The 57,671-nt window shown below is 58.0% G+C and carries 53 protein-coding genes and 4 tRNA genes (2 of these 57 only partly in view); 18 read left to right on the top strand and 39 right to left on the bottom strand.

The window, feature by feature from the left end:
• The 34 genes from rplE to RCH09_RS05110 form a co-directional block, all read right to left on the bottom strand.
• Positions 1-457, bottom strand: partial view of a 50S ribosomal protein L5 gene (gene rplE / locus RCH09_RS05275; protein WP_326939999.1) — the 5' portion only. The gene continues 83 nt to the left of window position 1, outside the view; 457 of the gene's 540 nt are visible here — the first part of the coding sequence; it begins with the start codon at positions 455-457; its stop codon lies beyond the left edge, outside the window.
• Between the two features lie 5 nt (positions 458-462).
• Positions 463-777, bottom strand: coding sequence for a 50S ribosomal protein L24 (gene rplX / locus RCH09_RS05270; RefSeq protein WP_326939998.1), 315 nt, complete (start codon positions 775-777; stop codon positions 463-465).
• Positions 778-786: 9 nt separating this feature from the next.
• Positions 787-1,155, bottom strand: a complete 369-nt coding sequence (gene rplN, locus RCH09_RS05265; RefSeq protein WP_009665817.1) for a 50S ribosomal protein L14 — start codon at positions 1,153-1,155, stop codon at positions 787-789.
• Positions 1,156-1,365: 210 nt separating this feature from the next.
• The gene (rpsQ, locus tag RCH09_RS05260) at positions 1,366-1,641 is read right to left on the bottom strand and encodes a 30S ribosomal protein S17 (protein ID WP_326939997.1); all 276 of its coding nucleotides are present in this window, start codon (positions 1,639-1,641) and stop codon (positions 1,366-1,368) included.
• Complete coding sequence (gene rpmC, locus RCH09_RS05255; protein ID WP_326939996.1) at positions 1,641-1,832, bottom strand: 50S ribosomal protein L29; 192 nt, start codon at positions 1,830-1,832, stop codon at positions 1,641-1,643. The genes rpsQ and rpmC overlap by 1 nt, the downstream gene beginning before the upstream one ends.
• A gap of 11 nt (positions 1,833-1,843) precedes the next feature.
• Positions 1,844-2,263 carry a 50S ribosomal protein L16 gene (gene rplP, locus RCH09_RS05250; RefSeq protein WP_133330579.1) on the bottom strand — a complete coding sequence of 140 codons (420 nt, stop codon included), beginning with the start codon at positions 2,261-2,263 and terminating at the stop codon, positions 1,844-1,846.
• A gap of 2 nt (positions 2,264-2,265) precedes the next feature.
• A complete protein-coding gene (rpsC, locus tag RCH09_RS05245; RefSeq protein WP_326939995.1) occupies positions 2,266-3,126 on the bottom strand; it encodes a 30S ribosomal protein S3 in 861 nt (286 codons plus the stop codon).
• Positions 3,127-3,135: 9 nt separating this feature from the next.
• Positions 3,136-3,468, bottom strand: coding sequence for a 50S ribosomal protein L22 (rplV, locus tag RCH09_RS05240; RefSeq protein ID WP_009665822.1), 333 nt, complete (start codon positions 3,466-3,468; stop codon positions 3,136-3,138).
• A gap of 6 nt (positions 3,469-3,474) precedes the next feature.
• Positions 3,475-3,750 carry a 30S ribosomal protein S19 gene (gene rpsS, locus RCH09_RS05235; protein WP_008113170.1) on the bottom strand — a complete coding sequence of 92 codons (276 nt, stop codon included), beginning with the start codon at positions 3,748-3,750 and terminating at the stop codon, positions 3,475-3,477.
• Between the two features lie 9 nt (positions 3,751-3,759).
• A complete protein-coding gene (gene rplB / locus RCH09_RS05230) occupies positions 3,760-4,587 on the bottom strand; it encodes a 50S ribosomal protein L2 (RefSeq protein WP_326939993.1) in 828 nt (275 codons plus the stop codon).
• Complete coding sequence (gene rplW, locus RCH09_RS05225) at positions 4,587-4,904, bottom strand: 50S ribosomal protein L23 (RefSeq protein ID WP_326939992.1); 318 nt, start codon at positions 4,902-4,904, stop codon at positions 4,587-4,589. The genes rplB and rplW overlap by 1 nt, the downstream gene beginning before the upstream one ends.
• Positions 4,901-5,521 (bottom strand): 50S ribosomal protein L4, encoded by a 621-nt coding sequence (gene rplD, locus RCH09_RS05220; RefSeq protein WP_326939991.1) that lies wholly within the window; start codon positions 5,519-5,521, stop codon positions 4,901-4,903. Before rplD ends, rplW begins: the two co-directional genes overlap by 4 nt.
• A 3-nt stretch (positions 5,522-5,524) precedes the next feature.
• The gene (gene rplC / locus RCH09_RS05215) at positions 5,525-6,181 is read right to left on the bottom strand and encodes a 50S ribosomal protein L3 (protein ID WP_326939990.1); all 657 of its coding nucleotides are present in this window, start codon (positions 6,179-6,181) and stop codon (positions 5,525-5,527) included.
• A 157-nt stretch (positions 6,182-6,338) separates the two neighbouring features.
• On the bottom strand, positions 6,339-6,656 hold the full coding sequence (gene rpsJ, locus RCH09_RS05210) for a 30S ribosomal protein S10 (protein WP_326939989.1): 318 nt from the start codon (positions 6,654-6,656) through the stop codon (positions 6,339-6,341).
• Positions 6,657-6,735: 79 nt separating this feature from the next.
• Complete coding sequence (gene tuf / locus RCH09_RS05205) at positions 6,736-7,926, bottom strand: elongation factor Tu (RefSeq protein ID WP_326939977.1); 1,191 nt, start codon at positions 7,924-7,926, stop codon at positions 6,736-6,738.
• Between the two features lie 78 nt (positions 7,927-8,004).
• Complete coding sequence (fusA, locus tag RCH09_RS05200; protein WP_326939988.1) at positions 8,005-10,110, bottom strand: elongation factor G; 2,106 nt, start codon at positions 10,108-10,110, stop codon at positions 8,005-8,007.
• Between the two features lie 122 nt (positions 10,111-10,232).
• Positions 10,233-10,703 carry a 30S ribosomal protein S7 gene (rpsG, locus tag RCH09_RS05195; RefSeq protein WP_326939987.1) on the bottom strand — a complete coding sequence of 157 codons (471 nt, stop codon included), beginning with the start codon at positions 10,701-10,703 and terminating at the stop codon, positions 10,233-10,235.
• Between the two features lie 137 nt (positions 10,704-10,840).
• On the bottom strand, positions 10,841-11,224 hold the full coding sequence (rpsL, locus tag RCH09_RS05190; protein ID WP_326939986.1) for a 30S ribosomal protein S12: 384 nt from the start codon (positions 11,222-11,224) through the stop codon (positions 10,841-10,843).
• Between the two features lie 313 nt (positions 11,225-11,537).
• The gene (gene rpoC, locus RCH09_RS05185; protein ID WP_326939985.1) at positions 11,538-15,773 is read right to left on the bottom strand and encodes a DNA-directed RNA polymerase subunit beta'; all 4,236 of its coding nucleotides are present in this window, start codon (positions 15,771-15,773) and stop codon (positions 11,538-11,540) included.
• 246 nt (positions 15,774-16,019) lie between these two features.
• A complete protein-coding gene (rpoB, locus tag RCH09_RS05180) occupies positions 16,020-20,126 on the bottom strand; it encodes a DNA-directed RNA polymerase subunit beta (RefSeq protein ID WP_326939984.1) in 4,107 nt (1,368 codons plus the stop codon).
• Between the two features lie 262 nt (positions 20,127-20,388).
• Entirely contained in the window at positions 20,389-20,760 is a 372-nt protein-coding gene (gene rplL, locus RCH09_RS05175) for a 50S ribosomal protein L7/L12 (protein WP_326939983.1), read from the bottom strand.
• Between the two features lie 89 nt (positions 20,761-20,849).
• On the bottom strand, positions 20,850-21,410 hold the full coding sequence (rplJ, locus tag RCH09_RS05170; protein WP_326939982.1) for a 50S ribosomal protein L10: 561 nt from the start codon (positions 21,408-21,410) through the stop codon (positions 20,850-20,852).
• A gap of 311 nt (positions 21,411-21,721) precedes the next feature.
• On the bottom strand, positions 21,722-22,417 hold the full coding sequence (rplA, locus tag RCH09_RS05165) for a 50S ribosomal protein L1 (protein ID WP_326939981.1): 696 nt from the start codon (positions 22,415-22,417) through the stop codon (positions 21,722-21,724).
• On the bottom strand, positions 22,417-22,848 hold the full coding sequence (gene rplK, locus RCH09_RS05160) for a 50S ribosomal protein L11 (RefSeq protein WP_326939980.1): 432 nt from the start codon (positions 22,846-22,848) through the stop codon (positions 22,417-22,419). The genes rplA and rplK overlap by 1 nt, the downstream gene beginning before the upstream one ends.
• A 153-nt stretch (positions 22,849-23,001) precedes the next feature.
• Positions 23,002-23,601: a transcription termination/antitermination protein NusG gene (gene nusG / locus RCH09_RS05155; protein ID WP_326939979.1), complete on the bottom strand. Its 600-nt coding sequence runs from the start codon at positions 23,599-23,601 to the stop codon at positions 23,002-23,004.
• Entirely contained in the window at positions 23,601-23,984 is a 384-nt protein-coding gene (gene secE / locus RCH09_RS05150; RefSeq protein WP_326939978.1) for a preprotein translocase subunit SecE, read from the bottom strand. The genes nusG and secE overlap by 1 nt, the downstream gene beginning before the upstream one ends.
• Positions 23,985-24,020: 36 nt before the next feature.
• Positions 24,021-24,096, bottom strand: a tRNA-Trp gene (locus RCH09_RS05145).
• Positions 24,097-24,172: 76 nt separating this feature from the next.
• Positions 24,173-25,363: an elongation factor Tu gene (gene tuf, locus RCH09_RS05140; RefSeq protein WP_326939977.1), complete on the bottom strand. Its 1,191-nt coding sequence runs from the start codon at positions 25,361-25,363 to the stop codon at positions 24,173-24,175.
• A gap of 97 nt (positions 25,364-25,460) precedes the next feature.
• Positions 25,461-25,535 (bottom strand) — tRNA-Thr (locus RCH09_RS05135).
• 41 nt (positions 25,536-25,576) lie between these two features.
• Positions 25,577-25,650 (bottom strand) — tRNA-Gly (locus tag RCH09_RS05130).
• A 64-nt stretch (positions 25,651-25,714) separates the two neighbouring features.
• Positions 25,715-25,800, bottom strand: a tRNA-Tyr gene (locus tag RCH09_RS05125).
• 242 nt (positions 25,801-26,042) lie between these two features.
• Positions 26,043-27,035, bottom strand: coding sequence for a gamma-glutamyl-gamma-aminobutyrate hydrolase family protein (locus tag RCH09_RS05120; protein WP_326939976.1), 993 nt, complete (start codon positions 27,033-27,035; stop codon positions 26,043-26,045).
• Positions 27,036-27,176: 141 nt separating this feature from the next.
• The gene (locus tag RCH09_RS05115; RefSeq protein WP_326939975.1) at positions 27,177-27,632 is read right to left on the bottom strand and encodes a hypothetical protein; all 456 of its coding nucleotides are present in this window, start codon (positions 27,630-27,632) and stop codon (positions 27,177-27,179) included.
• 193 nt (positions 27,633-27,825) lie between these two features.
• Entirely contained in the window at positions 27,826-29,409 is a 1,584-nt protein-coding gene (locus tag RCH09_RS05110; protein ID WP_326940062.1) for a tetratricopeptide repeat protein, read from the bottom strand.
• Positions 29,410-29,858: 449 nt separating this feature from the next.
• Here RCH09_RS05110 and RCH09_RS05105 point away from each other — a divergent pair, with 449 nt between their 5' ends.
• A complete protein-coding gene (locus RCH09_RS05105) occupies positions 29,859-30,014 on the top strand; it encodes a hypothetical protein (protein WP_326939974.1) in 156 nt (51 codons plus the stop codon).
• Between the two features lie 33 nt (positions 30,015-30,047).
• On the opposite strand, the gene RCH09_RS05100 is transcribed toward RCH09_RS05105, so the two are convergent.
• The gene (locus tag RCH09_RS05100; RefSeq protein WP_326939973.1) at positions 30,048-30,245 is read right to left on the bottom strand and encodes a DUF2905 domain-containing protein; all 198 of its coding nucleotides are present in this window, start codon (positions 30,243-30,245) and stop codon (positions 30,048-30,050) included.
• Complete coding sequence (locus RCH09_RS05095) at positions 30,242-31,402, bottom strand: class I SAM-dependent methyltransferase (RefSeq protein ID WP_326939972.1); 1,161 nt, start codon at positions 31,400-31,402, stop codon at positions 30,242-30,244. Before RCH09_RS05095 ends, RCH09_RS05100 begins: the two co-directional genes overlap by 4 nt.
• A 39-nt stretch (positions 31,403-31,441) precedes the next feature.
• Here RCH09_RS05095 and RCH09_RS05090 point away from each other — a divergent pair, with 39 nt between their 5' ends.
• The 4 genes from RCH09_RS05090 to RCH09_RS05075 all read left to right on the top strand — a co-directional run bounded on the left by RCH09_RS05090 (position 31,442) and on the right by RCH09_RS05075 (position 35,657).
• Complete coding sequence (locus RCH09_RS05090; protein WP_326939971.1) at positions 31,442-32,218, top strand: SDR family oxidoreductase; 777 nt, start codon at positions 31,442-31,444, stop codon at positions 32,216-32,218.
• 41 nt (positions 32,219-32,259) lie between these two features.
• A complete protein-coding gene (locus RCH09_RS05085; protein ID WP_326939970.1) occupies positions 32,260-32,658 on the top strand; it encodes a dihydroneopterin aldolase in 399 nt (132 codons plus the stop codon).
• A complete protein-coding gene (gene ttcA, locus RCH09_RS05080) occupies positions 32,655-33,590 on the top strand; it encodes a tRNA 2-thiocytidine(32) synthetase TtcA (protein ID WP_326939969.1) in 936 nt (311 codons plus the stop codon). The genes RCH09_RS05085 and ttcA overlap by 4 nt, the downstream gene beginning before the upstream one ends.
• Before the next feature lie 114 nt (positions 33,591-33,704).
• A complete protein-coding gene (locus RCH09_RS05075) occupies positions 33,705-35,657 on the top strand; it encodes a DUF6600 domain-containing protein (RefSeq protein ID WP_326939968.1) in 1,953 nt (650 codons plus the stop codon).
• 1 nt (position 35,658) lies between these two features.
• Here RCH09_RS05075 and RCH09_RS05070 read toward each other — a convergent pair whose 3' ends face one another.
• Complete coding sequence (locus RCH09_RS05070; RefSeq protein ID WP_326939967.1) at positions 35,659-36,615, bottom strand: DUF6279 family lipoprotein; 957 nt, start codon at positions 36,613-36,615, stop codon at positions 35,659-35,661.
• Between RCH09_RS05070 and glmU the strand changes: the two genes are divergently transcribed.
• From glmU to RCH09_RS05045, 5 genes are all read left to right on the top strand, one after another.
• On the top strand, positions 36,575-37,933 hold the full coding sequence (glmU, locus tag RCH09_RS05065; RefSeq protein WP_326939966.1) for a bifunctional UDP-N-acetylglucosamine diphosphorylase/glucosamine-1-phosphate N-acetyltransferase GlmU: 1,359 nt from the start codon (positions 36,575-36,577) through the stop codon (positions 37,931-37,933). The two genes, RCH09_RS05070 and glmU, sit on opposite strands and share 41 nt — an antisense overlap.
• Positions 37,934-37,943: 10 nt before the next feature.
• Entirely contained in the window at positions 37,944-39,773 is a 1,830-nt protein-coding gene (glmS, locus tag RCH09_RS05060) for a glutamine--fructose-6-phosphate transaminase (isomerizing) (RefSeq protein ID WP_326939965.1), read from the top strand.
• A 44-nt stretch (positions 39,774-39,817) separates the two neighbouring features.
• Positions 39,818-40,984 (top strand): serine hydrolase domain-containing protein, encoded by a 1,167-nt coding sequence (locus tag RCH09_RS05055; RefSeq protein WP_326940061.1) that lies wholly within the window; start codon positions 39,818-39,820, stop codon positions 40,982-40,984.
• Positions 40,985-41,183: 199 nt separating this feature from the next.
• Entirely contained in the window at positions 41,184-42,398 is a 1,215-nt protein-coding gene (locus tag RCH09_RS05050; RefSeq protein WP_326939964.1) for a cyclopropane-fatty-acyl-phospholipid synthase family protein, read from the top strand.
• Between the two features lie 72 nt (positions 42,399-42,470).
• Positions 42,471-43,214, top strand: a complete 744-nt coding sequence (locus tag RCH09_RS05045) for a hypothetical protein (protein ID WP_326939963.1) — start codon at positions 42,471-42,473, stop codon at positions 43,212-43,214.
• On the opposite strand, the gene RCH09_RS05040 is transcribed toward RCH09_RS05045, so the two are convergent.
• Positions 43,211-45,217 carry a cytochrome-c peroxidase gene (locus RCH09_RS05040; RefSeq protein WP_326939962.1) on the bottom strand — a complete coding sequence of 669 codons (2,007 nt, stop codon included), beginning with the start codon at positions 45,215-45,217 and terminating at the stop codon, positions 43,211-43,213. The genes RCH09_RS05045 and RCH09_RS05040 overlap by 4 nt on opposite strands.
• Positions 45,218-45,464: 247 nt before the next feature.
• On the opposite strand from RCH09_RS05040, the gene RCH09_RS05035 reads away from it, so the two are divergent.
• The 4 genes from RCH09_RS05035 (at position 45,465) to RCH09_RS05020 (ending at position 48,760) form a co-directional block, all read left to right on the top strand.
• Complete coding sequence (locus tag RCH09_RS05035) at positions 45,465-46,070, top strand: DUF4337 domain-containing protein (RefSeq protein ID WP_326939961.1); 606 nt, start codon at positions 45,465-45,467, stop codon at positions 46,068-46,070.
• Positions 46,067-46,552, top strand: coding sequence for a GNAT family N-acetyltransferase (locus tag RCH09_RS05030; protein ID WP_326939960.1), 486 nt, complete (start codon positions 46,067-46,069; stop codon positions 46,550-46,552). Before RCH09_RS05035 ends, RCH09_RS05030 begins: the two co-directional genes overlap by 4 nt.
• A 91-nt stretch (positions 46,553-46,643) precedes the next feature.
• Positions 46,644-47,372 (top strand): response regulator, encoded by a 729-nt coding sequence (locus RCH09_RS05025; RefSeq protein WP_326939959.1) that lies wholly within the window; start codon positions 46,644-46,646, stop codon positions 47,370-47,372.
• Positions 47,369-48,760, top strand: coding sequence for an ATP-binding protein (locus RCH09_RS05020; RefSeq protein ID WP_326939958.1), 1,392 nt, complete (start codon positions 47,369-47,371; stop codon positions 48,758-48,760). Before RCH09_RS05025 ends, RCH09_RS05020 begins: the two co-directional genes overlap by 4 nt.
• 6 nt (positions 48,761-48,766) lie before the next feature.
• Here RCH09_RS05020 and icmF read toward each other — a convergent pair whose 3' ends face one another.
• Positions 48,767-52,051 carry a fused isobutyryl-CoA mutase/GTPase IcmF gene (gene icmF, locus RCH09_RS05015; RefSeq protein ID WP_326939957.1) on the bottom strand — a complete coding sequence of 1,095 codons (3,285 nt, stop codon included), beginning with the start codon at positions 52,049-52,051 and terminating at the stop codon, positions 48,767-48,769.
• A 166-nt stretch (positions 52,052-52,217) separates the two neighbouring features.
• Between icmF and RCH09_RS05010 the strand changes: the two genes are divergently transcribed.
• From RCH09_RS05010 to RCH09_RS04995, 4 genes are all read left to right on the top strand, one after another.
• Positions 52,218-53,468 (top strand): Hsp70 family protein, encoded by a 1,251-nt coding sequence (locus tag RCH09_RS05010; protein WP_326939956.1) that lies wholly within the window; start codon positions 52,218-52,220, stop codon positions 53,466-53,468.
• Between the two features lie 129 nt (positions 53,469-53,597).
• Positions 53,598-55,112: a methyl-accepting chemotaxis protein gene (locus RCH09_RS05005; RefSeq protein WP_326939955.1), complete on the top strand. Its 1,515-nt coding sequence runs from the start codon at positions 53,598-53,600 to the stop codon at positions 55,110-55,112.
• Positions 55,113-55,284: 172 nt separating this feature from the next.
• Positions 55,285-56,397 carry a substrate-binding domain-containing protein gene (locus RCH09_RS05000; protein WP_326939954.1) on the top strand — a complete coding sequence of 371 codons (1,113 nt, stop codon included), beginning with the start codon at positions 55,285-55,287 and terminating at the stop codon, positions 56,395-56,397.
• 7 nt (positions 56,398-56,404) lie between these two features.
• Positions 56,405-57,671: the 5' portion of a PAS domain-containing sensor histidine kinase gene (locus RCH09_RS04995; protein ID WP_326939953.1), read on the top strand. It continues 371 nt past the right edge of the window; 1,267 of the gene's 1,638 nt are visible here — the first part of the coding sequence; its start codon is at positions 56,405-56,407; its stop codon lies beyond the right edge, outside the window.

Below are 57,671 nucleotides of genomic sequence, written 5' to 3'. Positions count from 1 at the left end.
TCAGACCACGCAACACGTCAATCTTGTCGTATTCAATCTCGGGGAAAATGATTTGCTCTTTCACACCGATATTGTAATTTCCACGACCGTCAAATGCCCGGCCCGACACTCCGCGGAAGTCACGAACCCGTGGAAGGGCAACGGTCACGAAACGATCAAGGAACTCGTACATGTGTGCACCGCGCAACGTCACCATGCATCCAATCGGATAGCCCTCACGGATTTTGAATCCAGCGATTGCCTTCCTTGCCTTGGTAACCACAGGCTTTTGGCCTGCAATTTTTGTCAGGTCGCCAACAGCGTGCTCGATAATTTTCTTGTCGGCGATTGCCTCAGAAAGACCCATATTCAGGGTGATCTTCAGAATGCGCGGCACTTCCATTACCGACTTGTAAGAAAATTTCGCCGTCAAATCAGCGACAATTTTCTCTTTATAAATCTCTTGTAAACGGGCCATGATCTTTAAACCTTCACCGCTGCGCCACTGGACTTGAAAACGCGAACCAAACTACCGTCCACAGTCTTGAAGCCAACACGATCAGCTTTGCCAGTTGCCGCATTAAACAGCGCAACGTTCGATACATGAATCGGCATCAGCTTGTCAACGATGCCACCTGTCGTGCCCGTCATTGGGTTAGGCTTGGTCGCTTTTTTGGCAACATTCACGCCATCGACCAAGACATGCTCGCCATCAACGCGCTGCAAGACCAAGCCTCGCTTGCCTTTGTCTTTGCCAGCCAACACGATAACTTCATCGTTTTTCTTAATCTTATCCATCGTTACTCCTTACAAAACTTCAGGAGCAAGGGACACGATTTTCATGAAGCGCTCAGTGCGCAGCTCACGTGTCACAGGCCCAAAAATACGCGTGCCGATCGGCTCGAGCTTGGCGTTCAAAAGCACAGCAGCGTTGGTATCAAACTTGACCAACGAACCATCCTGGCGCCGAACACCCTTTGCCGTGCGAACTACGACTGCATTGTAGATTTCGCCCTTCTTTACGCGGCCTCGGGGCGCAGCAACCTTGACGGTAACTTTGATGACGTCGCCAATCCCCGCATAGCGGCGCTTGGAACCGCCTAACACCTTGATGCACATAACTTCGCGCGCACCAGTGTTGTCAGCTACTTCTAGCCGGCTTTCTGTTTGAATCATAATTTTTCTTTCCCAACTTAACCCGCTCACGCCGCACGATGCGACATCACGGTTAGTCTTGGTCCCGCCAGAACCGCCTTGCGACGCTACTGATTGGGTGGACGATTTCCAAAACCTTGAACTTGCTTCGCCAGCATAATCAAGTGTTGAACTTGATGTGCGGCGAAGCCATGCATTATGGCACCTATGTGCCGACCTTACAACAGCAATTTAAACTATTTGCGCGGCTTGCACGACGCGGGTCACGGTCCAGGCTTTCGTCTTCGAAATAGGACGGCCTTCCTGAATTTCCACCGTATCACCGGTCTTTGCTTGATTGGACTCATTGTGCGCGTGGTATTTGTTCGAACGCATGATGATCTTGCCGTACAGAGGATGCTTGACGTGACGCTCAATCAATACCGTGACGGTTTTGTCCATCTTGTCGGACACCACTTTTCCAATCAGCGTGCGCTTGAGCGGCGCTTGTTTCACTGGATCGTTCATTATTTGGCGTCCTTCGAGTTCATAACAGTTTTTACACGAGCGATATCGCGACGAACCTTCTTCAACTGGGACGTATTGCTCAATTGCTGGGTCGCGATTTGCATGCGTAGCCCGAACTGGGCGCGCAGCAATTCGTTCAATTCCTTGGTCAAAGCCGCTTGGTCCTTGCCTTGGAGTTCAGATGTTTTCATATTCACTCCTCTTATTGGCCGACTTGACGAACAACAAATGTAGTCAGCAGTGGCAACTTGGCAGCCGCAAGACGGAACGCCTCACGAGCCAACGCCTCATCAACGCCATCCATCTCATACAACATTTTACCTGGCTGAATCTCGGCAACGTAATACTCAGGATTACCTTTACCGTTACCCATCCGAACTTCGGCCGGCTTTTGGGAAATTGGCTTGTCCGGGAAAATACGGATCCAGATCCGACCACCGCGTTTGATATGACGAGTCATTGCGCGCCGGGCAGCTTCGATCTGGCGTGCAGTGATACGACCACGACCAATTGCCTTGAGGCCAAATTCGCCGAATGAAACGGCCGTGCCGCGGGAATGCGAGATCCCCTTGTTGCGGCCCTTTTGTTCCTTGCGGTACTTTCTGCGTGCTGGTTGCAGCATGATTATTCTCCTGCTTTCTCAGCCTGAACCGGCGCTGCAACATCGGCAGTACCATCTGGCTTCTTGGCGGCACGTACGCGCTTGGCGGCACTTGGCCCACCAGGAGCAGCCGCACTTGGTTGACCCTCAGGGCGAGCAGTCCGTGGACGTGTGTTTGGCTTGCCGTCATCCCGGCGTGGCGCGCGACGCTTCTTATCGTCATCCGACGCCACATCGATCATTGGTGCTTCACCATTGGCCAAACGATCGCCCTTGTAAACCCACACCTTGATGCCGATGATGCCGTATGTCGTCAATGCCTCACCGAAACCATAATCAATATCGGCGCGAAGGGTATGAAGTGGAACGCGGCCTTCGCGATACCATTCCTTACGAGCAATCTCAATACCATTCAAGCGACCCGATGACATGATCTTGATGCCTTGGGCGCCAAGACGCATGGCATTTTGCATGGCACGCTTCATCGCACGGCGGAACATGATGCGCTTCTCGAGCTGCTGAGCGATCGAGTCTGCAATCAATTGTGCATCGGTTTCGGGCTTGCGGATTTCTTCGATGTTGACGTGCACGGGCACGCCCATCATCTTGGCAAGTGCGGTCTTCAGCACTTCGATGTCCTCGCCCTTTTTGCCAATTACAACGCCTGGACGGGAGCTGTAAATGGTGATGCGTGCGTTTTTCGCAGGACGCTCGATCACCACGCGACCGACTGAAGCGTTCTTCAGTTTGGTCTTGAGGTAGGCGCGAACCTTCAAATCTTCAATCAGCATCGTCGCGAAGTTTGCATTACCTGCATACCAACGTGAGCCCCAATTGCGTGTGACGGATAAACGGAATCCAGTCGGATGTATCTTCTGTCCCATCGTGACCCCTTAGTTACCGACAGTCACGTAGATGTGACAGGATTGTTTTGAGATACGATCACCCCGGCCCTTGGCGCGTGCAGTAAAGCGCTTCAAGACCGAACCTTTTTCGACGTAAATCGTCGTGACCTTCAATTCATCAATATCCGCGCCGTCGTTATGCTCGGCGTTTGCAATCGCTGACTCGAGAACGCGCTTGATGATAACAGCGCCTTTCTTCGGGCTGAATTGCAAGATATTGAGCGCTTGATCAACTTTTTTGCCACGGATAAGATCGGCAACCAGACGACCCTTTTGGGCCGAGAGGCGCACACCGCGGAGGGTAGCTTTAGTTTCCATCATCGGACCTTATTTCTTCGCCTTCTTATCGGCGGCATGACCCTTGAACGTACGGGTCAATGCGAATTCGCCGAGCTTGTGGCCAACCATGTTTTCGGAGACGTACACCGGCACGTGCTGCTTGCCGTTGTGTACCGCAATTGTCAAACCAATGAAGTCAGGCATGATCGTCGAACGACGTGACCATGTCTTGATTGGCTTCTTGTCTTTGATCGCTTGCGCGGTCTCAACCTTCTTCACAAGGTGGGCGTCACAAAACGGCCCTTTTTTCAATGAACGTGTCATTTTTTTTCCTTATTTCTTGCCGCGGCGCGAAATGATCATTGACGTAGTACGCTTGTTGCGGCGCGTCTTCTTGCCCTTGGTTTGCTGACCCCACGGCGAGACCGGGTGACGACCAGCAGCGGTTTTACCTTCACCACCACCATGCGGATGATCGACAGGATTCATGACCACACCGCGAACGGTCGGACGCACACCACGCCAACGCATTGCACCGGCTTTACCGATCTTGCGCAGGTTGTGCTCGCCGTTGCCGACTTCGCCAACTGTCGCACGACACTCGACGTGAACGCGACGAACTTCGCCTGAACGCAAACGCACTTGGGCGTAGATCCCTTCACGCGCCATCAGAACGACACCAGCGCCAGCGGTGCGGGCCATCTGAGCACCCTTCCCTGGAAGCATTTCGACGCAATGCATCGTTGTGCCGACAGGAATATTCCTGATTGGGAGGCAGTTACCAGATTTGATTGGCGCTTCCGAGCCATTCATCAACTGGTCGCCGACAGCCAGACCCTTGGTTGCGATGATGTAGTGCCGTTCGCCATCGGCGTAGCACAGCAGCGCGATATTGGCACTGCGGTTCGGATCATATTCAATGCGCTCGACCTTGGCCGGAATACCGTCCTTGGTCCGACGAAAGTCGATGACGCGATAATGTTGCTTATGGCCACCACCGATATGACGGGTAGTGATATGACCATTGTTGTTCCGACCAGCGCTTTTCGACTGCGCCTCGATCAGACCTGCAAATGGGCGGCCTTTGTACAGATCCGCATTGACAACCTTGACCATGCCACGACGGCCAGGCGAGGTTGGCTTGACTTTAACGAGTGCCATTATTTAGCCTCCTCGGTGAAGTTGATTTCCTGACCAGGCTTGAGGCAGACAAAGGCGCGGCGCGTATGATTGCGGCGACCATTGAACTTGCCCGAGCGCTTTTTCTTGCCCTGACGATTGGCGACTTGCACCGACTCGACTTCGACTTTGAAAAGCAACTCAACTGCAGCCTTGACTTCCAATTTGGTCGCATCAGGCATGATCAGAAAAACGACTTGTTCATTTTTCTCGGCGATAAACGTGGCTTTTTCCGAAATGACCGGAGCAAGCAACACTTTCATCAATCGCTCTTCGCTGTACTTCAGATTTGCGCTCATGCCAGCATCTCCTCAATCTTGGCCAATGCTGGTTTCGTGATGACGATGTTCTTGTAGAAGACAAGGGACACTGGATCAGCGTGGCGCGGCTCAACGATCATTACGTTTGGCAGGTTACGTGACGCCAACAGCAAATTCTCATTAATTTCATCAGCAATAATCAACACTGACTCAAGGCCCATTTCCTTCAACTTCAGCGACAGCAACTTGGTCTTTGGCGCATCGATCGAGAATTCCTCGACAACCGACAACCGACCTTCACGTGCCAACTGGGACAAAATCGAACACAAGCCAGCGCGGTACATCTTCTTGTTAACTTTGTGCGTATAGTTCTGGTCGGGCGAATTCGGGAAAATTCGACCGCCGCCGCGCCACAGTGGCGACGATGACATACCAGCACGAGCGCGACCAGTACCCTTTTGACGCCAAGGCTTCTTCGTCGTGTGATGCACTTCTTCGCGATTTTTTTGCTTGCTGTTACCACTGCGCGCATTTGCCTGATAGGCAACGACGACCTGGTGGATCAGCGCTTCATTGTAGTCACGGCCGAAAATAGTGTCCGGCGCGGCGACGTTCGATGCAGCTTGACCTTGATTATTGAGGAGCTTGAGTTCCATCGCTTAGGCTCCCTTCTTGGCTTTGACTTTAACGGCAGGGGAAACAATCACCTGACCGTTTTTCGCACCTGGAACTGCACCTTTGATCAGCAACAACTGACGATCGGCGTCGATACGGGCGATTTCGAGATTTTGTGTAGTAACAGTAACGTCACCCATGTGACCGGTCATGCGCTTACCAGGGAAAACGCGACCTGGATCCTGCGCCATACCAATCGAACCCGGCACATTGTGCGAGCGGGAGTTACCGTGGGTAGCACGACCGGAGCTGAAGTTGTATCGCTTGATAACGCCAGCGTAACCCTTACCGATTGAGGTACCCTGCACGTCGACCATCTGGCCAACCGAAAAAAGGCTGGCGGCAACTACGTCGCCTGCTTTCATCTCGGATGCTTTTGCGGCGTCAATGCGGAATTCTTTGAGGACGGTTCCAGCTTCGACACCAGCCTTGGCATGATGCCCGGCAGATGCCTGATTGACGCGCGATGCACGACGCTGACCGAACGCGACCTGAACCGCGGAATAGCCGTCAGTTTCAGGTGTTTTGATTTGAGTGACACGGTTGTTTGACACGTCAAGTACGGTAACCGGAATTGAATCTCCGTCATCCGTAAAAATGCGCATCATACCAACCTTGCGACCGACTAGGCCAAGGCTCATTTTTTCTCCATTCCCGCCTACGATTGGGCAGGGCTGATGTTTGTACTACTAATAACGTGGAGAACGCGATAAGTCACGTTTCCCCACCGAAGCCAAAGAGTATAACTGCAGTCGCATTCTTCCACAACAGAAAACGCGACATACCTCAATAAAATTATTATTGCAATTTAATTTCGACGTCAACACCAGCTGGCAGATCAAGCTTCATCAACGCATCGACGGTTTTGTCGGTTGGGTCAACGATATCCATCAGACGGACGTGTGTACGAATTTCGAATTGATCGCGCGAAGTCTTGTTGACGTGCGGCGAGCGCAGAACGTCAAAACGCTGAATGCGGGTCGGCAGGGGAACCGGGCCTTTTACAACGGCACCGGTACGCTTGGCGGTTTCAACGATTTCAAGGGCCGACTGATCGATCAAGCGGTAATCGAATGCTTTCAGGCGAATGCGAATCTTTTGGTTCTGGCTAGACATGGTATTCCTTTAAAGAGCGAACCGCGGATGGGAGCATCCGCGGCATTTTGGCAAAACAAACAATTTATTGACGAACTGTTTACTCAATAATTTTGGCAACAACACCGGCGCCGACGGTGCGACCGCCTTCACGAATAGCGAAGCGCAGGCCTTCTTCCATCGCGATCGGGTTGATCAACATCACGGTGATCGACACGTTGTCGCCTGGCATGACCATCTCTTTATCCTTCGGCAACTCGATCGATCCGGTCACGTCCGTGGTGCGGAAGTAGAACTGCGGACGATAGTTGTTGAAGAACGGCGTATGACGGCCACCCTCGTCTTTGGACAGCACATAGATCTCACCGGTGAAATGCTTGTGCGGCTTGATCGAATTCGGCTTGGCCAGCACTTGACCCCGCTCGACATCTTCACGCTTGGTACCGCGCAGCAGCACGCCGACGTTGTCGCCAGCCTGCCCTTGATCGAGCAATTTGCGGAACATTTCCACGCCCGTGCACGTCGTCTTCTGGGTGTCGCGAATGCCGATGATTTCCAGTTCCTCGCCGACCTTGACGATACCGCGCTCGATACGACCCGTGACAACGGTACCGCGACCCGAGATCGAGAACACGTCCTCGACCGGCAGCAGGAACGCGCCGTCGACGGCACGCTCTGGCGTCGGGATGTAGGTGTCCAGTGCATCGGCCAGCTTCATGATCGCCTGCTCGCCCAAGGGACCCAAGTCGCCTTCCAGCGCCAGCTTCGCCGAACCCTGGATGATTGGCAGATCGTCGCCCGGGAATTCGTACTTCACCAGCAGTTCGCGTACTTCCATTTCGACCAGCTCAAGCAGCTCGGCGTCATCGACCATGTCGCACTTGTTCAGGAACACAATGATGTACGGAACGCCAACCTGACGTGCCAGCAAGATGTGCTCGCGGGTCTGTGGCATCGGGCCGTCTGCTGCCGAACACACCAGAATCGCACCGTCCATCTGCGCCGCACCCGTGATCATGTTCTTCACATAATCGGCATGGCCTGGGCAGTCAACGTGCGCGTAGTGACGCGCTGCTGTTTCGTACTCGACGTGGGCCGTATTGATCGTGATGCCGCGCGCTTTTTCTTCCGGTGCCGCGTCAATCTGGTCATATGCCTTCGCTTCGCCGCCAAACTTCTTCGACAACACCGTTGCGATGGCCGCCGTCAACGTGGTTTTACCATGATCGACGTGACCAATCGTGCCCACATTCACGTGCGGCTTGGTCCGCTCAAATTTACTCTTTGCCATTTTCTTATTCCTTGAAAAAGAACGATTTATCTATCAACACGATGGCCCGCTCAATGACGAGCGGGCGGGAGTAACCAATTACTTGCTCTTCTGACTGACGATTGCTTCGGTCACGTTCTTTGGGGCCTCAGCGTAATGCTTGAATTCCATCGTGTAGGTTGCACGACCTTGTGTTGCGGAGCGCAACGAAGTCGAATAACCAAACATTTCGGACAATGGCACTTCCGCCTTGATGATCTTGCCGCCGCCACCGGTGATTTCATCCATACCTTGCACCATGCCGCGACGGGAAGACAGATCGCCCATCACTGTACCGGCGTAATCTTCCGGCGTTTCAACTTCGACCGACATCATCGGCTCAAGAATAACCGGACTGGCCTTGCGGCAACCATCCTTGAACGCCATCGATGCAGCCATACGGAACGCGTTTTCGTTCGAATCCACGTCATGGTACGAACCGAAGAACAGTGTGACCTTGACGTCAACGACCGGATAACCCGCCATGACACCGGCGGTCAGCGTCTCGCGAACACCCTTCTCAACTGCAGGAATGTATTCGCGTGGGACGGTACCACCTTTGATCGCGTCGACGAACTCAAAACCAACGCCTGGCAATTGCGGCTCGATCTTCAGAACGACGTGCCCGTACTGACCGCGTCCACCAGACTGCTTGACGAACTTGCCTTCGATCTCTTCGCAGACCTTGCGAATCGTTTCGCGGTAGGCCACCTGTGGCTTACCGACGGTTGCCTCAACGCCAAATTCACGACGCATGCGATCAACAATGATTTCCAGATGCAACTCGCCCATACCACCAATGATGGTTTGACCCGATTCTTCGTCTGTCTTGACGCGGAAAGACGGATCTTCCTGCGCCAGACGATTCAGCGCCAGACCCATCTTCTCTTGATCGGCTTTGGTTTTCGGCTCAACAGCTTGCGAAATGACCGGCTCCGGGAACACCATGCGCTCAAGCGTAATGATCGCGCTTGGATCGCACAAGGTCTCCCCCGTCGTTGCATCCTTCAAACCAACCGCAGCAGCAATGTCGCCGGCGTGCACTTCCTTGATTTCTTCGCGTTGATTCGCATGCATCTGCAAAATACGACCCAACCGCTCTTTCTTGTTTTTCACAGGATTGAACACGGTATCGCCGGACTTCACGGTGCCCGAATAGACGCGGAAGAAAATCAGCTGACCAACAAATGGGTCAGTCATGATCTTGAAGGCCAAAGCCGAGAATTTCTCTGTGTCTTCCGCTTTACGCGTCGTCGGCTGCTCGTCTTCATCGAGACCCTTGACCGGCGGGATGTCCGCTGGCGAAGGCAGGTATTCGATAACGCCGTCGAGCATGGCCTGCACACCCTTGTTCTTGAACGCAGTACCGCACATCATCGGGACGATTTCTGCCGCGATCGTACGTTGACGCAAGGCTGCCTTGATCTCTTCTTCAGTGAGATCGCCTTCGTCGAGGTACTTGTTCATCAGTTCTTCAGTGGCTTCAGCAGCTGCCTCAACCATCTTTTCGCGCCATTCCTTAGCCTGAGCCAACAGCTCCTCAGGAATTTCACGGTAATCGAACTTCATGCCCTGGGACGCGTCGTCCCAATAAATCGCCTTCATCTTGACCAGATCGACGACGCCCAGGAAGTTTTCTTCAGCGCCGATTGGAATCTGCAACGGAATCGGGTTCGCTTTCAGCCGCGCACGCATCTGATCGTAAACCTTGAAGAAATTCGCGCCGGTGCGATCCATTTTGTTGACGAAAGCCAAACGCGGAACGCCGTACTTGTTAGCCTGACGCCAAACGGTTTCGGACTGTGGCTGCACGCCACCAACGGCGCAGTAAACCATACAGGCGCCATCGAGCACGCGCATCGAACGTTCGACTTCAATTGTGAAATCGACGTGACCCGGCGTGTCAATGATGTTGATGTGATGCTCAGGGAAATTGTTGGCCATCCCCTTCCAGAAGCAGGTGGTGGCGGCAGACGTAATCGTGATGCCGCGCTCTTGCTCTTGCTCCATCCAGTCCATGGTGGCTGCGCCATCATGAACTTCACCAATCTTGTGATTTACACCCGTGTAAAAGAGGACGCGTTCGGTCGTCGTTGTCTTGCCGGCGTCGATGTGAGCGGAGATACCAATGTTGCGATAGCGCTCAATGGGGGTCTTGCGGGCCATAGTTAATCCTAAATCTTTTTAATGTACAAAACCGAGCTCCATTTATGCAATGTGCTCGGCCTCGAACAAATGACTAGTGCGACTGACACCACCGCCAGCTGGCGGCAATGCCAATCGATTTATTAGAAGCGGAAGTGCGAGAACGCCTTGTTCGCTTCTGCCATGCGATGCACTTCATCGCGTTTCTTCATTGCACCGCCACGACCTTCAGCGGCTTCGAGCAATTCACCACCCAAACGTTGCGGCATGGATTTTTCGCTGCGCTTGTTGGCGGCTTCACGCAACCAACGCATCGACAGAGCCATCCGGCGCACTGGACGGACTTCAACCGGCACCTGGTAGTTTGCACCACCAACGCGACGCGATTTTACTTCAACCAGCGGCTTGCAGTTGCCGATCGCAGCTGAAAATACTTCCAGCGGATCTTTTCCTGACTTGGTTGCGATATGTTCAAACGCACCGTAGATGATGTTTTCAGCAACTGATTTCTTGCCTGACAACATCAACACGTTGACAAACTTGGCGACATCAACATTACCGAACTTTGGATCTGGCAAAATATCCCGCTTGGGGACTTCACGACGACGTGGCATTTCGATTCCCTTCAATCTTCAGTTGAGCGCGCAACATTTCCGGTTACCCGCTCGCGGATTGCCATCATGGCCATCCACTTACTCGGCCCAAATGGGACCGACACCGGTTCCGCAAAAAAATAGCGGAACGAACAATATTACTTCTTGGCAGCCTTGGCGCGCTTCGTACCGTACTTGGAACGAGACTGCTTACGATCCTTGACGCCCTGGGTATCCAGCGCTCCGCGGACCATGTGATAACGCACACCCGGCAAATCCTTGACACGACCACCGCGCAGCAACACCACGCTATGCTCTTGCAGGTTATGCCCTTCACCACCGATGTACGAAATGACTTCGAAACCGTTGGTCAAGCGTACTTTGGCGACCTTACGCAAAGCCGAATTTGGCTTCTTTGGGGTCGTTGTATAAACGCGCGTGCAGACGCCGCGTTTTTGCGGGCTGTTTTCCAGCGCCGGCGATTTGCTTTTGACGCGTGCGGAAACACGCGGCTGGCGAATCAGTTGATTGATGGTTGGCATCGCTCTAAACCCAACAAAATTACTTCTATTAACAGATCCCGAAAACGGTTGTCCGGGGACTAAACAAATCGTGGCGCCTGCAAGGCGCTCGGCTCGACTTCTGCGACACCGGGCTGCTGCCCGTGTGAAAGCCTTACCTTGGTAAAGCTTAAAATCGAGAACTCGCGAGTATATAGGCTACATAGCGGCGAGTCAATGCATGTATCTAATCATTAAGCCCGGGAGTCCAACAAATACGGGCTCAAAGATGGGAAAAACAAAACGGCATCGAGGATCATTCCCCGATGCCGTTGGGCACAAAATCCCGGGAGCGCTATGCTTCGCTATCCGATGGACCGCTAATATCGGCCATTTGCGCTTCGATGTCAGCTGCCCTGGCGGCCTTTTCAGCAAGCAGCAATGCCGTGCGCTCGTCGGCTTCCCATGTTTCCTTTTCCTTGCGCGCACGGTGGAATGCCAGACCGGTACCAGCCGGGATCAAACGGCCGACAATCACGTTTTCTTTCAGCCCGCGCAGACCATCGCGCTTGCCCATGATTGCTGCTTCCGTAAGAACGCGAGTGGTTTCCTGGAACGATGCAGCCGAGATGAACGAGTCGGTCGACAGGGATGCCTTCGTAATTCCCAACAGCACATTCTCGTAAGTCGCAGGAATCTTGCCGTCGGCACTGACACGATCGTTCTCGTCCAGCAGCTCCGAACGCTCGACCTGTTCACCGGTGATGTAATTGGCATCGCCAGCGTCAACGATCTGAACCCGACGCAACATTTGACGCACGATCACTTCAATGTGCTTGTCATTGATCTTCACGCCCTGCAGTCGGTACACATCCTGCACCTCGTCAACGATGTAACGAGCCAGCGCTTCGATACCCAGCAAACGCAAGATGTCCTGCGGATCGGCCGGACCATCCACGATCATCTCGCCCTTGTTGACGACCTGGCCATCATGCACCAGCACCTGCTTGTCCTTGGTGATCAGGAATTCATGCTTGTTACCGTCGAGGTCGGTAATTTCCAGACGCTGCTTGCCCTTGGTTTCCTTACCGAACGCAACCGTACCGGTGACCTCGGCGAGCATACCGGCGTCTTTCGGCGACCGCGCTTCGAACAACTCGGCAACACGTGGCAAACCACCAGTGATGTCGCGCGTTTTTTGCGATTCAGTCGGAATACGCGCCAGCACTTCGCCGACATGCACTTGCTGACCGTCCTTGACGGTAATCAGAGCACCAACCTGGAAACCGATCGTCACGGCGTGTTCGGTGCCGGCAATCTTGACTTCTTCGCCAGCTTCGTTGAGCAGCTTGACTTGAGGGCGTACCGTCTTGCTGACCGAGCCGCGCCGTTTCGCGTCAATGACCACGAGCGTTGACAGGCCGGTAACATCATCCACCTGGCGGGCAACGGTCGATCCTTCTTCGACATTCTCGAAACGCACTGTACCGGCGTATTCGGTAATGATCGGACGGGTCAACGGATCCCATGTGGCCAGTGCGGTACCGGCCTTGATCACCAAGCCGTCATGCACGCTCAAGGTGGCGCCGTAAGGCACTTTATGACGCTCACGCTCGCGGCCGTGGTCGTCGGTAATGAGCACTTCGCCGGAACGGGAAATGACAATCTGACCACCCTTGCCGTTGGTGACGTAACGCATCGTGACGGTGAAACGCACAGTACCGTTCGATTTGGCTTCCACCGACGAGGCCACAGCGGCGCGCGATGCAGCACCACCAATGTGGAAGGTACGCATTGTCAGCTGGGTACCCGGCTCACCGATCGACTGTGCGGCAATGACGCCGACTGCTTCGCCGGCATTGACCAGCACGCCGCGACCAAGGTCACGGCCGTAACACATGCCGCACAAGCCATAGCGTGTGTCGCAGGTCAGCGGTGTGCGAACCTTGACTTCATCGATACCGAGGCGCTCGATTTCTTCAACGCCATCTTCGTCCAGCAGTGTACCGGCCGGGAACAACGTCGCCTGGGTCTCAGGGTTGACGATGTCGTTAGCAGCAACACGACCGAGGATCCGGTCACGCAACGCTTCAATCACTTCGCCGCCTTCGACCATGGCCTTCATCGATGCGCCATTGGACGTGCCGCAATCGTCTTCGATCACGACCAGATCCTGCGTCACGTCGACCAAACGACGTGTCAGGTAACCTGAGTTCGCTGTCTTCAGCGCGGTGTCAGCCAGACCTTTACGGGCGCCGTGCGTCGAAATGAAGTACTGCAACACGTTCAGACCCTCGCGGAAGTTCGCGGTGATCGGCGTTTCAATGATTGAGCCATCCGGTTTGGCCATCAATCCGCGCATACCGGCAAGCTGACGAATCTGGGCTGCGGAACCGCGCGCACCGGAATCGGCCATCATGTAAATCGCGTTGAACGATTCCTGGGTCGACTTGGTGCCGTCACGGCGAATCACGTCTTCGACCTTGAGTTGGTCCATCATGGCCTTGCCGACATCGTCGCCGGCCTTGCCCCAGATATCGACGACTTTGTTGTAGCGCTCACCAGCAGTGACCAATCCGGACGAATATTGCTGCTCGATCTGTTTTACTTCCTGCTCGGCGGTCGCAATGATCGTCACTTTTTGTGGCGGCACCAGCATGTCGTCAACGCAGATCGAGATACCGGCGCGCGTGGCGAGGCGGAAACCCGACTGCATCAGCTGGTCGGCAAAGACGACCGTCGCACGCAGGCCGCACTTGCGGAACGACGTGTTGATCAGCTTTGAGATTTCCTTCTTTTTCAGCGCGCGGTTCAGCACGCTGAATGGCAGACCCTTTGGCAGGATCTCGGACAGGATGGCGCGGCCAATCGTGGTCTCGTAACGGGTGATGGTCTTCTCGAACTCACCGGTCTCGGGATTTTTTGGATATTCGGTAATCCGCACGGTGACGCGGGAGGTCAGTTCGACTTCCTTGTTGTCATAGGCGCGGATGACTTCCGACACGTCCGGGAACATCATGCCTTCGTTCTTGCCGTTGATCTTTTCGCGGGTCGCGTAGTACAGACCAAGCACGATATCCTGCGAAGGAACGATCGACGGCTCGCCGTTTGACGGGAACAGGATGTTGTTGGATGCGAGCATCAGCGTGCGCGCTTCCATCTGGGCTTCGATCGACAGTGGAACGTGGACCGCCATTTGATCGCCGTCAAAGTCGGCGTTGAACGCGGCGCAGACCAGCGGATGCAGCTGAATGGCCTTGCCTTCGATCAGGACTGGCTCGAACGCCTGGATGCCCAGACGATGCAAGGTCGGCGCGCGGTTAAGCATGACCGGATGTTCACGGATCACGTCCTCGAGAATGTCCCAAACGACCGGTTCCTGGATTTCGACCAGTTTCTTCGCGGCCTTGATGGTTGTCGCCAGGCCCATCAACTCAAGCTTGTTGAAAATGAACGGCTTGAACAGCTCCAGTGCCATCAGCTTCGGCAAGCCGCACTGATGCAATTTCAGTTGCGGACCCACCACGATGACAGAACGGCCCGAGTAATCGACGCGCTTGCCCAGCAAGTTCTGACGGAAACGACCGCCTTTACCCTTGATCATTTCGGCCAGCGATTTCAGCGGACGCTTGTTGGCGCCGGTCATTGCCTTGCCACGACGGCCGTTGTCCAGCAACGAATCGACGGCTTCCTGCAACATCCGCTTTTCGTTACGCGTAATGATTTCAGGTGCGCGCAGTTCCATCAGGCGCTTGAGACGATTGTTGCGATTGATGACGCGGCGATACAGGTCGTTCAGATCGGAGGTCGCGAAACGACCGCCATCCAGCGGTACCAATGGACGCAGTTCTGGCGGCAACACTGGCAGCACTTCCATGATCATCCAGTCCGGCTTGATACCCGAACGCTGGAATGCCTCAAGCACTTTCAGTCGCTTTGCATACTTCTTGATCTTGGCTTCGGACTTCGATTCTTTCAACTCAACGCGCAACATTTCCGCATCGCGATCGATATCGATCGAGCGCAGCAGTTCGCGGATACCTTCGGCGCCCATGAAAGCGATGAAGTCGTCGCCGAATTCTTCGTACTTTGCCGCATAGTCGTCTTCCGACATGATCTGGCATTTCTTCAGCGGCGTCATGCCTGGATCGGTCACGACGTAGGCTTCGAAATACAGGACGCGTTCAATGTCCCGCAGTGTCATGTCGAGAACCATGCCCAGACGCGAAGGTAGCGACTTCAGGAACCAGATATGCGCTGTTGGCGAGGCCAGCTCGATGTGGCCCATGCGCTCGCGACGCACCTTGGCCAGCGTGACTTCGACGCCGCACTTCTCGCAGATAACGCCGCGATGCTTGAGGCGCTTGTATTTGCCGCAAAGACATTCGTAGTCTTTGATCGGGCCAAAAATCTTGGCGCAGAACAGGCCATCACGTTCTGGCTTGAAGGTGCGGTAGTTGATGGTTTCCGGCTTTTTGACTTCGCCGTAGGACCATGAACGGATTTTCTCGGGGGACGCAAGACCAATCTTGATCGCGTCGAATTGTTCGTTCTGTTGAACTTGCTTGAATAGATCCAGCAATGCTTTCATTTGTCACTCCAGTGGCGTGATGTCGCTTGATGTATGGCGGGGAATTGGCCGGAGCGCGCATGACCCTGTTCGCATTGGCGGGAGAGCCCCGCTTGTGGGCGGGGTTCCGCTGATACCGGGTACGGACTGGCTATTCCTTGATGCTTTGCTTTGCTACTAGTGCTACGTCATAATTCTTGTCGGCGTAAACGGGGACGAACTGGCAAGGCACATTGCTGCGCCTTGCCAGTTCTTCACGTGTCGTCGTTAATCGCGTTCCAGATCAATATCAATACCGAGTGAACGGATTTCCTTGACCAGCACGTTAAACGATTCAGGCATACCGGCATCGATCACATGGTCGCCCTTGACCAGATTTTCGTAGACCTTGGTACGACCGTTCACGTCATCGGACTTGACCGTCAACATCTCTTGCAAGACATATGACGCGCCGTACGCTTCCAGTGCCCAGACTTCCATTTCCCCGAAACGCTGACCACCGAACTGCGCTTTACCGCCCAATGGCTGCTGCGTCACCAACGAGTACGGTCCGGTCGAACGCGCATGCATCTTGTCGTCCACCAGATGATGCAGTTTCAGGACGTGCATGTAACCCACGGTGACCGAGCGCTCGAACGCTTCGCCGGTACGACCGTCGTACATCGTGACCTGATTCTTCGATGGCGTCATGCCGAGCTGCTTGGCGATATGGTCAGGATAGGCCAGATCCAGCATGCGATGAATCTCTTCTTCATTGGCGCCATCGAACACAGGTGTCGCAAACGGCACGCCATGTTTCAGATTTGCCGACAGTTCGAAGATTTCATCATCGGTGAAGCTGTCCAGATCTTCCTGCTTGCCCGACTCGTTGTAGATCACTTTCAGGAACTTGCGCAGCTCGATTGCCTTGGCTTGCGCCTTGAGCATTTCGCCGATGCGCAGGCCCAGGCCTTTTGCTGCCCAGCCCAGATGCACTTCCAGAACCTGACCCACGTTCATCCGTGACGGCACGCCCAGCGGGTTCAACACGATGTCAGCCGGCGTACCGTCTGCCATGTATGGCATGTCTTCAATCGGCACGATGCGGGAAACCACACCCTTGTTACCGTGGCGCCCGGCCATCTTGTCGCCCGGTTGCAGACGACGCTTGACCGCGAGATAGACCTTGACCATCTTTTGAACGCCTGGCGGCAATTCATCGCCTTGCGTCAGCTTCTTGCGCTTTTCTTCAAAGGCCAGATCGAATTGATGACGCTTCTCGGCGATCGATTCCTTGATCGCTTCAAGCGATGTCGCAGCATCGTCGTCAGCAGGGCGAATATCGAACCAGTGGTATTTGTCCAGATCATCCAGGTATTCCTTGGTGATCTTGGCGCCCTTGGCAAGCTTCTTCGGACCGCCGTTGACGACCTTACCTGTCAACATTTTTTCCAGACGCTGGAACGCATCGCCTTCGACGATACGCAACTGATCGTTCAGGTCGAGGCGATAGCGCTTCAGCTCATCATCGATGATTTGCTGGGCGCGCTTGTCGCGCACGATACCCTCGCGTGTGAAGACCTGCACGTCGATTACCGTTCCGATCATGCCGGATGGCACGCGCAGTGAGGTGTCCTTCACGTCCGAGGCCTTCTCGCCGAAAATCGCGCGCAGCAGCTTCTCTTCCGGCGTCAGTTGGGTCTCGCCTTTTGGCGTGACCTTGCCGACCAGCGTATCACCGGCCTCAACTTCGGCACCAATGTAGACGATTCCCGACTCATCCAGGCGGGCCAGCTGGTTCTCGGCCAAGTTCGAAATGTCGCGCGTGATTTCTTCGGCACCCAGCTTGGTATCGCGTGCGACCACCGACAGCTCTTCGATATGAATCGAGGTGTACCGATCATCGGCAACAACTTTTTCCGAGATCAGAATCGAATCTTCGAAGTTGTAGCCATTCCACGGCATGAACGCGACCAGCATGTTCTGGCCCAGAGCCAGCTCACCCAGGTCGGTCGAGGCGCCATCGGCAATCACGTCGTGCTTGGCGACGCGGTCACCGACCTTGACGATCGGACGCTGGTTGATGTTGGTGTTCTGGTTTGAACGGGTGTACTTGATCAGGTTATAGATATCCACGCCGACTTCGCCAGCCAACGCTTCTTCGTCATTGACGCGAATCACAACACGGCCCGCATCAATATAGTCGACCAGCCCGCCACGCAGGGCCTGCACGGTCGTACCTGAGTCGACCGCAACCGTGCGTTCGATACCGGTTCCAACGAATGCTTTTTCCGGGCGCAGGCAAGGTACGGCCTGGCGCTGCATGTTCGCACCCATCAACGCACGGTTTGCATCATCGTGCTCAAGGAACGGGATCAGCGACGCCGCTACGGAAACAATCTGGCCCGGCGCCACGTCCATGTACTGGACGCGCTCCGGCGACACCAGAATGGTCTCACCGGCTTCACGGGCAGACACCAATTCATCCGACAGGCGACCGGTCTTGTCGATGGTCGCATTCGCCTGAGCGATGATGTAGCGTCCTTCTTCAATGGCCGACAGATAGTCGATCTGGGTCGTGATCTTGCTGCCATCAACTTTGCGATACGGCGTTTCGAGGAAGCCGTATTCGTTCAGGCGGGCATACAACGCCAGCGAATTGATCAGGCCGATGTTCGGACCTTCCGGTGTTTCGATCGGGCAAACGCGGCCGTAATGCGTTGGATGCACGTCACGCACTTCAAAGCCGGCGCGTTCCCGTGTCAAACCACCGGGCCCAAGTGCCGATACGCGGCGCTTGTGGGTTATCTCAGACAACGGGTTGGTCTGATCCATAAACTGCGACAACTGCGACGAACCGAAGAACTCGCGAATGGCGGCAGAAATTGGCTTCGAGTTGATCAGGTCATGCGGCATCAGGTTGTCCGCTTCGGCCTGGCCGAGACGTTCCTTGACGGCACGCTCAACCCGAACCAGACCTGCACGGAATTGATTTTCGGCCAGTTCGCCGACGCAACGCACACGACGATTGCCGAGGTGATCAATGTCATCGACTTCGCCGCGACCATTGCGCAGCTCGACCAGAATCTTGATCACTGCCAGCACGTCATCGTTCGACAGGGTCATCAGACCGGTCAATTCGTCGCGACCGATGCGACGATTGAATTTCATTCGACCAACGGCCGACAGATCGTAGCGGTCTTCGTTGTAGAACAGGCCGTTGAACAGTGCCTCGACCGAATCTTCGGTCGGTGGCTCGCCTGGGCGCATCATCCGGTAGATTGCGACTTTCGCGGCCATCTGGTCAGCGGTATCGTCCATGCGCAGGGTCTGCGAAATGTAGCCACCCTGGTCCAGATCGTTGGTGTACAACGTCTGAATATCGGTCACATTGGCTTCACGCAGACGCGCCATCAGCTCTTCGGTCAGTTCGTCGTTGGCACTGGCAACGACTTCGCCGGTATCGGCGTCAACGATGTTCTTCGCCAACACGCGACCGAGCAGGTAGTCTTCCGGCACCGAAATGTGCTTGATGCCCGCAGCTTCAATGTCGCGCACATGCTTGGCGTTGATCCGCTTGTCCTTCGACACCAGCGACTTGCCAGCCTTGTCGGTAATGTCGAAACGTGCGACTTCACCACGCAGGCGTTCGCCGACAAATTCCATCTCGCCGCCTTCGCTGCGCAATGCAAAATTGTCGAACACGAAGAAGTTCGCAAGAATCTGTTCCGGCGTCATGCCGATCGCCTTGAGCAAGATCGTCACTGGCATCTTGCGGCGACGGTCCACGCGGAAGAACAGGATGTCTTTCGGATCGAACTCGAAATCAAGCCATGAACCGCGGTAAGGAATAATCCGTGCCGAGAACAGCAGTTTGCCTGAGGAATGCGTCTTGCCGCGATCATGTTCGAAGAACACGCCTGGCGAACGATGCAACTGGGAGACGATCACACGCTCGGTGCCATTGATCACGAACGAACCGGTCGTCGTCATCAGGGGCAACTCGCCCATGTAGACTTCCTGCTCCTTCATTTCCTTGACGACAGGCTTGGTCGGCGATTCCTTGTCCAGAATGACCAGACGCACCTTGGCACGTAGCGGCGACGCGAACGTCAGGCCGCGCTGCTGGCATTCCTTGACGTCGAAAGGTGGATCACCCAGAACGTACGACAGGAATTCGAGACGCGCAAAACCATTGTGCGAAACGATAGGGAAAATCGATGTGAAGGCCGACTGCAGGCCATCATTCTTGCGTTGCGATGGTACTTTGTCCGCCTGCAGGAAGCTAAGGTAGGACTCGAGCTGCGTCGCCAGCAGGAACGGAACGTTGTGAACGTTAGCGCGTTTCGCAAAAGATTTACGAATACGCTTCTTCTCAGTAAATGAGTAGTGCATGAACACTCCGTGAGTGACAGGAAGGAAGGACAATTCAGGATTCGACAGCGTCGCGCATTTCTAGCGCGGGCCAACAACGACGAAACCTCAAGTGACAACCCTGCAAATTCGTTTTAAGCTGAATCTTCCGTTGGATGGAAGGGTGCGATTGCTGTCAAACGAACCAATTTCAAAAACGACAAAGGAGCCAAAGCCGAATCCTTTATAAAAAGGATTCCGCGCTTTGACTCAGGCGCCGCAATACTGCGCTGACATACCAAACTTACTTGATTTCGGCTTTCGCGCCGGCATCTTCCAGTTTCTTCTTCGCGGCTTCAGCATCCGCTTTCGAGACAGCTTCCTTGACTGGCTTCGGTGCACCGTCAACCAGATCTTTAGCTTCTTTCAAGCCCAGACCGGTGATTTCGCGAACAGCCTTAATCACGCCAACTTTATTCGCGCCGAAATCGGTCAGCGTCACGGTGAATTCGGTTTGCTCTTCAACAACCGCTGCCGCACCGCCAGCTGGACCAGCGACTGACATAGCAGCTGCTGACACGCCAAATTTCTCTTCGAATGCCTTAACCATGTCGTTCAGGTCCATTACGGACATTGCGCCTACGGCTTCCAGGATATCGTCTTTGCTAATTGCCATTTGAAACTCCTAAATTATATTGATGATTACATCTGATCAGTACTAACGCAAAACATTGAAACCGTCAGGCAGATTATTTCTCGCCTGAATTAAGCGGCCTCGACTGGCGTTTCGGCGGCGGCTTCTTCAGCAGGCGCGTCTACGGTCGGTGCTACTTCGATTCCTTCGCTTTTCTTGGCTGCAAGAGCAGCCAAGGCGCGCGCAAATCCTGATACCGGCGCCTGCATGATGCCCAACAACTGGGACAGCAGAACTTCACGGCTAGGGATACTGGCCAATGACGACACGCCCGCTTTATCAAGCGATTTGCCGGCATAATTGCCCGCCTTGATGACCAGTTTGTCGTTGGTTTTGGCGAAGTCTTGCAAGACTTTCGCTGCAGCAACGGCATCATCCGAGATCGAATAGATCAACGGGCCGGTCATTTCGGAAGCAAGGCCAGAGAACGCGGTGCCTTCAACAGCGCGACGAGCAAGCGTGTTTTTCAACACGCGCAGGTACACGCCTTCGGCACGCGCTTTTGCACGCAGTTGCGTCAAGTGACTCACCTGGATGCCACGGTATTCAGCCACGACGATCGTCTGTGCAGTTGCTACTTTTGCAGAGATTTCAGCTACGACGGCCTTTTTGTCATTCAGATTGAGACTCACGGTCAACCTCCAAAAATGATGTTCAGCAACTACATAACCCAAGTGGTTACTTGCCTTGCATCGGTTCGAACACGGCGTCCGAAGTTAGGAGTTCCGACTGGCAGGCCAGCTTAGAGACTACAAAACTTGTTCGGGCTCACCATCTGCGTTGGGTGCCGGCCGATTGCACAACTGGCGTTTTAACCTTGCCCATGACCTACTGGAGCAGTGCCCAACGGTCTTTGATTGCCTGGACCAAATTCAGATTCCTGTTTCTGGCCCAGCCCAAAGATTCGCCTCGCGCCATAGGGCACGAGGACTTGATTCAATTCTTAAGCAGCCAGCGAGGTCTGGTCGACGCGAACGCCGGCACCCATCGTTGACGACAAGGAAACTTTACGCAGATACACGCCTTTGCTTGAGGTCGGCTTGGCTTTATTGAGCGCATCAATCAGCGCGACCAAATTCGACTTCAACGCTTCATCGCTGAAAGACTTCCGACCGATCGTGGCGTGAATGATACCGCCCTTGTCCGTACGGTACTGAACTTGACCGGCTTTGGCGTTCTTGACGGCCGTCGCGACATCTGGCGTAACGGTGCCGACTTTAGGATTTGGCATCAAACCACGTGGGCCGAGAATCTGACCGAGGGTACCAACGATACGCATCGTATCTGGCGACGCAATGACGATGTCGAATGGCATGTTACCGGCTTTGATTTGCTCGGCCAGGTCTTCCATACCAACGATATCGGCGCCAGCCGCTTTGGCCTGCTCAGCTTTTTCGCCGGTAGCAAATACTGCTACGCGAACAGTTTTTCCTGTGCCGGCTGGCAGAACGACGGAGCCACGCACAACTTGATCCGACTTCTTGGCATCAACACCCAACTGCACCGACACATCGATAGATTCGTTGAATTTTGCTGTTGCCAGTTCTTTGATCAATGCGACTGCATTGTCGAACGGGTAGGCCTTGGTACGATCGACCTTGGCTTTGATTGCTTTGACGCGTTTCGATAACTTAGCCATTACAGACCCTCCACCGTGATACCCATGGAACGTGCGGAGCCGGCGATGATACGCACAGCTGCATCCATGTCAGCTGCCGTAAGATCCGGACGCTTTTGGGTTGCGATTTCTTCCGCTTGCTTGCGGGTGATGCTGCCGACTTTGTCGACATGCGGTTTTGCTGAACCTTTGGTAATGCCGGCAGCCTTCTTGATAAGAATCGTCGCAGGCGGCGTCTTCATCACGAAAGTGAATGACTTGTCGGCAAAGGCGGTAATCACAACCGGAATTGGCAAACCTGGCTCGAGGCCTTGGGTCTGGGCGTTAAACGCCTTGCAGAATTCCATGATGTTCAAACCGCGCTGACCCAAGGCTGGGCCAATCGGAGGGGACGGGTTTGCCTTACCAGCTGGCACTTGCAGCTTGATAAAACCAATAATCTTCTTTGCCATGATGGCTCCTTCAAGTGATGAGTGATAGCGCCCTTTCGCTACCTGTAATTAACAGAGAACTAGTTGGGCTCCTCTAGCAATGCAATCGGCATTCCGCTATTAACTTGCGACGCTCCGATTCGGCGTTTTTTATTTTCTCCGGCGATCCGGAGTTTAGGCTTTTTCGACTTGCCCGAATTCCAGCTCTACTGGCGTGGCGCGACCGAAGATGGTTACCGAAACCCGAACTCTTGATTTCTCGTAATTGACTTCCTCGACGTTGCCATTGAAGTCTGTAAATGGACCATCTTTAATGCGTACCAGCTCGCCCACTTCATACAAGACTTTGGGACGAGGCTTCTCGATCCCTTCTTGCATTTGTTGCATGATCTTGTCCACTTCATGTGGAGGAATTGGCGTCGGCTTGTTTGATTTACCACCAATGAACCCTGTCACCTTGCTGGTGTTTTTTACCAGATGCCAGGTCTCATCCGTCATTTCCATTTCGACCAGCACATATCCCGGGAAGAAACGCCGTTCGGTGACGGACTTCTGACCATTCTTGACTTCGATAACTTCCTCGGTCGGAACAAGAATCTGTCCAAACTGGGCATCCATACCGGCCCGAATAATCCGTTCGGTCAATGCTCGCTGCACACTTTTTTCCATACCGGAATAGGCGTGGACAACATACCATCGCTTTTTGCTGGTCAGGGCGACCGTAGCCGCGTCTTCGGATTTTTGTTGGGCGCCGTCTTGATTCTGATCGCTCATTATTTTTTCCAACCCAAAATCACGTCATACAGCAAGAATTCCAGAAACTTATCAGTGCCCCAAAGAAACAAGGCCATCACCAAGACAAAAAGAAAAACGATTGCAGTGATTTGAAGTGCCTCTTTGCGCGTTGGCCAAACCACTTTTTTGGTTTCGCGAACTGCCTCGCTTGCAAAGCTCAAAAACTCCCGGCCTTGCGTGGAGGTCCACGCCAATGCAACTGCTATGGCCAACCCCAGTACCAGCGCGCTGGCACGAACAAGAGAGGACTTGTCGGCAAGAACATAGAAGCCAACGACACCTGCGATGACAGCACAAACGGCCAATGCGACCTTCAATCGGTCGCTTGAGGTGCTAACCGTTTGCACGGGGTGATTAGACATACGCTTTTTACTTTCGGTACCCTGCACCTGAATCGGTGGCAGGGGCGGAGGGCCTCGAACCCCCAACCTTCGGTTTTGGAGACCGACGCTCTGCCAGTTGAGCTACGCCCCTACGTTTGAAAACAACTTGAACTGAAAACGCTGCGTTGGTGATCTTGGACCCACCAACGCAGCGCTCAATTCAAAACTTACTCAATAATTTTGGCAACAACACCGGCGCCGACGGTGCGACCGCCTTCACGAATAGCGAAGCGCAGGCCTTCTTCCATCGCGATCGGGTTGATCAACATCACGGTGATCGACACGTTGTCGCCTGGCATGACCATCTCTTTATCCTTCGGCAACTCGATCGATCCGGTCACGTCCGTGGTGCGGAAGTAGAACTGCGGACGATAGTTGTTGAAGAACGGCGTATGACGGCCACCCTCGTCTTTGGACAGCACATAGATCTCGCCGGTGAAATGCTTGTGCGGCTTGATCGAATTCGGCTTGGCCAGCACTTGACCCCGCTCGACATCTTCACGCTTGGTACCGCGCAGCAGCACGCCGACGTTGTCGCCAGCCTGCCCTTGATCGAGCAATTTGCGGAACATTTCCACGCCCGTGCACGTCGTCTTCTGCGTGTCGCGAATGCCGATGATTTCCAGTTCCTCGCCGACCTTGACGATACCGCGCTCGATACGACCCGTGACAACGGTACCGCGACCCGAGATCGAGAACACGTCCTCGACCGGCAGCAGGAACGCGCCGTCGACGGCACGCTCTGGCGTCGGGATGTAGGTGTCCAGTGCATCGGCCAGCTTCATGATCGCCTGCTCGCCCAAGGGACCCAGGTCGCCTTCCAGCGCCAGCTTCGCCGAACCCTGGATGATTGGCAGATCGTCGCCCGGGAATTCGTACTTCACCAGCAGTTCGCGTACTTCCATTTCGACTAGCTCAAGCAGCTCGGCGTCATCGACCATGTCGCACTTGTTCAGGAACACAATGATGTACGGGACGCCAACCTGACGTGCCAGCAAGATGTGCTCGCGGGTCTGTGGCATCGGGCCGTCTGCTGCCGAACACACCAGAATCGCACCGTCCATCTGCGCCGCACCCGTGATCATGTTCTTCACATAATCGGCATGGCCTGGGCAGTCAACGTGCGCGTAGTGACGCGCTGCTGTTTCGTACTCGACGTGGGCCGTATTGATCGTGATGCCGCGCGCTTTTTCTTCCGGTGCCGCGTCAATCTGGTCATATGCCTTCGCTTCGCCGCCAAACTTCTTCGACAACACCGTTGCGATGGCCGCCGTCAACGTGGTTTTACCATGATCGACGTGACCAATCGTGCCCACATTCACGTGCGGCTTGGTCCGCTCAAACTTGCTTTTTGCCATCTTGGACTCCTAACGATTTGATGAGAATGTTCAGGCACGCGCCCGATCGACCTGCCGCAATACCATTTCGAGTACAACGAATTCATGCAACTAAATCTGGTGCCCTTTACGTGGATTGAACACGTGGCCTCTCCCTTACCAAGGGAGTGCTCTACCACTGAGCTAAAAGGGCGACTTTGAAATCGATCTCAATGAGCATCGACCTCATAAAACTGGAGCGGGTGAAGGGAATCGAACCCTCGTCATAAGCTTGGAAGGCTTCAGCTCTACCATTGAGCTACACCCGCGAGGGCCGCCATCTCCGCGATTCCCGCGACACTTCTTACACTACTGACTTTGCTGCAATTTACCTGGTGGAGGGGGCTGGATTCGAACCAGCGTACTCGTAAGAGGGCAGATTTACAGTCTGCTGCCATTAACCACTCGGCCACCCCTCCGCGGGGAACCCCAAACTATATTGGAGAGACCATGCTTTGTCAATCGCCACCGAAGGGTTTCGGAACCAATCTTTAGTTGATTGTGAGTTCCGGCCGACAGTATGCGCTCGAAATTTGTTCGGCATCATACTATGAAGGCAGTGAATCGTCGTTCTAAAGTGATTTCTTTTCCTGCTGCGCACCGGCTTTCCGGGATCACAACGGCACGGCGGTGCATGTACTCACTCCCAAGATGCGCCCTGCTAGAATCTGGTCTCACGTGCAGCCCGCAGGAAATTATCCAGGATTGGCGTGCAGTCAAGCAAATCGTTACCGCCTGCGCGATGGAATTCCGGGTGCCACTGCAAACCCATGACGAAGTTTGCTTTTCGGTACCGAATCGCCTCAATGATCTGGTCGTCGGTCGAAATTGCTTCAACGGACAAATCACGCCCCAGCGTTTTAACCGCTTGATGATGTATCGAGTTAACGAGTGGTGAAGCTTTGTCGGTGAACATGTCGTGCAGCGACGAACCCTCCGGAAAGATAATGCGATGCCGATGGCTGTCATAGAGATCATTGACATGGACAATCGCTTCCGGGACGTCGGACGCAATGTCCTGGTACAAGCTACCGCCAAAGGCAACGTTGATTAATTGGCATCCCCGACAGATTCCAAGAACCGGCTTGTCGGCCTCAATAAATTCATGCAATAGCTCCAGCTCATACATGTCCCGCGCACGATCACCGCTCCATTCCGGACGCGTTGCGGCCTCCGAATAACTTTGCGGCGATACGTCCGCCCCACCCTGCAGGACCAGGCCATCGAGATGCTTTGCGTAATCCCTCAAGCGAATATTGCTTGGGTGCAGCAAACCGTTGGTATTAACGGTTGGAATCATGAATACCAGCACATCGCGCGACATGACCCATTGTGCGATTGATTCCTCGAGGTATTGCAACGTTCTTCCTCGCAAACCCTTGGCCCCTGGCTCAGGATAGAAAATACGCGCGGATACGCCAATCTTCAACGTGCGTTGGGTAAGGCGCTTTCCGACCCTATCCGAGAGTGCACGCATTCGGGCCGTGAACACGTTCCACGATTGCGACCATGGCCTTTCGTCCTGAAGCCTGGCCCATGAGGATTGGGGTTGTGGTGCGTTTGCGGGCGAGTCCGCGTCGATGCCAGCAGGTGCAGCAGGTGGTTGTTGGGGTGGCTTCGCGTCAGAGTCTAGTGAATTTGGCATGGCGTGCATTTGGGGTGAGGAATCTGTAGACCACCATGCATACTAAATTATCCCGAATCAATTCCACTTTCCATTAAGAAAAATAATCTGGGATTTCCAGCTGGAGTTGTCTCTTGGCAGAAATATCGTCTCGGCCTGCGTGCGGCAGGCTCAGGATTGCGGTGCGGCAGCCGGGGAGATGACTGATGCCAAACGACCGCTAATGCTTTTGAATGCGGTTGGATCGTGCATCTTGAGAAAGGAAATCCATTCGATCAGACCTTCAATTGCCGAGTCATCAAGACCTTGATGCCCTGCTTTTGCCGCAGCGATCTGGTTGGCAAGCTCCTGAAATCCGGCAAGCGCCTTTTGCTCGGCCGTTTCGAGGTCCGGCAACGGGATGTGCTTGAGCAATACGGTGACAACATCATTAAGTCGTCCTAGCTGACGACCATAACTGGCGACATTTTCGACAATATCGCGCTCCATTTCGGGGTCGCTCGACTTCATGGAAAAATTAAGTAGTCCATATTGACTTCCACCCGGACTGAAAACGAATCGCCACGGATTGATGCTCTGCTGCAGTTGCGACGGCATCCATGCGTCTACCCAGGATTTTCCGGACATCAGACCTCCATCAAAACGACATCCTGAGACTCTAACGACACGACATTATTTTGCATTAACTCAGGACAAAGATCCGGCATTTTGTATGGCCCGGCAGGAGCTCTCCGGTACTAGGGCCGGGACCAGGCGAAATGAAGACGAGGGTCGTAACGCCACCGGCGCGAATGCTGCCATTGGCAACCAACCCGCCTGTTCACGCGCGCTTTGCGGGGATACTGGAGGCCGCGGCGGCGACGATATTGATACCGTATTTTTTGAGAATACTTTGATAGAGCGCCGACAACGAGGACAGCCTTGGATTGGACGGATCGAGGCGGCGTGCGCTGTCAATCAGCATGCGTGCATCATCACCCAGCTTCTCCTCCCACCCCAGGTTTTCAAGTGACTTGAGCACGGCAACTGCGGCGTTGAAAACCACCTGAGGATTGGTTGGCAGCTTCTTGACGGCTTCCATCATCAGGGTGACAGCGCCGCGATAATCGCCCTGACGCGCCTTGTCAGCGCCCGACGAAACCAGATCGACGACTACGCGCCGACTTTCCCTTGCGGTACTCTCTGCCAGATCCTTGCGCCCTGCCTGTTCGAACACACTCATTGCCTTGGCCATTGCGGCACTGTTGGAGGCATTGTTCATCACATCGAGCATTATTTCAGAGGCGCCTGCGTCCAGATTGTTATCGAGGCAACTTTTTGCGAGACCCATTTTCATGTCGGTCGACAAGCCGATATCTTCACGGCATGCTTCGATCGCTTTGGTTAGTTCATCGGCGACCCGATCATGGTCGCCTGTTTCCTCGTACAACATTGCAGCAGAAATCGCATGACACGCCTTGCCTTTGGGCGACCCGGACAACGCCTTGTCAAGATCGCGCATGACGGTTGCCGCCTGCATCGTGTCACCTTTCTTGACCAGCGTCTTGACCAGCCTGACGTGGTCCTCAGGATCACGAAACTCCGAGTAACGTCCCTTGGTGACGACCTGCTGAAACGCCTTTTCTGCAGTCGGGATATCGCCTCCCTGCAAAGCCAGCTCCCCCAATTTGCGAAGGCGTTTTACGGCGTGCGGCGAAATCGCCACGGCCCCCTGCAATACCGCTTGCGCATCCGAGAGTTTCCCATTGGCCTCGTGCGCCTTGGCAAGCCAATCATAGGCATCCATGAACTTGTTATTCTCTGCGACCAGGGCAGTCAGCATGTCCTCGGCCTCGCCAAACTTGTCCTGCATGAAGAGTGTTTTTGCCAGACCGAGACGTGCCCACGCCACCGCGCGCAACTCAAACAGCTCCGCATAAATTGGCTCAGCCAGTTCCGGTTCGCCCCGCGTGACATGCAGTTCGGCGCGCAGCCTTTTGAAATCGACAAAGTACTTGCGGTCGCCCTTCTCGCCCTCCAGGCAAAGTGCGATTGCAAGGTCGAGGTCGCCGCGCTCCATCAAACGATGCAGTTCGGCGAATACCTCGCGCTTTTCGATGGCGCGCGCGACACGCTCCATCAAGGTGTCGGCGGTAAATGGCTTGAGAATGTAATCGGTCGGCGCCAACTCGGCGGCGCTAACGACTTTTTCGTACGCGCGCTCGGCGGTCACGATGAAAAAAACCGTCGACAGGGAAATCAATTTATTGTGGCGCAAATCCTCAAGAAGCTGCTGGCCGTCCTGACCATCGGCGAGATCGTACTCGCACAGAATGATGTCAAAGCTGCGCGTTTGCAGCTGACGAATTGCCGTCCCCGAACTCACCGCATGTTCAATTTTCGTCAACTCACACAAATTCAACATGTTATGCAGGCTGCCGCGCATACCGGCGTGCGGTTCAATGATCAGAGCTGTCAAACCGCGAAATGCTTTCATTTTTTCCTAATAACCATGTCACAAAAATGCCGTTCAGTTGCGTACACAGCCTTCCGGTTACGACCATACGAAGCAGCATACTTGCCAGTCTGCGGAAATACCGATCACTGGCAATAACGGCTTTGGCCCGAACACCGCGTTGGCGCTGGCACCGCCAGCACAGGTGATTTGCGCTGCCTGCCAGTATAGTACGCTGCCATGACCCAAAACGTCGTCCGGTTGCACACGACGGATACCGGCGAGCACCGCGCCTCCTCATTTGGACGGCATTGATTCGCGCGGCCGTCACAAGACAGGACGAGAATTTCAAGTTTTCGGTTTGCATATTCGTCAAGTCGCCAACCTGCGGTCGAGGCAATAATTGCTCGGGCTAGCTCATGAACCCTGTCAGCGGCGGGCCCGACCTGGCGGATCAGCGCCGAAACCTCCGAAATCCCGGCATGTCGTCGCCGCCCGAGGATGCTGGCGCCAAGGATGCGTCCCAGGATTTGGAGACGCTTTATCTGCTTTCTATCGAAGCAAGTCCCTTTTGACGGCAACCGGGAACAGGGCAAGCATTGGCGGCGTCAGCGCAGCAAACGTACTACCGCAACCAAAACCAGCGACATCAAGACAGTGGAAGCGAAGGGCAAGAAGACGGTTTTCCCGAAGAGCCGGAAACGCAAATCTCCCGGCAACTTGCCCAACCCGATTTTTTCCAACCACGGCAACACGGAAGAAAGCACCACCAATGCAACAAAGATGGCAAGGAACCAGCGAATCACAGCCGGTGACTGCGGTCGTTGCGCTCGAACCGCTCAGGCAAGCGCAGCTTGGTGCCAACGACCAGCACCTTGAACAGTTCACCCATTTCCGCAGGGGAGGTCAGCTTCTGCACAGCATTTGCTTGCGGCAAATATTGGCGCGCATCATCTGCGGGCGTACGCAACAGCAGATCGCCCAGACCGGCTTCGAGCAAAAATGCAGCCTGACTCAAATAGCCCAGGAGGTCGAGCCCGCCGTCAATTGCCGCCCGCGCCATCGCGGTGAAATCAACATGGGTCGTGATGTCTTGCAGGCCTGGCAAAAAGAAGGGATCACCGTGCGCATGGTGCCTGTAATGGCACATCAAGGTGCCGTGATCGCGCTGGTCAAGATAGTACTCACGTGCCGGGAAACCGTAATCGATCAGAAATGCCGCACTGCCTTGCCCGGACTCCGCCAGGCCGTTGCGCAGCATGTCTGACAGTGAGCGCATGAAGCCGGCGGCGACCGGGTGCACCTCGGTCAGATAGCCGACCGGCAAAGCGTCGGCCTCGGGAATCTGTTCAATCATGGCGGGATCACACAACCGGTCGCGGAATACAAAATTGCGTGCCGACAGACCGATGCCTCGCTCGCGCCAGCCATGTTCTGTTTTTACGACGATATGTGCGGGCATCGCATCCAGCACTTCATTGCCGATAACCACGCCAGCGAACATTGCCGGAAACTGATCGAGCCAAACCACCTGCGGATAAGCCTTCAACAATTGCTGCTGACGGGCGCGCAATTCGCTGGACACCTCGACGATCGAGTAGCGATGTATTGCGACCCCCATCGCCGTCAACTCGGTCAGCAAGTCCAGCGCCAGCTTGCCTGTGCCGGCGCCAAATTCGAGTAGCTGCGGCGCCGTCGCCGGCAGCAACTCGGCCACGGCACGGGCCAGCGTCGCGCCAAAAAGCGGCGTGATTTCGGGCGCGGTTGTAAAATCTCCGTCTTTTCCGAGCTTTGCCGCACCGCCGCTGTAGTACCCGAGCCCGGGCGCATACAGCGCCAGCTCCATGTACCGGGCAAACGATATCCAGCCCGACTTGTGGCGAATATCGTTGGCAATCAGTGTTTGCAGTGAGCGGGAAGCGTGCAGCGCGTCGGGAGAAGGTTCAGGCAGTTGCAATTGCATGGTGTCATTTTAGAAAGATCGGCAGAAGGCACAACGACTATGACCACGGATCGACAGAAAGTTGCACTCGTCACTGGCGCGGCCAAGCGGCTCGGCCGCACCATTGCGCTGGCACTGGCCGAGCAGGGCTGGGACATCATTGTGCACTACGGGCGCTCGGCTGACGAGGCCGCAGACACCGCGCGTGACATTGCGCAACTGGGACGCCAGGCTTTCACGCTGCAATGCGACCTGTCCGACGCCACCGCCGTGGCCGCCATGATTCCGCAGGCCGTTGCGCTCTGCGGCCCGCTGCGTCGGCTGCGCTGCGTCGTCAATAGCGCCGCATTGTTTGAACAGGATGGTGCCGCTGATTTTTCTCCGCGCCTGCTGGACCGGCACATGCACGCCAACCTGACCGCACCCATTCTTCTCGCGCAGGGGTTGCATGCGGTGATTCCCGACGGTGAACAGGGTGTTGTCATCAATTTGCTGGACCAGAAACTATTCAATCTGAATCCTGACTATTTGTCCTACACCTTGTCGAAGGCAGCGTTGCAGGCGGCCACGACAATGTTGGCCCAAGCCCTGGCGCCGAGACTGCGTGTAGCAGGCGTCGCACCCGGCATCACCCTTGTTTCGGGCGAGCAGAGTGGCGCCGGGTTTGCAAAAGCGCATACTGCGACTCCGCTGGGACGTTCCAGCACGCCGCAGGATATTGCCGATGCGGTATGTTTTGTCGCCAATGCGCGTGCAATCACTGGCACCACCCTGATCGTCGATGGCGGTCAGCACCTTATTCCCTTGCCGCGCGATGTCATGTTTCTCGCGCAATAATCATTCATCCGTTACTCACCAATTACTCAACGATTGTGCCCATGTCCTCGTCCCTTTCCGATCCCGCGCTGGCCAATTGCCGCCGTCTTTTTCTGCGCAACTACGAAGTGTTCATCAATATCGGTGTGCATGACTTTGAAAAAAAAGCCGAGCAGCGCGTATTGATCAATGTCGACCTGTTCGTTCCGCTGGAACTGTCGACGCCAACCGAAGACTTGCTCGACGAAGTGGTCGACTATGACTTCATGCGCAGCACCATCCTGCGGCGCACCGCTGCCGGCCATATTCATTTGCAGGAAACGTTGTGCGACGACGTCGTCGCGGCCATGCTCGCCCATCCCAAGGTGCGCGCGGTACGGGTCTCGACTGAAAAACCCGACGTCTATCCGGATTGCGAATCGGTCGGCGTTGAAGTATTTCGCATCAAGGATCTGGCATGACAACCACCATGCAAGTCGCTGCACCACCCGTCGATCAGACGGCAAGGCAGCACGAAAAGGTCACCTACGAAAATAACAAGTTGCACAAGCGCCTTTGCCGCCAGGTTGGCCAGGCCATCGGCGACTTCAACATGATCGAGGACGGCGACAAGGTGATGGTCTGCCTGTCGGGTGGCAAGGACAGCTACGCGTTGCTCGATATCCTCATGACGCTGCGGGAGCGCGCGCCGATCAACTTCGACATCATCGCGGTCAACCTCGACCAGAAGCAGCCCAATTTTCCCGAGCACATCCTGCCCGCCTACCTGACCGAACTCGGGATACCGTTCCATATCGAGAATCAGGACACCTACAGCATCGTCAAACGCGTCATCGAGGAAGGCAAGACCACCTGCTCGTTGTGCTCCCGACTGCGCCGCGGCATCCTGTATCGCGTGGCCGATGAACTCGGGGCGACCAAGATCGCACTGGGGCATCATCGCGACGATATCCTGGAGACGTTTTTCCTGAATATGTTTTTTGGCGGAAAACTCAAGAGCATGCCGCCGAAACTGCAATCGGATGACGGCAAACACATCGTTATCCGACCGTTGGCGTACGTCAAGGAAGCCGACACCGAGCGCTATGCCGACATCAAGCAGTTTCCGATCATCCCGTGCGACCTGTGCGGCAGCCAGGAGAACCTGCAGCGCAAGCAGTTGAAGAACATGCTGCGCGAATGGGACAAGAAAAATCCCGGCCGCACCGACAACATCTTTGCCGCCCTCGCAACAGTCGCGCCCTCCCACCTGATGGACCGCAAGCTGTTTAATTTCGCCGATCTGGCGGTCACCGGCGCACCGGTTGCCGAAGGCGATATCGCCTTTGACGAAGCGCCTTGCGCGGCACCAGACATGTCCGCCAGCGTGATCACATTGCGATCGCTTGACTGAAGCGGGCATCGGGGTTTCTTGCAACGCTTTGTAACCTGACAACACACAGAGGGTGACACGGCGGTGTAATGACAACCACGGCGGCATACGCCACGCTTCCCCAAAGGCCACACGATGAACTTTCGCCCCATCGCACCAATTTTCCTGCTGGCACTTGCGTGCCTGTCCGCCTCGGCCTTCGCCGATCCATCCGGCCGCGTCGGGCGCATCTCGGCAACCCAGGGTCCGGTCACCTTTCGCGATACGGTCAGCGGCAACACCGACCCGGCCACACTCAACTGGCCGATCACCTCGAACAACAACCTGATTACCGACGGCGGCGCGCGCGCAGAATTCCGCGTCGGCTCGGCCGCGATCCGGCTCGACAGCAATACCGATCTTGAAATCGTTGAACTCGACGACACACATTTCCGGTTGCGCCTGAACCGCGGCAGCGTGACGCTCCATATCCGCAACGCTGAACTGGCGCGCGATATCGAACTCGACACCCCGCAAGGACACGTACTGTTCGCCGAACCGTCCAACGTCCGGGTCGATGCGCGCTACGACACGCCGGTCACCACCGTCAACGTCTATTCGGGGACGGTCAGCTTTGACGGCGACAATGGGCGCTTCGCGATTCCCGCAGGACGCCGCGCCGAAATTGCCGGTGGCGAACCGCGCCTGACGGATTTACGCAGCGCCAATGCGGGCGATGATTTCGATGTCTGGAGCAGTACCCGCGATCGCCAGGATGAACGCTCGGTGTCGGTGCGCTATCTGTCGGAAGAAACCACCGGCTATGAAGAGCTCGATGCCCACGGCCTGTGGCGCGATACCAGCCAGTATGGTCCGGTCTGGTCACCGCGCGTGGTATCGGCAGGCTGGGCGCCCTATCGCGACGGCCGCTGGACATGGATTGCGCCGTGGGGTTGGACCTGGGTCGACAATGCGCCCTGGGGCTACGCACCGTCGCATTATGGGCGCTGGGTCTGGCTTGACCAACGCTGGTGCTGGACGCCAGGACAGCGCGCGGCGCGTCCGGTTTGGGCGCCGGCCCTGGTTGGATGGGTCGGCGGCGCCAACGTCCAGGTTCGCTTCAGCAATGGCCCGGCTCCCGCCGTCGGCTGGTTTCCGCTGGCACCACGCGAAACGTATGTACCCGCGTATCGCGTCTCGCCGACCTATATTCAGCAGATAAACAACACCTACATCATCAACGGCAAGGTCGACAACTACCGCGACCACGATCACGATCGCGATGGCCGTCAGCAGGTGTACCAGAATCGCTATGTCAACGGCGCACTGACCGTCATGCCACATGACCAGTTCAGCGCGTCCAAAACAGTGCTGGTGAAGCCTTCCCAGCTGAACCCCGAGCAGGCCGGTTTGCTGCGCACGGTGCCGATTTCGGCGGTGACGCCACTAGTGACCGCGCCGCAGGCGGTGGCGACACCCGCGCAACCCGCCTACCGTCAGCGCGGCACACCATTGACCGGACCCATCATGCAAACGCCACCGGGACGGCTCGGCCCGGCGCCAGCAGCGATTCCGGCCCAGGGCGCGCCAATTGCGCCAGCGCGGGGACAACCGAATCAACGCGACGTAGCGCGCCAGCCAGAAGGCAACCGCATCGAGACCGCGGCACCGCAACGCATCTTGCCCATGACACCGACAGTCGGCGGCCCCGAGCATCGTGAGGAAGGCCGCCAGGGTGGTGCGCGCATCGAGGTTCCAAGGCCGCCGCAACCTGTTACGGCACCGGTCGCGCCAGCGCCACTACGCCAACCCGAGCGCCGTGAGGAAGTCCGCCAGGGCGCAGCCCGGATCGACACGCCAATGCCGCAACACCTGCCGTCCGCACCCGCGATGCGTCCGTCTGATCGCCACGAAGAGTCGCACCCGCGCCCTGCCCGCATCGAGGTGCCGGCACCGCAACGTCCCGCTCCGCCTGCAATGCCAGTGGTCGCTCCTGTCGCCAAGGCAGCGCCGCCAGAGCACCACGACGCCCCGCACGCAAAGCCGGAGCACGAGAAACCGCGCGAACATGAAGCGCGGCGCGGCAACGACGAGCAAGACCGTCGCTGATTCAGGACGATGGCGTCGTCACACGGGCAAAGAAGGCCTGCCAATCGCGGATCTGCTTCAAGGCATGCGCCTTTTGCTTTGGGGTGGTCAGATTGAGGACTGCCGCGGTCATGGCCAGCCGTGCTTGCGTGGCCGTGTCATAAAACCGCTGGTACTCCGCATTGCCCTGTCGCTCCACCACATACAGGCTGGCGTATTCCTTCAGCCATTGGACAACCGTGTCGCGCTCCGGCTTTTCAGCGACGATCCTCTTGAGCAGCGCAACCAGGGTGCGCTGGCGCTGCAGCATGTCGGCCAGCACCAGTTCATTGTTGAGCGGCCGCGTATCCGAGATCTGGCGAATTTGCGCTTCCTGTTCCTCGCTGAAGTCACCAAACCAGTACTCGCATTGTTTCAAGGATTGTTTGAATCGGTGTCGTTGACGGCTCTCAATATCGCCGAGCAAATATTCCTTACGATAGGCGTTCGCATTCGAGGCAAACTTTTTTTCGACCTGCGCGATTTGCTCAGGCCGTAATGACAGTGCCAGCTCCGCCAGCGCCGGCAGCGCGCGGTCAATCACGGCAATGGATTCGTTCTTCAGCGTCAGGTAGTCGGCTGCCATTTCCACTGGCCCTGCTTCGGCTTGCAGGCGACGCTCGAATCCCGTCAGCAACCGCGCATAGACAGGCAAGCGCGTTTCGCGATGCCAGGCGAACAGTTCATTAATCCGGCCACGGACCATGGCGCGTTGCTCGGGTTCGAAGTCAACGTAGGTGTCGAGCCACCAGTAGGTCAGCGATTCGCCGTTGTTGTACGAGATACGCAGCAGGCTGCATCCGCTCACCCCGACGATCAGGAACAACAACGCGATCCTCAGCCACCTGAGACGCGCGGGTCGCATGTTAGAATTTTGTAGTTTTTTCAACCAGGCACCTATGAACGTTGTCATCCTCGCAGCCGGCATGGGCAAACGCATGCAATCCGCGCTCCCCAAGGTACTCCATCCTCTTGCCGGCAAGTCCTTGCTGGGTCATGTAGTCGATACCGCACGCACCTTGTCCCCAACGCGCCTGTGCATCATCTACGGTCACGGCGGTGACGCGGTGCCAGCGGCCTTTGCGGCTACCGACATCGTCTTTGCCAAGCAGGAACCGCAACTGGGAACCGGCCATGCAGTGATGCAGGCGCTGCCCTTCCTGGATGATGATACGCCCACGCTTGTCCTGTACGGCGATGTGCCCCTGACCACCAGCGCATCACTGAAAAAATTGCTGGCGTGTGCCGCGCCCGGCTCCCTGGCAATCCTCACCGTCGACATGCCGGACCCGACCGGCTACGGACGCATGGTGCGCGAGGACGGCAAGATCGTGCGCATCGCCGAACAAAAGGACGCCACCGAGGCCGAACGCGCACTGACCGAAATCAATACCGGCATCCTGATCGCACCGACGCCGCATCTGAAACGCTGGCTGGCCTCGTTGTCGAACAACAACGCCCAGGGCGAGTACTACCTCACCGACATCGTCGCCTGTGCCGTTGCAGACGGCGTTCCGGTCCACTCGGCCCAGCCTGGCGCGATCTGGGAGACGCTTGGCGTCAACAGCAAGGTGCAACTGGCGGAGCTGGAACGGATCTTCCAACGCAACCTGGCCAACCAACTGCTTGAACAGGGCGTCACGCTGGCCGATCCGGCGCGCCTCGATGTGCGCGGCACGCTGGTGTGCGGGCGCGATGTCACCATCGATGTCGGCTGCATCTTTGAAGGTGATGTCGTGCTGGCCGACAACGTGAGCGTCGGCGCGCACTGTGTGATTCGCCAGGCCCGCATCGGCAACGGCGCGCAGATCAAGCCGTTCTGCCACATTGACGACGCCGTCGTTGGCGCTGCCGCCGTCATCGGCCCGTATGCGCGGCTGCGGCCCGGCACGACACTCGGCGAAGGCGCGCATGTCGGCAATTTCGTCGAAATCAAAAACAGCCAGATCGGCAACGGCAGCAAGGCCAATCATCTGGCCTACATCGGCGACGCCACCATCGGCGCGCGCGTCAATATCGGCGCCGGGACCATTACCTGCAATTACGACGGCGTCAACAAATCCCGCACCATCATTGAAGACGATGCCTTCATCGGCAGTGATACCCAACTGGTGGCGCCAGTGCGTGTCGGCGCCGGCGCCACGCTCGGTGCCGGCACCACGCTCACAAAAGACGCACCGGCCGGCAAACTCACGTTGTCGCGCAGCAAACAAGTCACGCTTGACGGCTGGCAACGGCCTACCAAGCTTCAAAAATAAGGAATCCATCATGTGCGGTATCGTCGGCGCAGTCTCCACTCGTAATATCGTTCCAATCCTGATCGAAGGACTCAAGCGGCTCGAATACCGCGGCTACGATTCCTGCGGCGTGGCAGTATTCAATGACGGCTTGCAGCGCGCCCGCAGCGTCGCCCGTGTCGCCGAGCTCGAAACCCAGGTGGCGGAAACCGGATTTTCCGGCGCCACCGGCATTTCGCACACCCGCTGGGCCACCCACGGCGCGCCGGTCACGTTCAACGCCCATCCGCATTTTTCATCCGACAAGGCGGGCGTCGAGCGCATCGCGCTGGTGCATAACGGCATCATCGAAAACTACGAAGAAATCCGCACCGAACTCAAGGCGCTCGGTTATGCCTTTGTCTCGCAGACCGATACCGAAGTCGTCGCCCATCTGATCCATCAGTTGTATGACGGCGACCTGTTTCGCACGGTCCAGAAAACCGTCAAGCGGTTGTCCGGCGCCTATGCGATCGCCGTGTTCTGCCGCGACGAACCGCACCGCGTGGTCGGGGCGCGTTTCGGCTGCCCGCTGATCGTCGGCGTGGGCAAGAATGAGAACTTCCTCGCGTCGGACGCCATGGCGCTGGCCGGCTCGACTGACCAGATCATGTATCTGGAAGAAGGCGACGTGGTTGACCTGCAGCGCGAAGCGATCCAGATCACCGACAAGAACGACCAGCCGGTCACGCGCAAGGTGCATACCGTCAGTGCCTATTCCGGCGCCATCGATCTCGGCCCGTACCGGCACTACATGCAAAAGGAAATCTTCGAGCAGCCACGCGCCATCACCGACACGCTGGAAGGGGTGCAGGGATTCGTGCCTGAGCTGTTCGGCGCGGATGCCGCCGCCGTCTTCGACGACATTGATGCGATCCAGATCCTGGCCTGCGGCACCAGCCTGTATTCCGGCATGACGGCCAAATACTGGCTCGAATCGGTGGCCGGCATTCCGACCCAGGTCGAGATCGCCAGCGAGTATCGCTATCGCACGCCAGCGGTCAACAAGAATGCGTTGATCGTGGTGATCTCCCAATCAGGCGAAACCGCCGATACGCTCGCCGCACTGAAGTACGCGAAGGAACTCGGCCATCGCCACACGCTGGCGATCTGCAATGTCGGTACCTCTGCCATGGTGCGCGAGACCGAACTGTCGTACCTGACCCGCGCCGGCGTCGAAATCGGCGTTGCCTCGACCAAGGCCTTCACCACCCAGCTGACCGCCTTGTTCCTGCTCACGCTGACGCTGGCCAGACTACGCGGCAAGCTCGATGCCGAGCAGGAACGCACGCATCTGAAAAACCTGCGGCACCTGCCGACGGCGATCCAGAGCGTGCTGGCACTGGAGCCGCACATCATCGCCTGGGCCGACGCCTTTGCGCGCAAGGAAAATGCACTGTTTCTTGGCCGCGGCCTGCACTACCCGATTGCCCTCGAAGGCGCCCTCAAGCTGAAGGAAATTTCCTACATTCACGCGGAAGCCTATCCCGCTGGTGAGCTCAAGCACGGTCCGCTGGCGCTGGTGACGGAAGAAATGCCGGTGGTCACGATTGCGCCGAACGACAGCCTGATCGAGAAACTCAAGTCGAACATGCAGGAAGTGCGGGCCCGCGGCGGCCAGCTGTATGTCTTCGCCGACGCCGATTCGCACATCGCGCCAAGCGAAGGCATCCACGTCATCCGGCTGCCCGAGCATTACGGTTTGTTGTCGCCGATCTTGCACGTGGTGTCACTGCAACTGCTGGCGTATCACACCGCCCTGGCGCGCGGTACGGACGTCGACAAACCGCGCAATCTGGCGAAGTCGGTGACGGTGGAGTAATTGATTCGAACAAGCCATAGCGCCAGGAGGCAACCTTGCCCAGTGTGAATACGACCGCCCTGCACGACGCAATGCGGGCACAGGTTGACCAGCAATTCCTGCCGGGCGTGGCGACCGCAATCCTGCGTGGCCGCGAAGTGGTCGACACCTTTTGCTATGGCTACGCCGACCGGGAAGCCGGGGCGCCGCTGCGCAACGACCATATCTTCCGCGTGTTTTCCAACACGAAATTGATTACATCCTGCGCGGTCCTGCTGCTCTGGGAGCAGGGGCGCTTGACGCTGGACGATCCAGTCGAAAAATTCATTCCGGAACTGGCCAATCGCCGGGTGCTTCGGCCCGAAGCCACCACGATTGACGACACTGAGGCGGCCCGGTCGGCAATCACAATCCGGCAATTGATGACCCATACGTCGGGACTGTCGTATGGCATCTTCGACCCGGGCACCGTGCTGGCGCGCGCATACAGCGTCGCCCGCTTGCGGCATCCGTCCAGAAACCTGCAGCAATTCATCACCGACCTCGCGCCCCTGCCGTTGGCGTTTCACCCCGGCGCGCGCTGGGAGTACTCGATTGCTACCGATGTGTTGGGTCGCCTTGTCGAAATAATTTCCGGCGAGACGTTCAGCGCATTTCTTGCCAAGCATATCTTTGAACCGCTTGAGATGGTCGATACCGATTTCTTCATCCCGGAGTCCAAGACCAGCCGGCTCGCCGCACTGTACGTCGGGGTGGACCTCGCCAACCCGAGCACACCGGGTTTGCTGCGCGCGGATGCGGCGCCTGCCAGCAGCTATCTGACCCGTCCGGCGTTCGAGTCCGGCGGTGGCGGACTGCTCAGTACATTGGGCGACACGGTTCGGCTGATACAAAGCATGATGCCCGGCGGCCGCACGCTGCTCAAGCCAGAAACCATCCAGATGATGGCCACCAATCAATTGCCGAACGGGATGGGAATTTCGTTTCCCAACCTGCCGCCGTTTGTCGGGCGCGGCTTCGGCCTGGGTTCATCGGTGGTCCTGGGCGCAGGCCCTTTCGATCCACCGGAGATAGCCAGCGAAGTCAGCTGGGGCGGCCTGGCCGGAACCGATTGGTGGTTTAATCCGCGCCTGAACATCGCTGGCGTATTGATGACGCAGCGTTACCTTGGGCCGTGGGGCAAGTACACCTTTGCCTTCAAACGCGAGGCCTACAAGGCCCTCGGCCACTGAGCATGCCGGACCGGGCGCTCCCGGTCATTGACTGACGCCGTCGGGCAATTTCGCTATTTTGTGCGGAATGGCAATTCACCCGTTCACCTGACGGACTATTCTCCCCATTGTGGCATCCGCCGCAGGACAACCGCTTGTCATGCCGTTCCGGTGACTGGATCGGCCCTGCGAAAGTAAATCGCACTGTGGGGAGAACAATATGTTTTGGGAAAAGAAACTCGAACAATGGACCGATTCGGTTTGCCACCACGTTAATCTGCCGCTGCGGGTCGATCTGTGGAATGGCAACAGCATCCATCTCGGCCAGACACCACCCCAGGTAATCATTCGCATTCCCCATGCCTCCGCGCTGAGCTACCTGTTCACACCATCGCTGTCCAATCTTGGCACTGCCTACGTCGAAGGAAAAATCGATGTCGAGGGCAATCCCGGCGCCATTATTTCAGTCGGCAACGCGTTGGCCGCGCGCACGCTCAAACCCAACGGAAAATTCGCCCGCGTCACCCGGGCAGTCCGTCGCACCAAGAAGCAGGATCAGGAATCGGTCCAGTATCACTACGATGTCTCGAACGAGTTCTACCAGTGCTGGCTCGATGAAAACATGGTGTATTCGTGCGCCTATTTCGAACACGGAAATGAAGACCTGGCGACGGCGCAACGCAAGAAAATCGATCACATCCTGACCAAGATTCAACTGCGCCCGGGCCAGACCCTGCTCGACATCGGCTGCGGCTGGGGCGCGCTGGCGATGCGGGCCGCGCAGCACTTCGGCGCACGCTGCGTCGGCGTCACGCTGTCGGAGAAGCAGGCGGAACTGGCCACCCGGCGGGTGGCCGAGGCCGGCTTGAGCGATCGCATCGAGATCCGCTTGCAGGACTATCGCGATGTCACCGGCACCTTCGACCGCATCACCAGCGTGGGCATGTTCGAGCACGTTGGGCTGCGCAATTTGCCCAGCTATTTTGCGAAGATCCATGCGCTGCTGGCCGACGACGGCATCGCCATGAACCACGGCATTACCTCGACCGATCCCGACAGTGGCGATTCACCCTACGGCAATGGCGAATTTGTCGGCAAATACGTGTTCCCGCACGGCGAGTTGCCGCATATCGGATTGGCGTTGCGGGCCATGCAGCAAGGGGGCCTGGAGGTGGTCGATCTGGAGAATCTGCGTCGTCATTACGCCCGCACCTGCGCGCTGTGGGCGGAGAACTTTGAAGGTCGTGCCGCTGATATCAGGCGCATTGCCGGCGAGCGGCGCTATCGCATCTGGCGGGTCTATCTGGCGGGCGCCGCCTACGCGTTCGAACGCGACTGGATTTCGCTGTACCAGGCAGTGTGCGTCAAGGCGGGACGCGCTCCGTCACAGCTTGCATGGTCGCGCCGCGCAATGTATCCGGCGCTGCGGGAATGATGGCGGCGCCATGAGCGCGGCCGCGGCGCACGTGATACCGTCATCGCTTTGACACAGCCGCAAGCAGCCATCATGACCCGCACAGACCAGAATGTTCACCAGCGCATCGTTGCATGCGCCATGTTTGCCGTTGCCTTGTTCGCCGCTCCGGCGCACGCGGCAAGCGCGGATGTCGCGCAGATCAAGACCAGCATCATCGCCATGGCAACCTCATTTGCCGGCCAGGGCGACCCCGACTTCTCCCGCCAGAAGGCACTGGAACCGCTGGTGCAGCAGCTGCTGGCCGCCAATCCGCAAGCACCACTCAGCGCGCGCCTGCCGCTGCTGTACGGTGCCTGGAAACAGGTGTGGGGACCCTACAATTACAAGAGCAAGAAACGCGACGTCGATCCCGAGATTGGCGTTGATGAAATTTACCAGGTGGTGTTCGCCGGCGGCTACTACTACAACGTCACACCGCTGTACAAGAACGGCAACCGCGCTGCCGAACGGATCGGCTTGCTGCGCGGCGAATTCAAACCCGACCCGCAGCATCCCAACAGCCTGCTGGTGCACTTCACCAACTTCCCCGGGCTGAGCGTCCGCCCGCGGCCAGGGCCGCCGCTTCCTGCCCTGCCGGCGCTCGTCGAGACCGGCAAGCTGGTCGCCGATACCTCGATTGTGCCGAGCTGGATCGTGCGCTGGTTTTTCGGCAGCGGCGCGCTCAACGAGGTCTACACCGATGCCGACCTGCGCATTTTGTACGGCTCGGGCAGCGACCAGCTGGACCGCCCGGCGCTGTACATCATGACCCGGGTCGGCGTCCCGGCGCCCTAACGCTGATACGGACTGAGCGCGAGGAATGGTTGCAAGGGCGTGACCGAGCCGTTGGCGCCGACGGCGGCGATGCATTGCATGACATCGACAGCGCGGCCGGCGGCGTCCACCTGGATTGAAGCGGCCGTGCCGGCGTGCCCGTGTGGCACGCAGATCGACGGATGATCGAAAGGCGCACGCTGAAAACGCACGCGCTCATCAGTCAAGCCGAGCAGGAACGCCACCAGATCCTCTTTCTCCTTCTGCGAAAAATTCAACACGCGGATGGTCGGATCCGGAAGCGGCTGGTTGGTCGCAGCGAAGTCGCCGCCATGGCTGTAAAAATCGACCACCTGCATCAACGTCGCCTTGCCACCGTTATGGAAATACGGCCCGGTCAGCTCGACATTGCGCAGCCCGGGCGTCTTGAACGCGCCATCGACGGCGGTGGGTGCATCGGCCGCAATGGCCAACTCCCTGGCGAAATCGAAGCCGTTGCCCAGCAAGCCAGTCTTGCCGCTTTGCGCGATGCGGGTTTCGGACAGCGGATTGCCAAACGGGTCGACACCGCCAACGCCGGGGTCCTCGGCGGTGGGCCGCACACCAGTATTGAAAAACCCATTGTCATACCGGAATACCGTACCGTTGGCGCCATCGCGGTGATCGAGCCTGCCCTCCGCCAGCACATTGGCCACCGAGGCGCTGGTCATTTCGGCGCCGGCATGGCAATGCACGCATTGCGCGGTTCCGCGGAACGTGTTCAGGCCACGCACTTCCTGCGCCGTCAGCGCCCGCTTGTCGCCGGCGGCGTAGCGATCGAAAGGCGTGTCGTCCGACACCAGCGTGGCTTGGTACAGCTGTACCGCCAGCGCAAAAAACAGCGAGAAATTCGCTTCGGTCTGGGTCAGCTGGTCGCGCTCCTGGCGCCGCTGCGCGCGTGGATTATTGCGTGCGCGCTCGAGATCGACCGGCTGCGCGGCCTGGACTTCGCCGGTGCTGATGTTGACCCGTGCGTCGGAATTCCAGTATTCGGGCCGGAACGCCTGCCGGATCAGCTCCATGTAAGTCGGCCGCCGCACCGCCAGCGCACCCAGCGCGCTATCGTCGGGGGCGATGGTTTGATCGGCCAGCACCGTGCTGTTCGCCAGCTTGCGCGCCAGGTGGGCGAAGCTGCGATTGCGGCAGCTCATTTCGTTTTCGCTCAGCGGCGGACCGGAGGCCACCGAGCCCAGTGCCGAGGTCGACAGCGACATGGACTGGCCGCGCATGATGCCGTTGTCGACGCGCCAGATGGTTGCGCTGCGATTGCGCAGGCCGAACGGGTCGACGCCGTTCATCATGTTGTTGCCGCGCCCAACCCAGAAATTGCGGAAGTTGAACACCGCATTGAAGACGCTGGGCGCGTTGCGCGGCTCGACCCGGCGCGTGTTGACGCCATTCACGTTGAAACCCGAACCGCCCTGCCCGACCGCATCCGGCACCAGCGTGCAGGTATCGGCCTGGCCGGCCCGGTTGGCATGGCCGAACAGGGTCGACAGCGCACCTTGCGACGCCACCACGTCATTGACATCGCGCCCGGCTGCGCTCGGATCGTCGACACCGGCCAGCCGCGTCAGCGGAAAATCGGCCACCGTCACGGTGCTGTTCGGGCCGCCCAACTGAAAGGTCTTGTCGCCGGCCAGCAGTCCCGGGCTGATCTGGTTCTTGACGCGGTTGTCCGCGCCGGCGTGGAAGTGGCAACTGGCGCAGGCAATCTTGTTGTCGCTGCCGACCCGGGTATCCCAGAACAGCGCCTTGCCCAGCACAACGGCGCTGCGCTTGTTCTGAATGAGCGCGTCCAGCTCGGCCGCGCTCGGCCCGGGCACCGGTACGCTTTTCAGGGATGCCAGTGGCGCAGCGGTTTCCGCTTGTGGCTGGGATTGTGGCTGGGCTTGCAGCGTGTCGAACGGGCCAGCCAGCAGCGCAGTCGCGAGCGCTGCAAATCCGGCTTTCAGCGGGTGTAGCGAAAAGGGTTGTGGAGACATCGCGGCGGCAGCGGCTCGTTCGCACTGCTTGCGATGACAGAATGTGAAGCGGCATAATTTGTCGAGTGTCATGCGGACTCCTGGAGCGGTTACCTCCCTGAAGGCGTTTCTCGTTGTTGAACGTGTTTGGGGGCCGCCTGCCACATTCGTTCCGGCCGGACTGAAAGTTCACCGGCGCAAACGCTTTGTTTTTACCGGACCCTTCTGATGGCACAATACAGGCCGTCCTCCACCACCCGAATCCCCCATGGAAATCAATCCCCTCGATGCCGTCGATGCCACAGAAACCGGTCCCGCGCTTGACCGCGCCGCATCGCGGCTGAACATGCTGGTTGCCATTACGGTCGCGATCCTCGCCACCTTCATGGGAATCTGCAAGGTCAAGGACGACAACATCGTCCAGACCATGCAACAAGCGCAGGCCAATAAACTGGATCACTGGGCGTTCTATCAGGCGCGTAACATCCGCGAGGAAATTGCCCGCGCCACCATCGTGCAATTACAGCTGGCGGCGCCCGGGCAAAGCGCGGCGCAACAGCCAGCCTATGCCACGGCCATTGCGTCCTACGAAAAGATCGCTGCAGAACAGAAGAAGAAAAAAGACGAGTTGCGCACGCTGGCCGACGACGATCAGAAGCAGTACGACGGCGCCAATTTCCATGATGACCAGTTCGACCTGTCCGACGCGCTGCTGGCCATCGCCATTTCGCTGCTGGCCGTGACCGCACTGACGCAGCAGCGCTGGCTCTATGTGGCAGCGTTGGTGCCGACCGGCTTCGGACTGGCCATGGGACTGGCCGGTTTGCTGGGCGGCAGCCTGCATCCGACCGCGTTGATCCGCTTGCTGTCATGAGCGCGCCGGTCCCGGCGGAACCGGCGGTGGAATGGCAGTGGTCCGCGTTTGACGAGCTCGATACGCACGCGCTGTACGAGATCCTGGCGCAGCGGCAGGACGTCTTCGTGCTGGAGCAGCAATGCCTGTTCCAGGACATGGATGGTGTAGACCAGCTATCGCATCACTTGCTGGCATGGCAGATCCGCGATGGCCGGCGCGTATTAAGCGCCTACCTGCGCAGCGTCCCGCCCGGCATCTGCTTTGCCGAAGCGTCGCTCGGGCGGGTCCTGTGCGCGCGCGCTGCGCGCGGCACCGGACTGGGCAAGCGCCTGTTTGCCGAAGGCGTACGCCGCATCGTCGCCCAATATCCCGGCCAGCCGGTGCGCATCGGGGCGCAGCAATACCTGGAACAGTTTTACGCGGGCTTCGGCTTTCAGACCTGCTCGCAGCCGTATCTGGAAGACGCCATCTGGCACGTTGAAATGGTACGGCCGGGCTAGTTTGTATCCTGTTATGTCCGTACCAGCCGTTGAGACGAAATGCTACACATCGGGCAATCCGGACTGCCAATCAATGGGGATAATCATGCGCATGGAAAACCTCACACAAATTCTGGTCGTTGACGACGACCGCGAAATCCGCACCTTGCTGGCCGAATACCTCGATGGCAACGGCTTTCGCACCTTCACGGCCAGCAATGGCATCGACATGCGCAAGGTGCTCGATGCCAACCGCATCGATCTGGTGGTGCTGGATCTGACCCTGCCGGGCGAAGACGGCCTGACGCTGTGCCGCAACCTGCGCGCCCAGTCGAGTCTGCCGGTGATCATGCTGACCGCGCGCGGCGAGCCGCTCGACCGCATTCTCGGGCTCGAAATGGGCGCCGATGACTACCTCGCCAAACCGTTCGAGCCGCGCGAACTGTTCGCCCGCATTCGCAGCGTGCTGCGCCGAACCAACGCGCTGCCGCCCAACATGGCCACCAGCGAAGCGCGCGCGATGTTGTTCGGTAACTGGAAACTGGATCTGATGGCGCGTCATCTGGAGGCCGCCGACGGTACCGTGGTGGCCCTGTCGGGCGCCGAGTTCCGGCTGCTCAAGGTCTTCCTGGAACATCCCAACCGGGTCTTGAATCGTGACCAGTTGCTCGAAATGACGCAGGGCCGCGAAGCCGATCCGTTCGATCGCTCGGTCGATATCCAGATCAGCCGGCTGCGCCAGAAACTGGCCGATGACGCCCGCACCCCACTGCTGATCAAGACCGTACGCAACGAGGGCTATGTGCTCTCGACCACCGTCACCGTCGATAGCCAGCGTTGAAAAATTTTCTCGGCTCCATCGCCAACCGGGTATTTGCGATTCTCCTGGTCGGCATCCTGTTGGCCACCGGTGTTACTGCATGGCTGGCCGAACGGGAACGGGAAGCTGCCATCGAAGAGATGCGCGCCAGTCACGGTGCCGAACGCATCGAACAACTGGTGCTGGCACTGGACCAGACCGAGCCGGCCTCGCGTCCGGCGATCTTGCAGGCCGGCGCCAATTTCGGCATGCTGGCCTCGCTGGTCGACGGGCCGATGCCGACCGGCGGCAGCGGCGACAATGCGCTGGTGGAGCTGCTCAAGGTAAGGCTGGGCGCACAGCGACAAATCGCCCTGCAGCAGGGTGCGCCGTGTCAATCGCGCCCGCTGCCGCCGCCGCAATTGGGTGCGGTCGACCATCCACCATTTGAACGCCTGCTGTTTCAGATGCACCGCGATCACGATTGCCGCGTAGTGCTGGTCGGCCTGTCGGAAGGCCAACTGCTGCGCGTGCAATTGCGCAGCAGTGGCGGCCCCTTCGGACTCCGGTCACGGCCGCCACTGCCGACGGCGTATCACGGCCTGTTCCTGCTATTGATTGGCTTGCTGGCGTATTTTGTCGCGCGCATGACCGCGCGTCCGATTCGCCAACTGGCCGATGCCGCCGGGGCACTGGGCAGCGACCTTGACCGTCCGCCATTGCCGGAAACCGGGCCGACCGAAATCCGCCAGGCCGCCAGCGCGTTCAACGCCATGCAGCAACGCATCCGCCGTCAGGTGGCCCATCGCACCCACATGCTGGCGGCGATCACCCATGATTTGCAGACACCGCTGACACGGCTGCGCCTGCGACTCGAAAAAGTCAGCGACGCCGAACTGCGTACCAAGTTGATTGACGACCTGGCGCTGATGCAATCGATGGTGCGCGAAGGACTCGATCTGGCGCGCAGCATGGATTCGCAAGAGCGCCTGCAACGGCTGGATCTGGATTCGCTGATCGACAGCGTCTGCGCCGATGCCGCCGATGCCGGCCAGGATGTGACGCTGGCGGGTCACGCCGGCGCCTTCATCTTTGCCCAGCCAACCGCACTGCGGCGCTGCCTGACCAATCTGCTCGACAACGCCATCAAGTATGGCAAGCAGGCCCGCGTGACGATGACGCGCGAACACGACCGGCTGGTATTGCGGGTGCACGATGCCGGACCCGGGCTGCCGGAAGATCAGCTCGAAGCGGTGTTCGATCCATTCTTCCGGCTCGAAACCTCGCGCTCGCGCGACACCGGCGGCACCGGGCTGGGATTGACGATTGCGCGCAATGTCGCCGAAAGCCATGGTGGCACGCTGGTGCTGCGCAACCATCCCGATGGTGGACTGGAAGCGATCCTGCGGCTGCCTGTCATCGCCGTCTGATCGCCGTTACATGTTGCGCCGGTATTGCCCGCCCACCGCAAACAGCGCGTCGGTGATCTGACCCAGCGAGCACACCCGCACTGCTTCCATCAACTGTTCGAACACATTGCCATCGTCGATCACGGTTTGCTGCAGCTTTGCCAGCATCGCTGCAGCGGTATCGGCATGGGTCGCATGAAAGGTCGTCAGACGCGCCAGCTGCGACTGCTTCTCTGCATCGGTCGAGCGCGCCAGTTCGATCTTCTGCGGCGTGTCGCCCGCCTTCGGATTGCGGAAGGTATTGACACCGATGATCGGCAAGGTGCCATCGTGTTTCTGGTGTTCGTACAGCATCGATTCTTCCTGGATCTTGCCGCGCTGATAACCGGTTTCCATGGCGCCGAGCACGCCGCCCCGTTCGGCGATGCGTTCGAATTCCAGCAGCACCGCCTCTTCGACCATGTCGGTCAGTTCGTCGATGATGAAGCTGCCCTGGTTCGGGTTCTCATTCTTGGCCAGGCCCCATTCGCGGTTGATGATCAGCTGGATCGCCAGGGCACGGCGCACCGATTCGTCGGTCGGCGTGGTGATCGCCTCGTCGTACGCATTGGTATGCAGGGAATTGCAGTTGTCGTAGATCGCAATCAGCGCCTGCAGCGTGGTGCGGATATCGTTGAAGTCGATCTCCTGCGCATGCAGCGAACGGCCGGAAGTCTGGATGTGATACTTGAGCTTCTGGGCGCGATCGTTGGCGCCGTATTTCTCGCGCATTGCCACCGCCCAGATGCGCCGGGCGACGCGCCCAAGCACGGTGTATTCCGGGTCCATCCCGTTACTGAAGAAAAACGACAGGTTGGGTGCGAAATCATCGATGTTCATGCCGCGCGCCAGATACGCTTCGACGAAGGTAAAGCCGTTCGACAGCGTGAACGCAAGCTGCGAGATCGGATTGGCGCCAGCCTCGGCGATGTGGTATCCGGAGATCGACACCGAGTAGAAATTGCGCACCTGATGGTGCACGAAATACTGCTGGATATCGCCCATCACCTTCAACGAAAACTCGGTCGAGAAGATGCAGGTGTTCTGCCCCTGATCTTCTTTCAGGATGTCGGCCTGCACCGTGCCGCGCACATTTTGCAGGACCCAGGCGCGGATCTTGGCGGCTTCATCGGAGGTCGGTTCACGGCCGTTATCGACGCGGAATTTCTCCAGGTTCTGGTCGATCGCGGTGTTCATGAACATCGCCAGGATGGTCGGCGCCGGTCCGTTGATCGTCATCGATACTGAAGTCGACGGGCTGGTCAGATCGAAGCCGTCGTACAGCGCCTTCATGTCATCCAGGGTCGCCACCGAGACGCCGGAGTTGCCGACCTTGCCGTAAATGTCCGGCCGCAGCGCCGGGTCGGCGCCGTACAGCGTGACCGAATCAAACGCGGTCGACAGGCGCTTGGCGTCCATGCCTTCGGACACCAGCTTGAAGCGGCGGTTGGTGCGGAACGGATCGCCTTCGCCGGCAAACATGCGGGTCGGGTCCTCGTTCTCGCGCTTGAAGGCAAACACGCCGGCGGTGAACGGGAACGAGCCCGGCACGTTTTCCTGCATCAGCCAGCGCAGGATCTCGCCGTGGTCCTGATAGCGCGGCAAGGCAACCTTGCGGATCCTGGTGCCGGACAACGTGGTGGTGACCAGCTGCGTGCGCAGTTCCTTGTCGCGGATCCTGACGACGTATTCGTCGCCGGCATAGGCGGCTTGCATCTGCGGCCACATCGCCACCAGTTTTCTGGATTCGGCGCTCAATGCCGCCTCGCGCTGCGTGGCCAGGGCATGGAGTGCGGCAGCGTCTTCGGCGCCGGATTCCGCGAGCATGCGCGCGGCCTCGGTCAACTGCTGCCGCTCGCGCGCCAGCTTGACCTGCTTGACCGTGAAGCGATGATAGCCGCGCACGCAGTCGGCGATCTCGGCCAGATAGCGGCTGCGCGCCGGCGGCACGATGGCGTTCTTGCCGGACGAGTAACGCACGCTGACCGGCGCCAGCTTGCTGGCACGGGCCTGCAATCCACGTGCGCTCAAGGCCGGCAGCAAACCCTGATACAGCGCAGTGACGCCATCGTCGTTGAAACGCGATGCCTGGGTGCCGAACACCGGCATCTCGTCCGGACGTTGGCTCCAGAGTTCGCGATTGCGCTGGTACTGCTTGGCGACATCGCGCAACGCATCGAGCGAGCCCTTACGGTCGAACTTGTTGATCGCCACGAAATCGGCGAAATCGAGCATGTCGATTTTTTCGAGCTGCGAGGCGGCGCCGAATTCCGGTGTCATCACGTACATGCTGACATCGACGTGCGGCACGATGGCGGCGTCGCCCTGGCCGATGCCGGAGGTTTCGACGATCAGCAGATCAAACCCGGCCACCTTGCAGGCGGCAATCACGTCAGGCAGCGCTTGCGAGATTTCGGAGCCGGCTTCGCGCGTGGCCAGCGAGCGCATGAACACGCGCACCTTGCCGTGCCACGGGCTGATCGCATTCATGCGAATCCGGTCGCCCAGCAACGCGCCACCGGATTTGCGACGCGACGGATCGATCGAGATGATGGCGATGTTCAGCGCATCGTCCTGATCGAGCCGGATGCGTCGGATCAGTTCATCGGTCAGCGAGGACTTACCGGCGCCGCCGGTACCGGTGATGCCCAGCGCCGGGGTGCGGATGATGGCTGCCGCGGCCAGCAGTTCGGCGCGCAGTGCGGGCGCGGCCTTGTCGTTCTCGAGCGCGGTAATGAGTTGCGCCAGCGGCCGGTGCCGCGACGCGATATCGCCCTCGGTCAAGGCGTCCAGCGTGGTTGGTGCGTACTGTGACAAGTCGATGTCGCAGGCCTGGATCATCGACAGGATCATGCCGACCAGGCCCATGCGCTGGCCGTCTTCAGGACTGAAGATGCGGGTCACGCCGTAAGCATGCAACTCGGCAATTTCTTCCGGGACAATCACCCCACCGCCACCGCCAAACACCTTGATGTGCGCGCCACCGCGTTCGCGCAGCAGATCGATCATGTACTTGAAATATTCAACGTGGCCGCCCTGGTAACTCGACAGCGCAATGCCCTGGGCGTCTTCCTGCAAGGCGGCGGTGACGATATCGTCGACCGAGCGGTTATGGCCAAGATGGATCACTTCGGCGCCATTGGCCATCAGGATGCGGCGCATGATGTTGATCGAGGCATCATGTCCGTCGAACAACGACGCTGCCGTGATGAAACGCACCTTGTTGGCAGGTTTGTATTCGGTGAGTTTTTGGGCAATCGACAGGTCGGTCATGAGGGTCTCGATGAGGAAGGATGCATGACCGCCTACGGTAGCTGACGTTAACGTTAACGTCAAGGCGCAGGCCGGTCGCTGCTTTGCTGCCGGGCGAAGAAACGCAAGACTTCGCGCCCCTGTTCGACTATCATCGTCACCCCCTTCAGCACGACGAAAGTGTTTCATGGCCAATGCCTGCGGTGTCGATTTCGGCACCTCGAATTCCACGGTGGGGGTGTCCCGTCCCGGGCGCCCGACGCTGTTGCCGCTGGAAGACGGAAAGCTCACGCTGCCATCGGTGGTGTTCTTCAATGCCGAGGATGACCAGGTCAGCTTTGGCCGCGCCGCGCTGGTGAACTATCTGGCCGGGCATGAGGGTCGCCTGATGCGCTCGCTCAAGAGCTTGCTGGGCACCAGCCTGATCGATGGCCAAACCGAGGTACTGGGGCGCGCGGTGCCATTTCGCCAACTGCTGCAACAGTTCATTGGCGAACTCAGGCAGCGCGCCGAGACCGCCAGCGACCAGTCGTTTGCGCACGCCGTCATTGGCCGCCCCGTTTTCTTTATTGACAACGACGCCAAGGCCGACCGGCTCGCCGAGCAAACGCTGGCCGACATCGCGGCGGCGGCCGGATTCCGGCATGTCGCGTTCCAGTTCGAGCCGATCGCCGCGGCGTTCGATTACGAATCGCAGATCACCCGTGAAGAGCTGGTGCTGGTGGCCGATATCGGCGGCGGAACCTCGGACTTCTCGCTGGTGCGCCTGTCGCCCCAGCGCGCCCGCCAGGCCGACCGTCGCAACGATATCCTGGCCACCGGCGGCGTCCACATCGGCGGCACCGATTTTGACAAGTATCTGAGCCTGTCGTCGGTGATGCCGTTGCTGGGCATGGGCAGCCGCCTGAACAACGATAGCGAGGTGCCCTCCAGCTATTACTTCAATCTGGCCACCTGGCACACCATCAATCTGGCCTATACCCAGAAGGCCTGGCTGCAGCTCAACGACATCGCGCGCGACGCGCGCGCGCGGGACAAGCTTGAGCGCTTGATGGCACTGATTCGCGAGCGCGGCGGTCACTGGCTGGCGATGCAGGTCGAGGAAGGCAAGATTGCCTTGTCCCAGGCCGAATCAGTGGTGCTCGACCTCGATCGGATCGCGTCGTGCCCGCACTTGACCATTACGCGCGCCGATTTCGATGATGCCATCGCGCACTTGATGGGCTGGGTCGAGAGCACCATCGCCGCCCTGTTGCGTGATGCCGGCGTCGATGCCAGCGCGGTCGATACCGTGTTTTTTACCGGCGGCTCAAGTGGCGTTGGCTCGCTGCGCCAACGCGTGGCACGACTGGTACCGGACGCGCGTCAGGTAGAAGGTGATCTATTTGGCAGCATTGGTACCGGGCTGGCGATCGACGCGTTGCGCAGATTTGGATAAGTACGCGACAAACGCACGCGTTTGATGTTTCTCGACGGGAATTGGTCTATAGTCAAAGCAAAAAATCGCTTCAAAAAAACTGGCTTTCTCCGGAGACAACATGAAACTGTCGAATCCGGCCTGTTGGTGATGCTGGCCATTTCCGGCGTCGGCGTTGTCAGTCTGGATGCGCTCAACAAGGTAACCGATCAACTGGTCAACAATCAGGTCCCCGGCACGCTTCTGCCTTACCAAATTCTGGCCACGCTCGATGACGGCGAAAAATCGATGCGCAACACGCTGGTGCTGCTCGATCCGAGCAAGGTCAAGCTCGAGCTGGCGCAGGTCAAGGCGGCCAACCAGTCGATTCGGGAGCGCACCGGCAAACTCGATGCCCTGATGCAGACCGGACCGGACCGCCAGCTGATCGCAACCCTGGCCGCGGCGCGCGCAAAATATCTGGCCGGACAGGAAGAATTCCTCAAGACCGTGGCCGGTTACAAGATCGAGCAGGCAACCGATTTCCTGATGACCGATTTCAAGGCGCCGCAACTGGCCTACCGCACCGCGCTCAACGCCATCATCGCGGTGCAGATGCAACGGGTCGATGCCTCCAGCAAGGACTCCCGCAACACCTACCTGCAAGCCCGCAACCTGACCCTGGCACTGACCGCCATTGCGTTGCTGCTGACTGGTGGCGTGGCATTCTTCATCACCCGCAGCATCGTGCGGCCGTTGCGCGAAGCCGTCGTGATTGCGCGCCGCGTCGCCGATGGCGATCTGACCGGCCGGATCGAAGTCAATTCGGGCGACGAAACCGGTGCGATGATGCAGTCGCTCAAGGACATGAACGACAGTCTGACGCGCACCATCACCCGGTTACGCCAGAGCAGCGAGACGATCGCGACAGCCTCGCGGGAAATTGCAACGGGCAATGCCGATCTGTCCTCTCGCACCGAATCCCAGGCCAGCTCACTCGAACAGACCGCCTCGTCGATGGAGGAACTCACGGAAACCGTCCGGCAGAATGCCGAGCATGCGCGCGAGGCCAATGCCCTGGTGATTTCCGCCTCCAGCTTTGCCGTCAAGGGCGGCGCGGTGGTCGGACAGGTCGTAATGACGATGAATTCAATCACCGAAAGCGCGCGCAAGATCGCCGACATCATTGGTGTGATCGACAGCATTGCTTTCCAGACCAACATTCTGGCGTTGAATGCGGCGGTTGAAGCTGCGCGCGCCGGCGAACAGGGCCGCGGCTTCGCCGTGGTGGCGGCCGAAGTGCGCAATCTGGCGCAGCGCTCGGCGACCGCGGCCCGCGAGATCAAGGGTCTGATCGGTGACTCGGTCGACAAGGTCAGCACCGGCAGCAAGCTGGTCGATGAAGCCGGCAAAACGATGCATGAGATCGTCACCTCGGTCAATCATGTGGTGCAGATCATGGGCGAGATCACTGCCGCCAGCCAGGAACAGAGCGCTGGCATCGCCGAAGTCAACCAGGCGATCACCCAGATGGATGAAATGACCCAGCAAAATGCGGCACTGGTCGAACAGGCTGCCGCAGCTGCCGAGAGCATGCAGGATCAAGCCATCGAGTTGACCGGTGCAATGGCCATTTTCAAGATCAGCGAGGGGCCTCTGGCACCCACCCAACTGCGGCTGGCCTGACGCGTTGTCGGAATCAAACAGCACTGCAGCGACATCAATTGACCAATGGCAACAAAACATGCTATTTGTTCAAGCTTGGCCTGGTAACCGATGAACGGGCTGTAATTTGGTGTCGTGCGCCTGGCCACGAATCGGCTGGCATGATCGTCTTCACTTTCAAACAAATAATAAAATGAAATCGACCCTGACCAAGACTGTTGTCCTGTTTGCTGCCGTATTCGGCATCGTCGGCGCTGCCGTTGCGCAGGAAGACCCTGCCATTTTTCTGGGTCGCGCCAACGCCAGGGTGGCCCGGGCGCAAGGGTATTCGAATCATTGGGAAGGTCCGGTCGCCGGCCCCAAGGCCGCATCCAGCAAAGTCATCGTGTTCATTGGCGCCGATTTGCGCGACAAGGGCACGGCCCGGGTGGCAAGCGGCGTCAAGGAAGCCGGTGCGGCCGTCGGCTGGAATGTCCAGGTAGTCGATTGCTATGGTGTGCCGGGTCGGCGCGCCGAGGCCTTCAGCCGTGCGCTGGCGCTCAAGCCTGACGGTATCGTGCTGGCCGGCGCCGATGCGCGCAACCAGACCCGTGAACTGGCAGCGGCGGCAAAACTCAACGTTCCCGTGGTGGGCTGGCACGCCGCCACCCGAGCGGTACAGGGCGAAGGTCTGTTCACCAACGTCGGCACCGACCCACGCGAAGTGGGGCAGATCGCCGCGCTGTATGGCGTGGTTGAATCAAAGGGCCGCGCCGGGGTCGTGGTGTTTGTCGACTCGTCCAGCGCCTATGCGGCTGCCAAGTCGGTCGATGCCACCGATGTAATCAAACAATGCCAAACCTGCTCGTTGCTGAGTGTCGAGGAGGTGCCCGCGACGGAAACCATCGCCCAGTTCAGGCAACGGATTACCGACCTGTCGAAGCGCTTCGGCAATCGCTGGACGCACATGATCGGCATGAATGACCTGTATTTCGATTTGCTCACCGCGCCAGGCGCAGACCCTGCCATGGCCGCGACACTGGGCCGCTTGCAGGCGATTGCCGCTGGTGATGGCAGCGACACCGCCTATCAGCGCATTCGCAACAAGCAGCTTCAGATCGGTACCATTCCCGAGCCGCTCAATCTGCAGGGCTGGCAAATCGTCGACGAGCTCAACCGTGCCATCGCCGGCGTCAAACCCAGCGGCTACACTTCCCCCGCCTATCTGGCCACGATTGAAAACAACGCATTTCATGGCGGCAGCAAGAATGCTTTCGATCCGGGTAACGGATACCGTGACGAGTATCGTAAGATCTGGTTGAAATAAGCAATGTTTGCTTGATCAGATCGACATCGATCCAGACCGCCCCGCCCTGGCAGCCGGTCTGGCCAAGGCCAGCATGGATAGCGTACTGCAACTCCGTTTCACCGAATCCATTGTCGACGACAGCGCCGACGGCATTGTCATTTGCGACACCAGTTTGCCCGGCATGCCGATCGTGTTCGCCAATCCTGCATTCGCGCGGCTGACTGGCTACCCGCTGGAGCAAGTGATTGGCCGCAGCTGCGCGTTTCTGCAAAACGAGAATGTCGACCAGAATGCCAATGACCGTGTGCGCGTAGCCATTTGCGCGCGCCTGCCGGTCAGGATCACGTTGCGCAACTACCGCCGCGACGGCAGCATGTTCTGGAATGAAATGACGCTGTACCCACTCCAGTCCGACACGGGTGCGGCGCATTTTTACGCAGGCATTCAACGCGATGTGACAGCACTGGTGGCGGCCGAAGACACGCTGCGCATCGGCCGTGCCGCGCTGGAGGATCAGGTGCGGGAACGCACCGCCGAACTGCTGTTCTCGAATGCGCTGCTGCGCCAGGAAGTCAACGAGCGACGCCGCGCGGAACAAACCCTGATCGACACCAAGACCATCCTGACCATCGCCCAGCGCGTGACCCAGCTGGGCAGCTGGGTCTATGACATTGCCGCCGAGACGCTACGCTGGTCCGACGAGATTTTCACGATCTGCGGCCTGCCGCCGCAATCGCTCAAGCCGACCGTCGCACTGGCCAACCAGCTGACCCATCCGGACGACCGCGGCGCCGCGGCGGCCCTGTTCTGGCGCTGCATCCATGAAGGCCGCGACTACCGCAGCGAGCGGCGCCTTCTGCGCGCCGACGGGAGCGTGCGGCACGTGCGGGTCTGGGGCAAGATCATCCGCGACGAATTCAATACGCCGGTGCGCATGGTGGGTTCCTATCTCGACATCACGGAGCACCGTGAGGCCGAGCAGGGATTGCGCGACTCGCAGGAAACGCTGCGCATGCTCAGCGCGCATCAGGAGCGGATCAAGGAAGAGGAGCGCAAGCGGATCGCGCGCGAAATTCATGACGAGCTCGGCGGTCTGCTCACCGGAATCAGGGCCTATCTGTCGGTGGCGGCAGACCAGGCCCGACGCAACGACCTCACCATCGATGCGCAGTTGCTGGAAGCGACACGGCTGGCCGACAGCGCCATTGGCACGGTGCGCCGCGTCATCACCGACCTGCGACCGAGCGTGCTGGATGAACTGGGAATCTGGTCGGCGATCGAGTGGCTGGTCG

Source organism: Actimicrobium sp. GrIS 1.19 (assembly GCF_035984655.1).
Classification (GTDB): Bacteria; Pseudomonadota; Gammaproteobacteria; order Burkholderiales; family Burkholderiaceae_D; genus Actimicrobium.
This window is presented reverse-complemented; position numbering and strand designations above follow the sequence as displayed.

Coding starts and splice junctions, on each gene's coding strand:
- rplL (WP_326939983.1), bottom strand. CDS start 20,760: ATGGCAATTAGCAAAGACGATATCCTGGAAGCCGTAGGCGCAATGTCC.
- rplK (WP_326939980.1), bottom strand. CDS start 22,848: ATGGCAAAGAAGATTATTGGTTTTATCAAGCTGCAAGTGCCAGCTGGT.
- glmS (WP_326939965.1), top strand. CDS start 37,944: ATGTGCGGTATCGTCGGCGCAGTCTCCACTCGTAATATCGTTCCAATC.
- RCH09_RS05105 (WP_326939974.1), top strand. CDS start 29,859: ATGAACCCTGTCAGCGGCGGGCCCGACCTGGCGGATCAGCGCCGAAAC.
- rplD (WP_326939991.1), bottom strand. CDS start 5,521: ATGGAACTCAAGCTCCTCAATAATCAAGGTCAAGCTGCATCGAACGTC.
- RCH09_RS05045 (WP_326939963.1), top strand. CDS start 42,471: ATGACCCGCACAGACCAGAATGTTCACCAGCGCATCGTTGCATGCGCC.
- rpsG (WP_326939987.1), bottom strand. CDS start 10,703: ATGCCACGTCGTCGTGAAGTCCCCAAGCGGGATATTTTGCCAGATCCA.
- RCH09_RS05050 (WP_326939964.1), top strand. CDS start 41,184: ATGTTTTGGGAAAAGAAACTCGAACAATGGACCGATTCGGTTTGCCAC.
- RCH09_RS05010 (WP_326939956.1), top strand. CDS start 52,218: ATGGCCAATGCCTGCGGTGTCGATTTCGGCACCTCGAATTCCACGGTG.
- rplB (WP_326939993.1), bottom strand. CDS start 4,587: ATGGCACTCGTTAAAGTCAAGCCAACCTCGCCTGGCCGTCGTGGCATG.
- rpoB (WP_326939984.1), bottom strand. CDS start 20,126: ATGCACTACTCATTTACTGAGAAGAAGCGTATTCGTAAATCTTTTGCG.
- RCH09_RS05025 (WP_326939959.1), top strand. CDS start 46,644: ATGGAAAACCTCACACAAATTCTGGTCGTTGACGACGACCGCGAAATC.
- rpsS (WP_008113170.1), bottom strand. CDS start 3,750: ATGACACGTTCATTGAAAAAAGGGCCGTTTTGTGACGCCCACCTTGTG.
- rpoC (WP_326939985.1), bottom strand. CDS start 15,773: ATGAAAGCATTGCTGGATCTATTCAAGCAAGTTCAACAGAACGAACAA.
- icmF (WP_326939957.1), bottom strand. CDS start 52,051: ATGACCGACCTGTCGATTGCCCAAAAACTCACCGAATACAAACCTGCC.
- rpsL (WP_326939986.1), bottom strand. CDS start 11,224: ATGCCAACCATCAATCAACTGATTCGCCAGCCGCGTGTTTCCGCACGC.
- RCH09_RS05085 (WP_326939970.1), top strand. CDS start 32,260: ATGTCCTCGTCCCTTTCCGATCCCGCGCTGGCCAATTGCCGCCGTCTT.
- RCH09_RS05070 (WP_326939967.1), bottom strand. CDS start 36,615: ATGCGTTTGCCCATGCCGGCTGCGAGGATGACAACGTTCATAGGTGCC.
- RCH09_RS05000 (WP_326939954.1), top strand. CDS start 55,285: ATGAAATCGACCCTGACCAAGACTGTTGTCCTGTTTGCTGCCGTATTC.
- RCH09_RS05090 (WP_326939971.1), top strand. CDS start 31,442: ATGACCACGGATCGACAGAAAGTTGCACTCGTCACTGGCGCGGCCAAG.
- RCH09_RS05095 (WP_326939972.1), bottom strand. CDS start 31,402: ATGCAATTGCAACTGCCTGAACCTTCTCCCGACGCGCTGCACGCTTCC.
- rplP (WP_133330579.1), bottom strand. CDS start 2,263: ATGCTGCAACCAGCACGCAGAAAGTACCGCAAGGAACAAAAGGGCCGC.
- rpsQ (WP_326939997.1), bottom strand. CDS start 1,641: ATGAACGATCCAGTGAAACAAGCGCCGCTCAAGCGCACGCTGATTGGA.
- tuf (WP_326939977.1), bottom strand. CDS start 25,363: ATGGCAAAAAGCAAGTTTGAGCGGACCAAGCCGCACGTGAATGTGGGC.
- RCH09_RS05040 (WP_326939962.1), bottom strand. CDS start 45,217: ATGTCTCCACAACCCTTTTCGCTACACCCGCTGAAAGCCGGATTTGCA.
- RCH09_RS05035 (WP_326939961.1), top strand. CDS start 45,465: ATGGAAATCAATCCCCTCGATGCCGTCGATGCCACAGAAACCGGTCCC.
- rplW (WP_326939992.1), bottom strand. CDS start 4,904: ATGAGCGCAAATCTGAAGTACAGCGAAGAGCGATTGATGAAAGTGTTG.
- rplV (WP_009665822.1), bottom strand. CDS start 3,468: ATGATGGAAACTAAAGCTACCCTCCGCGGTGTGCGCCTCTCGGCCCAA.
- RCH09_RS05110 (WP_326940062.1), bottom strand. CDS start 29,409: ATGTTGAATTTGTGTGAGTTGACGAAAATTGAACATGCGGTGAGTTCG.
- RCH09_RS05115 (WP_326939975.1), bottom strand. CDS start 27,632: ATGTCCGGAAAATCCTGGGTAGACGCATGGATGCCGTCGCAACTGCAG.
- RCH09_RS05075 (WP_326939968.1), top strand. CDS start 33,705: ATGAACTTTCGCCCCATCGCACCAATTTTCCTGCTGGCACTTGCGTGC.
- secE (WP_326939978.1), bottom strand. CDS start 23,984: ATGTCTAATCACCCCGTGCAAACGGTTAGCACCTCAAGCGACCGATTG.
- RCH09_RS05120 (WP_326939976.1), bottom strand. CDS start 27,035: ATGCACGCCATGCCAAATTCACTAGACTCTGACGCGAAGCCACCCCAA.
- fusA (WP_326939988.1), bottom strand. CDS start 10,110: ATGGCCCGCAAGACCCCCATTGAGCGCTATCGCAACATTGGTATCTCC.
- glmU (WP_326939966.1), top strand. CDS start 36,575: ATGAACGTTGTCATCCTCGCAGCCGGCATGGGCAAACGCATGCAATCC.
- ttcA (WP_326939969.1), top strand. CDS start 32,655: ATGACAACCACCATGCAAGTCGCTGCACCACCCGTCGATCAGACGGCA.
- RCH09_RS05030 (WP_326939960.1), top strand. CDS start 46,067: ATGAGCGCGCCGGTCCCGGCGGAACCGGCGGTGGAATGGCAGTGGTCC.
- rplX (WP_326939998.1), bottom strand. CDS start 777: ATGGATAAGATTAAGAAAAACGATGAAGTTATCGTGTTGGCTGGCAAA.
- tuf (WP_326939977.1), bottom strand. CDS start 7,926: ATGGCAAAGAGTAAATTTGAGCGGACCAAGCCGCACGTGAATGTGGGC.
- rplN (WP_009665817.1), bottom strand. CDS start 1,155: ATGATTCAAACAGAAAGCCGGCTAGAAGTAGCTGACAACACTGGTGCG.
- rpmC (WP_326939996.1), bottom strand. CDS start 1,832: ATGAAAACATCTGAACTCCAAGGCAAGGACCAAGCGGCTTTGACCAAG.
- rpsJ (WP_326939989.1), bottom strand. CDS start 6,656: ATGTCTAGCCAGAACCAAAAGATTCGCATTCGCCTGAAAGCATTCGAT.
- rplC (WP_326939990.1), bottom strand. CDS start 6,181: ATGAGCCTTGGCCTAGTCGGTCGCAAGGTTGGTATGATGCGCATTTTT.
- rplA (WP_326939981.1), bottom strand. CDS start 22,417: ATGGCTAAGTTATCGAAACGCGTCAAAGCAATCAAAGCCAAGGTCGAT.
- nusG (WP_326939979.1), bottom strand. CDS start 23,601: ATGAGCGATCAGAATCAAGACGGCGCCCAACAAAAATCCGAAGACGCG.
- rpsC (WP_326939995.1), bottom strand. CDS start 3,126: ATGGGACAGAAGATACATCCGACTGGATTCCGTTTATCCGTCACACGC.
- RCH09_RS05005 (WP_326939955.1), top strand. CDS start 53,598: ATGCTGGCCATTTCCGGCGTCGGCGTTGTCAGTCTGGATGCGCTCAAC.